Origin of the sequence: Mucispirillum schaedleri ASF457, assembly GCF_000487995.2 — a bacterium.
Classification (GTDB): domain Bacteria; phylum Chrysiogenota; class Deferribacteres; order Deferribacterales; family Mucispirillaceae; genus Mucispirillum; species Mucispirillum schaedleri.
Map to the genome: position 1 here is coordinate 2,285,141 of NZ_CP097562.1, position 57,671 is coordinate 2,342,811.

Sequence of the window (57,671 nt, forward strand, 5' to 3'; positions counted from 1 at the left end):
ATTTATTAGATGAATATGAGCAGCAAACTATAATACTATATTTATTAAAAAATAAAGAGCATGTATTAACAATGGATAATATATCTAAAAACAATTTTAGAATTTTATTATATGATGATAATGAATCTATTAATGCAGTAGTTTTAGCAGGAAAATATACATTAATTAATGATGATAACGATGAAAAAATATTGTATCAGCATGAAGAAAGCAAGGAAATACAGGCAGAGTATTTGCCTAATGAAAATATTTTTACAATAATCCATCAAGAAACTAAAGTATCATTGCGTAACTTTTTCCCTAGTAAGTTTCATGCAGGAATAATCTTATCTAATCAAGAAGAAATAAAAGAAGACCAAACAGCAGTATCTCAAGTTGGAGAGATAAGCATTACAATTGAATTTATACTTGATGAAACAGTAAATACTGGTGAAATAGAAAAAAAGAAATATTACTTATACAATGTAAAAACTCAAGAATTAATAGATGGAATTGTGGAAGTATGTGGAGATACTGCGTCGGCTTGTTTTAAAATAAATGCAGATACTGATGATATATCAAATACAAAATTAATATTTAGTTTTTATAAAAAAGATTTTTCAGATAAAAAAGAAGCTAATATAAAATCACATGATACAATTATATTAGATAAAGCAACTAGGGAAAGTAAAGAGACCACTGTCAATGCATTAATAAATAAAGGTGATATTTCAGGATTTATAAGAGGAGTAGAATTGTTTGAACCAACAAAAGACAATCTCCCAGATATTGACTCTTATATGGAAACAGAATATAAATTTAAAGCAACAACATCTGGTGTAGTTAATACTGATTATATTAAGTGGTGTTATGCAGTATTGACAAACAGTGAGTATAGGGGTAAAGTAAAAATAAGCACTGTATCAGAACAAATATCCCAAACAGGAGAAGAAATTACATTTAAACCAAAAGATATATTAAGTGACAGCAGTAAAAAGAAACTGGAAAATAAAGACATATCATCAAAATTATATATATTTGCTTATATGAAAAGTCCTGCATATAATACAAAACATGGAAAAACACATGTATTGTTGCTAAATAAGAGTTTATTTAATAGCATAAAGCCAGTAATAGTACTAGATGCAGGGCATGGTATTGTTGAAGAACAAAATGGAACAAAAAAATATAAGGGAGCAATTTATCCAAAAAATTTAAATTATGGAGATCCTAAACTGTTAATAGTGGAAGATATTGTTGCATTTGATTTTGTGCAAATATTGCATAGTAGGTTGCATGCTCTTAATAATTATAATGTAGAGTTAACACGTAAAACTGATAAATATATATATAATAAAGATAGAGCTAAATATACATCTAATATAGCACAAAAATATCCGAATGCAAATATTATATTTCTTTCTATACATTTGAATAGTTCAGAAGAAATAGAGCTTTCAGATAATAGTAGTGGTATAGAATTTTTATATAATGATTCAAGTGAAAAATTAAAAAAAGAAAACATTAAAATAATTGATTGTATTAAATTATCTTTAGATAATAGTGAAAATAAATATTATTTTAGAAAATCTTTTAAAAAAGTTACTGAAAAAGTAACTGTATTAAAAGAAAATACTGTTCCAGCAGTATTGCTAGAGTTGGGTTTTGTGAATAATAAACGTGATAGAGAAAACCTACTAGATGATTGTTATCTAAATTTATTAGCAAATGATATAATAAATGGCATAAATAAATATTTTGAGGTGAAATAATGTTTCAAAGAATATGCTTAGTTGCTATATTGTTTATTTTTTCATTGTTTAATGTGTATGCATCAAATAATGACAAAATAATTACAAATATGGATAGTGTGTATAACAATTTTAGGGATATACAAAAAGTTTTTACACAAAATAGTGTTATTGAGGCTATTGAATATTATGATAAATATTTTGTTCAATCTTACCAATTTTTAAATAAAAGAAATATTGATAAATCAAAGCTTTTATCACAAATGCTTGAAGATGAAAAAAGTTTTAGTGAAGGTGATGATTTGTTGCAAGAGATACCAACAGATATTTCTAATTTTTTATATGTATATCCTCTAAAAAATCTATCTTTTTTATTTATCAATGAGATGAATTCCTCCTTACAAGATAATGTATTAAGTCCAGTGATTGATTTGAAAAAAGCAATTGATATTGATTTAGAATATACTGGTAAATATCAGATATCAAGTATAAATGCTTATTTATCAGGATATTTATTATTTATTTATTCTCGTTTCGTATATAATTATAATATCAATAATTATATAGAAGATTATCGTCATAATTTAAGTAAATATAAAAAATATATTTCTAAAAAAAATTATAATTTATATTTTAGCACTATAAATTTATTAGGACAATAGATACAGTTATATAATTACAATGAAATGTAGCATCAGTTAGTTTTCAATTATATACAGTAATAGCCAAAAAATATATTCTATTTACAGATAAAGATTTAATTGATTTATCAATGAAAGATAATAAACAATACTCTGCATTTGGCATAACTATACCCAATAAGATTATTAAAGAGTCAATCAATTATTTAAATGCAGATAAAAGTATATTTTCAAATATTGTTAGAAAATACCCGTATATTCAATTAATATTACTTTATTGGATGTATAATAAAATGTATGAAGTAGACAAAAAAAAGGTGGAATAATTGATGGGGAGATATATAATTCTATATATGATTTTCAATATGAAACAATCAAATATACATATTTTGTATACCCATTTGAAATATATGATAATATTGCAAAGCATTTAGATTATGGTAAATATTATGATTTGAAGTTAGTTAGCAAATATATTCAACAATTTGAGAGAAAAACAATAAAAGTTCGTGATTTCTCTAATAAATATAACATAATTTCTTACAGTGCTATTGATTATATTAATAGAACCATACAAACTACACCATCATCAAAAGCAAAGAAACAGAAGAAACAGCAGACATTAAAACAAAATATAAGAAATGGTGATACAAAGCATTCAAGAGCTTTACAATTGGAAAAAGCAGTAAATAAAAAAATTAGTGATACTATAACCCAGATAAATAGTAGTAAACAATATGCAAAACATTATGAAACATTTGAATTAATATTAACATCAGAAGATGCAAAAGAAATATTTATATTTTTATCAAGAAGATTTCATGGAGACTTAATTAATAGTTTATTATCTGGTAAAAATGGATTAAAAGTATTTAAAGATGGTCAATTAAATGAATATTCTAAATTAATAATTTCTTTTCTATGTGGTCATTATCAAATGCCTGCAAAATTTAATAAATATAATGACCCAACAGACTTTTTTCATAATGCAATAAATAAAAACAATAGTAGATTTTTAACATGGTTTGGTATTCGCTATTATATAGATTTAGTTTCAGCAAGTAAAAATAAACAATATAATAGCTATATCAAACGCAGGTTACATGAAGCAGCATTATTTGAGTTGGTGGAAAGAAAAGAAAATGGAACAATAGATATGTATCAAACATCTAAAGATATATTTACTCATTTAAATATAATATTTAAGTTTATTAAATCAGATGATAATGTTCCATTATATGGTTATAAGAATAAAACATTTTTGGAATTTATTACAACTCATAATTATAGTCACTTAATAGATAAAGTTGCTGCAAATAAAAAAAATAATATATCTTTTTCTACAAATGAAGAATATTCATCTGTTTTTAAAAATGTTACTAAAATTCAGGATTTAAAAAATTGTCTTCATGATAGTATGAGTATTGATGAAAATAAGTATTTTCAATCAATTTTAGATTTTGCAAAACATGATGACATTTTTAAACCATTTTTACTTTATATAAATGAAAAATTCAGCAAGAATATATTAAATATTGGTTTTAAGTTAAATGAGATTTATGTAGTTTCTAATACTAATTTAAAAGATTTTCAAAACCTTTTAAAAAAATATTTTAATAGTGAAAGCACTGAACAGAAGAATATTTTATTAATATCACAATTAAACTGGGGAATGCATCAAAGGTTTGATAATTTATTAGATGAATATGAGCAGCAAACTATAATACTATATTTATTAAAAAATAAAGAGCATGTATTAACAATGGATAATATATCTAAAAACAATTTTAGAATTTTATTATATGATGATAATGAATCTATTAATGCAGTAGTTTTAGCAGGAAAATATACATTAATTAATGATGATAACGATGAAAAAATATTGTATCAGCATGAAGAAAGCAAGGAAATACAGGCAGAGTATTTGCCTAATGAAAATATTTTTACAATAATCCATCAAGAAACTAAAGTATCATTGCGTAACTTTTTCCCTAGTAAGTTTCATGCAGGAATAATCTTATCTAATCAAGAAGAAATAAAAGAAGACCAAACAGCAGTATCTCAAGTTGGAGAGATAAGCATTACAATTGAATTTATACTTGATGAAACAGTAAATACTGGTGAAATAGAAAAAAAGAAATATTACTTATACAATGTAAAAACTCAAGAATTAATAGATGGAATTGTGGAAGTATGTGGAGATACTGCGTCGGCTTGTTTTAAAATAAATGCAGATACTGATGATATATCAAATACAAAATTAATATTTAGTTTTTATAAAAAAGATTTTTCAGATAAAAAAGAAGCTAATATAAAATCACATGATACAATTATATTAGATAAAGCAACTAGGGAAAGTAAAGAGACCACTGTCAATGCATTAATAAATAAAGGTGATATTTCAGGATTTATAAGAGGAGTAGAATTGTTTGAACCAACAAAAGACAATCTCCCAGATATTGACTCTTATATGGAAACAGAATATAAATTTAAAGCAACAACATCTGGTGTAGTTAATACTGATTATATTAAGTGGTGTTATGCAGTATTGACAAACAGTGAGTATAGGGGTAAAGTAAAAATAAGCACTGTATCAGAACAAATATCCCAAACAGGAGAAGAAATTACATTTAAACCAAAAGATATATTAAGTGACAGCAGTAAAAAGAAACTGGAAAATAAAGACATATCAGCAAAATTATATATATTTGCTTATATGAAAAGTCCTGCATATAATACAAAACATGGAAAAACACATAGTGTATGTAAGGTTAAAAGCAATGTAAAAATAGAGGAAAAACTATCAGAACATTTTTCTTTGAGTGAATTAGTTAATACAAGTTATACAGAACATCTTGAAGAGAATAGACAATATGCAATGGAAGAAGATAATTATTTAAAACTTACACAGTTGTGTACAGATATTCTTGAGCCTATAAGAACATATATTAATGGTGGCAATAGTGCTGGTAAAAAATCTATAATAATTACTAGTGGTGTAAGATGCCCAGAACTTAATGATGCAATTAAGGGAAGTAGTAAAACAAGTCAACATATGTTTTGTGAAGCTGTAGATTTTGTTTTAGATGCGAAAGATGAGTCAGAACGAAAAGATAAATTAGTATCATTATTTAAAGATATATATAATAAAAAAGTGGATAATTTAGATATTAATAATATTTATCAATGTATAATAGAAAGAAATAAGAGTGGTTCGTATTGGTTACATATTGGTTTGAAAACACAAAATAGACAAAATCAATCAACTAGTTTTACAGTTATGGTTCAAATTAATAATGATGCAGATTTTATAAAAATAAAATATGATGGGAGTAAAGATTTTTTTACTAAACATAAATTTTAATAATAAGGAGAGAAGTTATGTTAAAATATTTATTAATTCTTTTATTATTGCCTAGTTACTTATATGCGGTAGATTGTGGAGATGGTTATGAATGGAGAGCAAAAGTAACAGTGAAAAATTTCCATGAATATGAAGAATGTATGTCAGAAGCAGAAATTAAAGAAGGTAAAATGTTTACTAATAAAACTTCTATAAGTGATGTCCACAATACATACTTTGTATCTCATAAACAACAAGATGAATGTATTCAACTTAATGAATATTTGGCAGAAGATAATGAAATTTCAACAGGAAAATCTTTTTCAGAGTTAATAAAAATCAAATTTGATAAAACTAAAGCAAAATACGACAAAAAAGAACAAAGATATGTAATGGAAGTTAAATCAAAAAATACTTTTCAACAGATTATATTTTATCCAAATAAAACTATAAAAGAAGCATTTAAGTTGTATAATAAAAATGTTTATAAACTATTTGGTGGTGTTCCTGATAATAATACACAGTTGATTCGTTCTTGGTATGAACCATTTGATTTTTATAGTTGTTTCTGGTATGAAAAAAATAAATTATTTGAAGTAGATGGACCAAATGATTATAGAGTGGATAGAATGTATATGGAAGATAAAACAGGTGTGTATGTTTACCAACAAGATTGTAGTGCAAACGATCTTTTGTAATTTCTTATATATAGTTAGATAGTTTCTTATTAGGTAGCAGTAAAAATTATTGCTAAATAAGAAATGAGTTCTATTTGAATTAGTAACATATGGTAACAATGGAGACAAGGTTATCAATGTTTATGTAGACAATAAAGATAAAGATAGAGATACAGTTATTAAACTAATGGAGAAAAAAATTTAGAATTGGGTGCATCCAAAGTATCTAAACATTGTCTTTCTGATTTTTCAACATTGAATGTTTTAGATATTGGATTGGGTGAAATGAATGATATAGAAAAAGAGAATTGCCGTGAAATTGTTGAAAAATATGAAAAGCAAGGAATATTGAAATTTATTAATGAGAGCAAACAAAATTGCTATCATTTAGAAATATATCAATAAAAGAGGTGTGTTATGAAAGTTTTTTTTATTATTTTTATTGTAATGTTTAGTGTGAATGTGTATGCAGAAGTAAAAACTATTGATTGCAGTGTAAATACTATGGTGGAATTTGGTATATCAGGTGCATATATTAAACATATCAAACAAGAACAAGGTGAAGATGCATTTTATACTATAGCAGATGACCAAAACAACTATTCATCTAATGCTTTAAGTTATGCAGAACAAAATAAAATAAAAATGATATATGTAAATTTATATGAAATAGATACAGTAGTTTTTAAAAATGCTAAACAAGAGTTAAAAGTTCCAACAGAAGGTAATGACTGGACTATATGGCTTTGTGGTAAAGGAAAAGAACCAAAAAAATCAATGATTATTGATGCAGTAGAAAATGCACAAAAATATTTTTAATTTTTATGTGGAGATACTGCGTCGGCTTGTTTTAAAATAAATGCAGATACTGATGATATATCAAATACAAAATTAATATTTAGTTTTTATAAAAAAGATTTTTCAGATAAAAAAGAAGCTAATATAAAATCATATGATACAATTATATTAGATAAAGCGACTAGGTAAAGTAAAGAAACCACTGTAGTAAAAAGAAACTGGAAAATAAAGACATATCATCAAAATTATACATATTTGCTTATATGAAAAGCCCTGCATATAATACAAAACATGGAAAAACACATAGTGTATGTAAGGTTAAAAGCAATGTAAAAATAGAGGAAAAACTATCAGAACATTTTTCTTTGAGTGAATTAGTTAATACAAGTTATACAGAACATCTTGAAGAGAATAGACAATATGCAATGGAAGAAGATAATTATTTAAAACTTACACAGTTGTGTACAGATATTCTTGAGCCTATAAGAACATATATTAATGGTGGCAATAGTGCTGGTAAAAAATCTATAATAATTACTAGTGGTGTAAGATGCCTACCACTTAATATCAAAGTCAAAGGAAGCTCCACAAGTCAACATATGTTTTGTGAAGCTGTGGACTTTGTTTTAAGTGCGAAAGATATGTCAGAACAAAGAGATAAGTTAGTGTCATTATTTAAAGATATATATAACAATAAAGTATCAGGTTTGGATAATAATATTATATCTCAATGTATACTTGAAAAACATCGTTCTTATTGGATACATATAGGTATTAAGAGTAACAGAAAAAGTTTTGATACTGAATTTAGTATTAGTCCAAATACTTCTCCTAGGAAATATATAAAATTTAATGGAGAGGATAAAGAGTTTAATATAAAAAATTTTTAATAATGAGGTATATTATGTATAAAATAATCGTGTTATTTATTATTTTAGTTCCGTTTAGGCTTTATGCTGTAGATTGTGATGGTGATTGGAGAAAAAAAGTAACAAAAAAAAATTTTCATGAATATGAAAAGTGTATGACAGAAGCAGAGCAAAAAGAAGGAAAATTATTCACTACAGATATGAATGAAATTAGTTCTATAGGATATGCTACAACAAATTTTAGAGAAAAGTGTACACCTATAGAAAAATTTTTTGATTCACTTGTTGGTCAAAATCTGCAAAAAGCTTTACAAACTAAATTTAATAAAGATAAAGCCATATATGATGATGAATATAAAAGTTATAAAATGACACTTATAGATGAAAATGCTCAATTAGCTTTTATATCTTTTTTTCAAAAACAAAGTATTACAGATGTTTTAAAAAAATTACAATTAGACCCCTTTTTTGAACCAACAGTTATAACAAAAATGCCAAAAGAAAATACTCAAGTATTATGGACTCATGCTTTAGATCCTGATTATTTTGAACAAACCATGTGTTATACTCCAAATGGTAGCAAAGAATTGTATATAGAAAACTTAGCATTATCAGTTTTAAAAGAAGATAATAATGGAACATACCTATATTTATCATATATTGATGCAGAGGCTTTTTTTAATGAAAGATATTAATATATTTAAACAATTAAACAGTAAAGGGAAGTAATACATATCATCAAAATTATACATATTTGCTTATATGAAAAGCCTTGCATATAATACAAAACATGGAAAAACACATGTGAAATGTGGAGTAAAAAAAGATTTAAGTAATATTCAAATAAGTGATAAAGACTGGCATGACCCATTGGATAAAATGCAGATTGCCATCTTTATGCAAAGTGGTGGTTATGCACCATATTGGTCTGGTTTTGGGCATGTTAGAAATGGCTCTAAACATCAAGGTGTTGATTTATTTGCTGAACCAGGAACAAGAGTATATGCATGTTTGGAAGGGATTGTTTATAGTATGTCAGAGTTGAAAGGATATGGTAAAACAATAATTTTAGAGATAACATCCAATACAGCGATTAATATACTAAAAAAAAGAAAAGAAACTATTAACTATAAATTATTATATCCTAAAATTAAGCATACTGTAAATAATTCAATCATTGATGGTGAACAAGCATTTGGACCAAATTATGATGAAAATAGTAATGTATTTTATATTTATTATGCTCATTTAGATAAGTATGCTACAGATATATCTGTTGGTTCAAAAGTAAAAGTTGGAGATATTATAGGAGCAACAGGAACAACTGGAATTGATGAAACAAAATCTAAACATAAAGGTCCTCATTTACATTTTGAAATTACTACTCAAATAGCAAAAGGATTGACAGGAAGAGTAAATCCTTCTTTTTTTATACAGTATGATATTCCAACAAATACAAAATATACATATAATTCATGTGTTGATTATACTATAATTAAAAAAAATATTAATGATTATTTGCCAATATATTCAAAACAACTTGAATATAGAGAAAATAATTAACAAGGAGTCTTGTATGAAAAAGTTAATATTAATACTAACATTGTTGTTTAGCACTATTGAATTTCAAGCCCATGCGGAGTTGTTTCCAGAGCAGGAATGTCATTTTATTGGAGTTTCACTATTAACTAGAGATAGAGGTGTCAAGAATTTTTTTGATGATACAAATGGAATTAAAAAAATAGAAACAAACGATTTAGGTAAAGCATATTCTATTTTTTTAAATGATATAGATTATGTATATACTAATAAGTATAACAGTAACAGGATAAAAAAATTTTATCATAACTTTCTAACTCACTTACCGAAGAGTGACAAAATTATAAATATTGATATGAAAACAGTATTATCAGATAATATAAAAGTAAAATATGAATTTTCAGAAAATAGTGTTTTGATAAATATTATGATCAACAATAGAATATTTGGCTATATGTCATTTGCAAAAAGAAACAATATAATTTATTTTGAAAAGAACATGTATGATATAGAAGAATTATTATTAAATGATGATTATCTATATCCTAAAGTATCAGTTAGTAATATTTTTAACTGGGTAAAAATACCATGCTATATACTCACAAATAAAATTTCTTGTGTAGACAATAATAAAAATATTGAATATAAATCAAATATTCTAATAGATGTAGGTGGAGACAGATGTGATGGGTTCTATAAAACAAAAATTAGAACTAATTCTATAAAAAAGGCATATGAACTATATTATAAATCCTCAACAACTGATATTTTACTAAATACACTACCAAAAAATAGTACTTCATATGAACTATCAGACGATATGAGTGGCACTTTTTTTATTAAATATATCGTAGAAAAGGATACTGCTTTGGTATATGTAAATAGTGAAAATTTTGGTAGTGAACTTGTTATATTTAAACAATATAAAGATTATGTTGAGGTAATTAGTTTTAATGGCTATAATTTTATAAATTTAGACAATCATCAACTTATAAAAATAAAAAATAATGCCTTAAAATATGACGAACTATTTGAAAATGCGATAAATGATATTTTACAATAATCGTTACATATAATAATTAATCTATCAGAAAAGAGTAAGACAGCTGAACATATATAAATATTAATTATAAGTATTATGGAAAATAATCAGCATCATAGATTTTATGATATATTATCAGATTATTCTAACTACTTTTATAAGCATAAAGATAATGATAAGTTAGAAGCAGAATATATATTAAATGAAAATAAATTTATATTAAGATATGATAAAACAACAGTGATATTATTAAATTATCTTTTATCAAATAATCATTGTGGAATAATCTTATCTAATCAAGAAGAAATAAAAGAAGACCAAACAGCAGTATCTCAAGTTGGAGAGATAAGCATTACAATTGAATTTATACTTGATGAAACAGTAAATACTGGTGAAATAGAAAAAAAGAAATATTACTTATACAATGTAAAAACTCAAGAATTAATAGATGGAATTGTGGAAGTATGTGGAGATACTGCGTCGGCTTGTTTTAAAATAAATGCAGATACTGATGATATATCAAATACAAAATTAATATTTAGTTTTTATAAAAAAGATTTTTCAGATAAAAAAGAAGCTAATATAAAATCACATGATACAATTATATTAGATAAAGCAACTAGGGAAAGTAAAGAAACCACTGTCAATGCATTAATAAATAAAGGTGATATTTCAGGATTTATAAGAGGAGTAGAATTGTTTGAACCAACAAAAGACAATCTCCCAGATATTGACTCTTATATGGAAACAGAATATAAATTTAAAGCAACAACATCTGGTGTAGTTAATACTGATTATATTAATTGGTGTTATGCAGTATTGACAAACAGTGAGTATAGGGGTAAAGTAAAAATAAGCACTGTGTCAGAACAAATATCCCAAACAGGCGAAGAAATTAAATTTAAACCAAAAGATATATTAAGTGACAGCAGTAAAAAGAAACTGGAAAATAAAGACATATCATCAAAATTATATATATTTGCTTATATGAAAAGTCCTGCATATAATACAAAACATGGAAAAACACATGCAGAATTAAGTGCTAAATGTAATTGGAAAAAATATTTTTCTTTGCATGAGTTTGCATGTGCATGTAGTATTTGTAATAGAAATCCAAATACTATACCAAATGGTATGCCACCATTAGAGTTGTTAGAAATTTTAACAGAACTTAGAGAGCATTTTGGACAACCTATAACAATTAATAGTGGATATCGTTGTCCAACACATAATAAAAATATAGGAGGTGCAGAAAAATCTAGACATGTAGTTGGAGATGCTGTTGATATTGTGATAAAAAATAATATAACAGAAAGTGTATATAATTATATTATATCTAAATATGGAAATAGACCATATGGCATAGCAGTAAGTATAAATTCAAACAATAAATATGCAGGTTTTGTCCATATAGATACAAGAGGTGTAAAAGCAAGATGGGCATATAATAGGGCTGGAAACTATCTTGTTAACGGAGGAAATAAATGAAACAATTATTAATATTAGTATTATTTTTTTTATCACCAATATTTATTTTTGCTGAAGATTTAGAAGAAAATAATGAATGTAGAAAATTTTATAAACTTAAGTTACAAGATAATAAGTATTTTAGATATAAACCAAAACAAATCATTGGCTATCCTAATGAAGAAACTTTTGAAAGTACATGGCATATTGACTGTAAAAATAGTAAAGTGTTTTCTACTGGTGGTATATTTGAAAGAGAATATACTTTAGAAAAACATAGATATGATAGTAATAGTAAAGTGTATTTAGTTGATATGTTAGGTGAAGAAGAAGGAGATATTCATAAATATACTTTAAAAATAAAATATATTGATGATGATAAAGCATATATTTATGGTTATTATGATAATAAATTGGAAGATATATACACAAATAATCCTAATAAATATAAGGTAATCGTGAAATAAATACTGTATATAATACATTATTATGATTTATGCATTTTGCATCCAGCTAATTTTTTATCATATAATATGCGTTTAATAAATCAGTTAGACTTAGAGGCAGAATGTATTGAAGTAACAGTAAAAATCAATGAGAAAGAAGTTCCACAATGTATAGTAACAGGTGTAGGGTTTATAAGCCCAAGCAGTGATAATTTACCAGAACAATTTGATTTTATGTCAGCAGAATATAAAGTAAAGGCTATTACGAAAGATGTATAAGCCAGTAGTAAAATTAAGTGGTATTATGGGGGGATTGCTTATGTCATCATCTAATCAAGTATCAGAGTTAATCTTTACAGGCAGGGAAATAGATAACTATAAATTCCGAGTAGTAGAAGCCAGGATATTAGAGCGCTTAGATTATCCCTTTGAAATAGAGTGTATATGCTATTATGAAGGCATAATCAACAAGCCTGATGAAAAAACTGGTGTAAGTAATCTAATAGATAGAAATATTCGTCTTTATTTGAACGACCCATCCTATACCAATAATAAAAATCGTCCATTACAAAGTAAACTTTTTATAGGAGTAGTAAGTGAGATAATTTATTTAGGCAATAAGGAACTTCCGTCCAATTATTCTACAAATAATAAATATTATTACCGTTTTAAATTAAATTCCCAGTTAATAAGATTAAGCTATAATAGAGCATACAGAATATATAACAATAAAAGTGTGTTAGAAGTATTAAATCATTTATTTGAAAGGTCAAGAGGACCAATAACCGTTCAGATAGATTTTTCGCGAGTTCAGAATTATTTTCCAGTAGAAGAGTATATAACCCAGTATAATGAAAGTGATTTAGATTTTTTATTACGACTATGCAGCAGATATGGTATATATATATCTGAAAGTGATAAAGGCATTAATTTTTATGATTCAGTATATAAGGCAGATTTCAGCACAAGTAATAATGAATATGTTAATGAAGAAGTAAGTAAACATGTAATGTATCCTTATAACCCATCCAGTGATAATTATTTATCAAGCCACTGTATATCAAGCATAGAGTATGGAATAAGAGGAAGAAACTTATGGAGTATCTTCAGCACATCAGAATCCAGTAACCCATCAAGACATCAAGCAGGTATCAGTGAAAATTACTGGGATACAAGGGAGATAGATAACCGAGATAAAGTAACAACTTATGCATCAAATATAAATAATTATCACCCAAGTTTTACTAATATAAATTATCAAAATGGTTTACAGTTTCAAGCCACATTAAATGTATTAAGTAATCATATAGAATCATTGAATATAAAAGCCAGAAGCAATATATTAGAGTTAAATACCAATGATGTAATAACGATAACTAATATAGAGGGCAGAGAATCAAGTTATAAGATAATCGGTATAGTTCATTATTATCATGATAAAAGTGAGCAGGGCGGCAGAATATTAGAGCATGAGCCGTCTTTATATTCGATGTATAGCAATGAATTATCATTAATCCCCAATACAATGCCTTATGCAATGAAAGTAATAGAGAAACCACGAGCTTTAGGTATTACGACAGGAGTAGTAACAGGCAATAGTGAAGATATAAACAGTGAAAGAAACAGTATAGTAGTAGATGATTATGGCAGAGTAAGAGTTCAGTTTGCCAGTAATGTTGTTCAGGGCAGATATGATGAGGAAGTATTCAGCGGCAAATATTTATTTACACACAGCTGTTATTTAAGATATACCAGCCCTGCTGCCAGCAGCCATTCAGGATTTATCTCAGTTCCTCGTGTAGGAGATGAGGTAGTGGTAAGTTTTATAGACGGCGACCCCGACAGGCCAATAATCACAGGCAGTTTATATAATCATGAAACTCCATCACTTATTCAAAATGAGATACTGGTGAATAAACATAAGACATCTTTATCCTCAAAAACAGTGGGATTAAATGAGAGAGGCAGAAATGAGCTTACAATGAGTAATCTTCCTAATAGTGAAGAAATCTATTTGAAAGCAGAAAGGGATTATAAAGAGTTAGTGCAGAATGACTATGAGCAGAGTATCTTAAATAACAAGACAAGCAAAGTAAGCGGCATTCATAATGAAAGTATATTACAGTCACATATCCAGAATATAGCAGGTTTAAAAGATGTGAATGTAGGCGGCGAATATTTAACAGTAGTAGCATTAAGCAAGGATACAGCAGTAGGGTTATCTAATACCTTAAATGTGGGTGCAGAAAATACACTTCGTGTAGCAGGAGACAGCAAAGAAAGTGTAGGCAGGGATAAAAATGTAAATGTGTCTGGAGATTATAATATTGGAATAGGTAATAGTTTAGTTCATAATGTTAGAGGTAAGGTAACCTTTAAATCAGCAGGACATTATGATATAGTATCAAAGAAAGAAATTAATCTGGTATCAGACTCTCAAATAAATACTCATGCACTAGAAAATATAAGTATAGATAGTGAGGAATCCGTATCAATGTATGCAGATGACTGCATATTAATAAAAGCTGCTGATTTATACATAGATACTAGTTCTTGTGTAGAGATAAATTCTCAAGCAGGCACAAAAATATTTGCTGAACAAGAGTTGAATATTACATCTGGAGAAAGCAGTATAATTTTGGATGAGAATGGTATTGCGTTTAAAAGTAAAGGTATTGAGTTTTCTATATCTGAAGATGGTATATTGATTAAAGGCTGTAAATTGCGTATAAAAGAATAGGATATATATGTGGAGAATAAAAGATGTCAGAAAAATCTGAAAATTATGAATTACAATTTGTAATTAAAGACCATATGACTAATGAACCGATTACATCAGCAACAATACAGTTATATTCTAAAGAAGATAGTTCCTTTAAAAAAGAAATTACCATATCAACGGTTGAGGGGACAGGTACAATAAGTATAGAAGCAAAAGATGCAAGAAAGAAACTATATATAAAATTATTGAATAATGATAATTACTATTCTACACCGTATCCAGACGAGCATCTTCCTACATATGCAATATGTTATCGCAGAGGCAAAATACAGCAAGTCAGATTTCTCCCAAAAAGTGTTATTGTAGGTGTTTTAAAGGCTTATGGTAAGCCAATTACTTCATTGTTCAGCAGTGAATCGGAATATTTATCTAATAGTTCGTTTGAAACAATAACAATATCCAAAGAACAAACAATCACTTTAAAAGCATTTTTAATATCTAATAAAACATCAAGCGGTAAAGTAAATAATAATAAAAGATATTTTTTGAATAACAGCGTAACAGAAGAACAGATTTCAGAAAGTATACATTGGGCGTTTAGTATAACGAATAAGGTTTCTGGATTTTCAAAGAATAGTCCTGTAGATATTGAGTCTTTATCATCAAACGGAGTATTTAACAGCATTGAAGAAATAAATGATAATACAAATATCTATAAATTAATGAAATCTGGTGAAGAGATAACGGGTCATACAATAAATTTTACTTTATCCGATATAATGTCAGAATCACTGTTAAGATATAATGAATTATTTGACAACTATTATATTGTGTTTTATGCATATGCATTACTGGATGATGCTAAAGAGGCGGTATTGTATTATAATTCCTACACAGATGGATTACCGTTAATAGAGTTGAAACTGGTGTTGAATAAATATTCTATGTTATTTGACGGCTATAATTTGGAATTATATGAAAATGGTAAATATATAGATGGCTATGATGCAAGATTAACCAATAATGGTGCTTTAGTTAAAGATATATTTAGTGTATCCAATAGTGTTAATGTATATGGTTTGGATAATTTATATAGATGTGAAGCAAAATTAGTATCTAAGATGGTAGATAATGAGCTTCGCAGAGTGCTGTATTTAAGAGCATATTCAACATCAAATGAATCAAATGATGAAGCTGCTGATTTTATAGTAGATAATATAAATTTAATTGATTTGGAAAATCAGTTGAACACAAAAAAATCTAAAGAGAATATATATAATAAAGTGATACATATCTCATCAATAGACTATATAAAGTTATGGCATAAAATTCAGTTTCAAAATGATATATTAGTCAAATTTATGTATCAACCAAGATATGTAATAGAAGTAACAAGATATAAAGAAGTGTATAATGATGATTTATTGGATAATTATATTAAAAAACGCTTTGGAGCAACATATGGAGTATTTGCAGTTTATGTATATATTAATGGAGAAAAGTTTTTATTTGACAGTATAATAGATGTTTATAATAATTATGCAGTGCATCATAATGAACAAATAGATGCATATAATGAAGAAATTATGAAAAAATATCCACAAGATTATACAAGTAAATTAAAACCCAATTCATTAAAAAAGACTGTTATCAAAGATAAAAAAGTAAGTAAAAGTATTATAGGTATTATAGAAGACTATATTAAAGATATGAGTAATCATGTATTTATAAAATCTGATATGCGTAAAAAAAATTTACAAGATAACAACAGTTATGCTTTATTAACATACGGAGGCTACACAATGGAGCCATCTGGACCAGATACTATAACAGAGGAGGTAAAACGCAGAATACCAGAAGGGCATTATAAGGGAATTTTTCATTATAGTGTTCCTCTATACAAGAAAAATACCTTGAACTTATATAACGATACCGTTCATTCCAAAAGATATATTTTACTTCATGCCGGAGGCCGTTATATTGAGTTTACTACAGGATGTGTTCTTATATCAAGAGAATCATATGAAACGGGAAATAACTATACAAGTAATGATTTAAGAGGAGATACGAAATACGAAACTCCAACAATGAATATACTAAAATCATTAGATATTTTATACACAGCGATTTATGAGCATCATGTCAGCAATGGGCAGAATCTCCACTATGAAACAGATTTATCAAAATATATTTCATGTGTTATAAGAAATAAAATAAACAGGGGGTAAGACCATGGTTACTTTTTATGAAGAATATAAGGGATACTATGTTATTTCCATAACCGATGACGATGAAGAAGGGTTTCCAAAAGACTTTAATATTACCCTTCCTAACAGATATAATGGTTTACCGAGTGTTATTTCCTATGGGTATGTTGATTTAAAGAAAAGTGAAGATATAGGTAAAAATACTTATTATGAAGAAATAACGCGATATTATGCAGTTAGACATAACTCAATGAAGGTCAAGGGTATGCTGCGTATAACAAGGGATTTGACCTTAACAAAAGATAACAGCCAGATTCATATGATGCTGTTTTTAGATAAAAACACCCCAAAGGAATATTTATTTTCTGTTAAAACTGAAAAACCAATGTCGTTAATAGAACTAGATGAGAAGGGTTTTGCTCTTACAACTACATGGTATGTCCGAAGCCCATATGAAAATGACAGAAGTAACCAAAAGTTATTAAAAACATTATTATCTGAAAAAGAATATGCTTCGTTTATGAGTAAAAGATTTTCCTGCACATATGCAGCAGTGGAGTGTGAAATATCCGATTTTATGTCTACAACATTTTATTCTACTTCTCTTGATTATCAGGACCAAGAATTTTATACGGATAAATACTCCATAGGTAACGATATATCAATCAAAGCTGAATATTTTTTAGGTAACAAACCATTTCATGACATAATATCAGGTGGCGAAGCATTTATGCTTACATATAAACATGCATTAATGAAGAATTATAAAGTAATAGGAAGATATGATGTATCTATATATATGAGCAATAAATATAACGAGGACTATTTTTATTCGTCGTATGCTAAAAACGGTGTTTTAGCATTACCGTGTTCAAATGATAAATATATCAATGTAAGAGAAAAACCCAATAAAGACGGAAGAATAATTCTTAAAATTGCAAATGTTTTAGAAATGTTTTATTTACCTGTGTATAACAGAGAAAGGAATGTAGTAGATAGGTTTTATGAAAGAGAAACCGAAATTAATAAGATTTCAAGCAGGAGCAAAGAAGAGCAAATAAAATTAATGCAATATAAAATATATCCGATATTTGTGAATGATATATTGAAAGGAGACTGGTGCAAAGTAACTATTTATAAATCAAAATATATGTTTAATTTTACATCAGGTATAGGTTCGCCAGAGGTTATTCATGCAGGCAATATAGAGGATATTCATAATTTGCGTAAGAAGATAGTATATTCTCATGATGAAGTATTTTTAATGAATGGCTATATTCATGCTTCCCAGTTACATCCAATTTCGGTAATTAGGGTAAAAGATACAGTATAATTTTTAATATATATAATATAGTTTTTTATGGGGGGGCGATTGCTTATGTCATCATCTAATCAAGTATCTGAGTTAGTCTTTACAGGCAGGGAAATAGATAACTATAAATGCCGAGTAGTAGAAGCCAGGATATTAGAGCGTTTAGATTATCCCTTTGAAATAGAGTGTATATGCTATTATGAAGGCATAAGCAACGAGCCTAATGAAAGAACAGGTGTAAGTAATCTAATAGATAGAAATATTCGTCTTTATTTGAACGACCCATCCTATACCAATGATAAAAATCGTCCATTACAAAGTAAACTTTTTATAGGATGTGGAGAATAAAAGATGTCAGAAAAATCTGAAAATTATGAATTACAATTTGTAATTAAAGACCATATGACTAATGAACCGATTACATCAGCAACAATACAGTTATATTCTAAAGAAGATAGTTCCTTTAAAAAAGAAATTACCATATCAACGGTTGAGGGGACAGGTACAATAAGTATAGAAGCAAAAGATGCAAGAAAGAAACTATATATAAAATTATTGAATAATGATAATTACTATTCTACACCGTATCCAGACGAGCATCTTCCTACATATGCAATATGTTATCGCAGAGGCAAAATACAGCAAGTCAGATTTCTCCCAAAAAGTGTTATTGTAGGTGTTTTAAAGGCTTATGGTAAGCCAATTACTTCATTGTTCAGCAGTGAATCGGAATATTTATCTAATAGTTCGTTTGAAACAATAACAATATCCAAAGAACAAACAATCACTTTAAAAGCATTTTTAATATCTAATAAAACATCAAGCGGTAAAGTAAATAATAATAAAAGATATTTTTTGAATAACAGCGTAACAGAAGAACAGATTTCAGAAAGTATACATTGGGCGTTTAGTATAACGAATAAGGTTTCTGGATTTTCAAAGAATAGTCCTGTAGATATTGAGTCTTTATCATCAAACGGAGTATTTAACAGCATTGAAGAAATAAATGATAATACAAATATCTATAAATTAATGAAATCTGGTGAAGAGATAACGGGTCATACAATAAATTTTACTTTATCCGATATAATGTCAGAATCACTGTTAAGATATAATGAATTATTTGACAACTATTATATTGTGTTTTATGCATATGCATTACTGGATGATGCTAAAGAGGCGGTATTGTATTATAATTCCTACACAGATGGATTACCGTTAATAGAGTTGAAACTGGTGTTGAATAAATATTCTATGTTATTTGACGGCTATAATTTGGAATTATATGAAAATGGTAAATATATAGATGGCTATGATGCAAGATTAACCAATAATGGTGCTTTAGTTAAAGATATATTTAGTGTATCCAATAGTGTTAATGTATATGGTTTGGATAATTTATATAGATGTGAAGCAAAATTAGTATCTAAGATGGTAGATAATGAGCTTCGCAGAGTGCTGTATTTAAGAGCATATTCAACATCAAATGAATCAAATGATGAAGCTGCTGATTTTATAGTAGATAATATAAATTTAATTGATTTGGAAAATCAGTTGAACACAAAAAAATCTAAAGAGAATATATATAATAAAGTGATACATATCTCATCAATAGACTATATAAAGTTATGGCATAAAATTCAGTTTCAAAATGATATATTAGTCAAATTTATGTATCAACCAAGATATGTAATAGAAGTAACAAGATATAAAGAAGTGTATAATGATGATTTATTGGATAATTATATTAAAAAACGCTTTGGAGCAACATATGGAGTATTTGCAGTTTATGTATATATTAATGGAGAAAAGTTTTTATTTGACAGTATAATAGATGTTTATAATAATTATGCAGTGCATCATAATGAACAAATAGATGCATATAATGAAGAAATTATGAAAAAATATCCACAAGATTATACAAGTAAATTAAAACCCAATTCATTAAAAAAGACTGTTATCAAAGATAAAAAAGTAAGTAAAAGTATTATAGGTATTATAGAAGACTATATTAAAGATATGAGTAATCATGTATTTATAAAATCTGATATGCGTAAAAAAAATTTACAAGATAACAACAGTTATGCTTTATTAACATACGGAGGCTACACAATGGAGCCATCTGGACCAGATACTATAACAGAGGAGGTAAAACGCAGAATACCAGAAGGGCATTATAAGGGAATTTTTCATTATAGTGAACCTCCATACAAGAAAAATACCTTGAACTTATATAACGATACCGTTCATTCCAGCAGATATATTTTACTTCATGCCGGAGGCCGTTATATTGAGTTTACTACAGGATGTGTTCTTATATCAAGAGAATCATATGAAACGGGAAATAACTATACAAGTAAGGATTTAAGAGGAGATATTGAATACGAAACTCCAACAATGAATATACTAAAATCATTAGATATTTTATACACAGCGATTTATGAGCATCATGTCAGCAATGGGCAGAATCTTCACTATGAAACAGATTTATCAAAATATATTTCATGTGTTATAAGAAATAAAATAAACAGGGGGTAAGACCATGGTTACTTTTTATGAAGAATATAAGGGATACTATGTTATTTCCATAACCGATGACGATGAAGAAGGGTTTCCAAAAGACTTTAATATTACCCTTCCTAATAGATATAATGGTTTACCGAGTGTTATTTCCTATGGGTATGTTGATTTAAAGAAAAGTGAAGATATAGGTAAAAATACTTATTATGAAGAAATAACGCGATATTATGCAGTTAGACATAACTCAATGAAGGTCAAGGGTATGCTGCGTATAACAAGGGATTTGACCTTAACAAAAGATAACAGCCAGATTCATATGATGCTGTTTTTAGATAAAAACACCCCAAAGGAATATTTATTTTCTGTTAAAACTGAAAAACCAATGTCGTTAATAGAACTAGATGAGAAGGGTTTTGCTCTTACAACTACATGGTATGTCCGAAGCCCATATGAAAATGACAGAAGTAACCAAAAGTTATTAAAAACATTATTATCTGAAAAAGAATATGCTTCGTTTATGAGTAAAAGATTTTCCTGCACATATGCAGCAGTGGAGTGTGAAATATCCGATTTTATGTCTACAACATTTTATTCTACTTCCCTTGATTATCAGGACCAAGAATTTTATACTGATAAATACTCCATAGGTAACGATATATCAATCAAAGCTGAATATTTTTTAGGTAACAAACTATTTCATGGCATAATATCAGGTGGCGAAGCATTTATGCTTACATATAAACATGCATTAATGAAGAATTATAAAGTAATAGGAAGATATGATGTATCTATATATATGAGCAATAAATATAACGAGGACTATTTTTATTCGTCGTATGCTAAAAACGGTGTTTTAGCATTACCGTGTTCAAATGATAAATACATCAATGTAAGAGAAAAACCCAATAAAGATGGAAGAATAATTCTTAAAATTGCAAATGTTTTAGAAATGTTTTATTTACCTGTGTATAACAGAGAAAGGAATGTAGTAGATAGGTTTTATGAAAGTGAAACCAAAATTAATAAGATTTCAAGCAGGAGCAAAGAAGAGCAAATAAAATTAATGCAGTATAAAATATATCCGATATTTGTGAATGATATATTGAAAGGAGACTGGTGCAAAGTAACTATTTATAAATCAAAATATATGTTTAATGTTTCATCAGCTATGAGTATGCCAGAGGTCACTCATGCAGGCAATATAGAGGATATTCATAATTTGCGTAAGAAGATAGTATATTCTCATGATGAAGTATTTTTAATGAATGGCTATATTCATGCTTCCCAGTTACATCCAATTTCGGTAATTAGGGTAAAAGATACAGTATAATTTTTAATATATATAATATAATTTTTTTAAACATTTATGGTAATTTTTTGATAAAATAATATATTATATTTTTTAAATATAGATATATATTGAATAATCATATATCATTATCAATAAATCGCACACATAAATTTCAGTTATGGGGGGGGGTGATTGCTTATGTCATCATCTAATCAAGTATCAGAGTTAATCTTTACAGGCAGGGAAATAGATAACTATAAATTCCGAGTAGTAGAAGCCAGGATATTAGAGCGTTTAGATTATCCCTTTGAAATAGAGTGTATATGCTATTATGAAGGTATAAGCAACGAGCCTGATGAAAAAACTGGTGTAAGTAATTTAATAGATAGAAATATTCGTCTTTATTTGAACGACCCATCCTATACCAATAATAAAAATCGTCCACTACAAAGTAAACTTTTTATAGGAGTAGTAAGTGAGATAATTTATTTAGGCAATAAGGAACTTCCGTCCAATTATTCTACAAATAATAAATATTATTACCGTTTTAAATTAAATTCCCAGTTAATAAGATTAAGTTATAATAGAGCATACAGAATATATAACAATAAAAGTGTGTTAGAAGTATTAAATCATTTATTTGAAAGGTCAAGAGGACCAATAACCGTTCAGATAGATTTTTCGCGAGTTCAGAATTATTTTCCAGTAGAAGAGTATATAACCCAGTATAATGAAAGTGATTTAGATTTTTTATTACGACTATGCAGCAGATATGGTATATATATCTCTGAAAGTGATAAAGGCATTAATTTTTATGATTCAGTATATAAGGCAGATTTCAGCACAAGTAATAATGAATATGTTAATGAAGAAGTAAGTAAACATGTAATGTATCCTTATAACCCATCCAGTGATAATTATTTATCAAGCCACTGTATATCAAGCATAGAGTATGGAATAAGAGGAAGAAACTTATGGAGTATCTTCAGCACATCAGAATCCAGTAACCCATCAAGACATCAAGCAGGTATCAGTGAAAATTACTGGGATACAAGGGAGATAGATAACCGAGATAAAGTAACAACTTATGCATCAAATATAAATAATTATCACCCAAGTTTTACTAATATAAATTATCAAAATGGTTTACAGTTTCAAGCCACATTAAATGTATTAAGTAATCATATAGAATCATTGAATATAAAAGCCAGAAGCAATATATTAGAGTTAAATACCAATGATGTAATAACGATAACTAATATAGAGGGCAGAGAATCAAGTTATAAGATAATCGGTATAGTTCATTATTATCATGATAAAAGTGAGCAGGGCGGCAGAATATTAGAGCATGAGCCGTCTTTATATTCGATGTATAGCAATGAATTATCATTAATCCCCAATACAATGCCTTATGCAATGAAAGTAATAGAGAAACCACGAGCTTTAGGTATTACGACAGGAGTAGTAACAGGCAATAGTGAAGATATAAACAGTGAAAGAAACAGTATAGTAGTAGATGATTATGGCAGAGTAAGAGTTCAGTTTGCCAGTAATGTTGTTCAGGGCAGATATGATGAGGAAGTATTCAGCGGCAAATATTTATTTACACACAGCTGTTATTTAAGATATACCAGCCCTGCTGCCAGCAGCCATTCAGGATTTATCTCAGTTCCTCGTGTAGGAGATGAGGTAGTGGTAAGTTTTATAGACGGCGACCCCGACAGGCCAATAATCACAGGCAGTTTATATAATCATGAAACTCCATCACTTATTCAAAATGAGATACTGGTGAATAAACATAAGACATCTTTATCCTCAAAAACAGTGGGATTAAATGAGAGAGGCAGAAATGAGCTTACAATGAGTAATCTTCCTAATAGTGAAGAAATCTATTTGAAAGCAGAAAGGGATTATAAAGAGTTAGTGCAGAATGACTATGAGCAGAGTATCTTAAATAACAAGACAAGCAAAGTAAGCGGCAGTCATAATGAAAGTATATTACAGTCACATATCCAGAATATAGCAGGTTTAAAAGATGTGAATGTAGGCGGCGAATATTTAACAGTAGTAGCATTAAGCAAGGATACAGCAGTAGGGTTATCTAATACCTTAAATGTGGGTGCAGAAAATACACTTCGTGTAGCAGGAGACAGCAAAGAATTTATAAGCGGCGATAAGATAGTTGAAATAGAGGGCGATATAAAAGAAAGCTATCTAAGTGATTGTATAAAAACAGTGTCAAGAAATGTAGAAGAAACAGTCCAAGGCAGTATAGACCAGACATGCAAAGGAGGTATTAATATATCAAGCAAAAATCATTATGATGTAACCTGCGAGCATGATATGGACTTATACAGTAAACAGAATGTAACTATAACATCAGATGAGCATACAAGTTTAGTATCAGATTCAATGAATATGGAGATAAATGCATCATGCGATATTGCTGCACAGGAATTTAATATTAATACCCATTCGTCATTTATAATAAATATAGGCGATGATGCCAGTATCACATCAGACGGCAGTAGTATGACATTTAAAATCAGCGAAGTAGAACTATTGCTGGACAGCGAAGGACTTACATTAAATAAGGGTAAGTTTAATATTAAAAAATAGGTGTGATATGAGCAGCCAAGAAAATAATCATCAGAATGATAATCAGTTATTAATAGATTTTATAAAAGATACATATACGATAGAATCTAATAAACATTTATTTATTTGTATTCCATATCTTATTAATGGTTTATCTGGCTATGAAGGAACATACAAGCATAGCCTATCTGCTAATGGCATAGAGTTAATATCCTCATCAGAACAAAAGACTCAAAACCAAAATGAACAAAAAGGTAAGGCTGTTCAGGAATATATAGATAAAGATGATTTATTTAATATACTTAAATATAAAGTTTTTAATAGTATGCAAATACCATTATATCGTTTCAATATAACAGATAATACAAAAATAGAAAGTTTTTTTTTAGACCTTATAAAAGAGTATAAAAAATCATTTAATAACTTAATAGAAAATCAAAAAGATTATAAATATTTATATTCTTTACTTAAAAATATTAAAGAAAGTGATTATTCATTTTATATACCATTATTATCACTATATTATTATGAAAATAAATTTTTAACTAATTATGGTGATGGTCGTAAATTTATAAATTTATTTGTGGAAGACTATAATTCATTAGATGTATTTAAAGCTCGTAAATATGAAAATACTTATAATGATAACCGTTTTTTTATGTGGTTTTATGTAAGATATTATGTAAATAGAACATTTCCAAATAATAGTATTAAGAAAGCCAAAAATAATATCCTTAAATACTATCCGCGAATAAAGGAAGCTGCATTATTAGGTATATGTGATAAAAATAAACTACAAGAAGATAAAGATAAGACACTTTTTAATGCATGTATAGATATATTTCAGGTTTTAAATTTTACATTTTCTGATTTATTTACAGGAACTAATTTTGATTTAGGTATTTATAAAACAAATAAAAATGCAACATGTTATGAAATTATAAAAGATAGTTATGGTAAGCAGGTAGATAAATTATCAAAAGAAGTAACATTTTCTGAAAATATAAAAAGTAATTTATTAACAATTTCAGATACAGGCGGCACAAAGCAGAAAGAAGAAAATGAGATATTAGATTGTAATAGTATTGATACAATATTAAATCCTTTTAAAGATTATATTGTAAGCAAAATAAAACCAAAGTTAGATGAAGATTGGCAGGGTTATATAGGTAAATTAGATATTACAAATATATTTGCAACAATTAACCCAAATTTTTATTCATTTAAAAAGGGAGTTAATAAGTATAAATCAGAATATTATGAAGAAAGGGTTGTATTATTATTTGTTAAATTAAATAACATTATCCAAATGCGTTTTGATGATATATTAGAAAGTGGAGCAAAAATAGTTTTTGTATTTTATAGTTATAATGAAGCAGATGATAAGAATTATATTAGTAAGCATGGGAAAGAACCAAACTATACAATAAATTTTTCAGGAATGAGAAATGATAATGTAAGGTTTATATATTATGATGAAGAAGATAATAAATTTACTTTATTATCTGGGGAACTTAAAGAAACTGGAAATAATGGAGATAACAATATCTATTTTTTTGAGAGTTCTGATTTTTCGGCACAATTTAGTTTAGTTTCCAGTTATCTAAAATTTTATATTGATAAGTTTCAATTTCTTTTTTTATCTTATAATGATGTACATTCAGATGATAGTACAAAAGGAGCGGGAAATATAACATGTATTTCTGAAGAATGTGCCAATCAGCAGGTGCATACTAAACAATGTGAAGGAGAGATTAAGGTATCATTAACATTAACAGGTAAGAAAGAAACAATATCCCAGCTTAAAGATTTACCAGTATATATGTATATAGATTATTCTAAAGAAATAATAGACAGCACCATAACATTATCAGATGAGTTAACAGCAAAAGCAGATTTTGGCTTTAAAGCAGAAAGTAAAAGCAATCTTAGTTTAAGATTTAGTTTTTATAAGAGTTTATATAATACGACAAAGACAGGAAATGAAATAGAAACTCTTTCTCACTCATTGCATATAGATAAAGGTTATTCTGGTTCATATGAATTCAATGATAAATTTAATGCAAAGTATTTTCCAGATATAATAGAAATAACAGGAATAAAGCTGCTGTCATATAATGATAAAAGTCTGGAAATATTATTATTAAGTAATGTAAAAAATACAGATAAAAAATCTACCAAAATATTAAAATATATCAAATGGAAGTTTTTTGTTACAGATAATGTAGTAGATGATAAGGCAGTAGAAAAGACTGCAGGATTATCTAATAAGTCTATTACTATATATGACTTAGATGATAAAATATATAATAATAGTATCGTATCAGGTAATAAATTAAAATTATACTATACAGATAAATTTCTTGAATTGTATAATACTGTAATCCAAAATCAAAACAGCAGTAAATCTCTAGTATTGTATCCGTATATTGCATACAGTGAACTTAATATTAACAAACAAAATGAAGAATATTTAAAACATGCACTCGTTATAAGAAACAGTGGAGTTAATAAATTTACAGGAGTATTGTCAGTTACAATTTCAGAAGTAAAGTCTGATGAGCATGGCATATATATAGAGTTGGAAGCACATCATAATAGTAAGCTTGTTACTCCGCAAATCAATGATGTTAAATGGGGATATTTAATATTAGATAAAGCAGGTATTTTGTTTGAAAAAGACAAGATAGTTCCAATGAAAGAAATTAGTAAAAAAATAAAAGTATATTATACTGAAGCATGGTATGATAAATATATCTATTTTTTCCCATATTATAAAAGTATAGATACAAATATTTATGCCTTATGGCATATAGAGCAGCCAGTAAGTTTAAAATTTAATGGAGAGAGATTGGAAATATTGTCTAATCAAGTAAAAGAAGGCAGTTTTCAACATTATATAAAAGAAAATTATCAATCATGCATATTACCAGCAAAAGAGCCAGAGCAGGAAAAAGTTATAGATATTTTTCCAAAAACTGATAAAATGGCAGAAGGAGAGTATTATATATTATTAGATGAAATAGAAAATAGTATAATCCCCGTTTACAAACCTATTCCTGTATGTTATGATACCCATGATGGTTTTACATTTTCAAAAACTGAAAATACAATATCTAAATATCAGCTTCTTGGAGGCGGTAAATCTATATATTTATTTAATGAATATCAGGAGTTTGTATTAAAACTGAAAGAAATTATAAAAAATAAATATAATAATAAACTTTATACTTATCAAGGTAAAACACCGATAAAGCTGGAAGTGAAATATAGTAAAGACTGGCATGACCCATTGGATAAAATGGAGATATGTTTATTTTCACAAGGTGGACATTATAAGCCATGGAACGCATCATTTGGTGAAACACGAGAAAATATTCCAGAAGGTGAAAAAGACTATGCTCCACGTGATCATACTGGTGTAGATTTATTTGCACCAATAGGTATGCCTGTTTATGCATGTTTAGATGGTGTATATCATATAGTGGGTAAAAAATATGGAACAGCATATCTTGTTGTAGATAAGGATGAAATTGAAACACTAAAAAATATGTATAATAAGAATTATAAAATAATATATAATTATGCAGGTAACCCATATAATTATAATGTAAAAACTTTAAAAGGAGAGTTATTGTTTGGTAGTCAATTTAATATTAATAGTCCTAACTTTGTAATTAGATATCAACATTTAAGCTCTTTTGAGAGTAAATTAAATGGAAAACATGTTAAACGAGGAACAATTATTGGTAGAACAGGAATAACGGGAGCAGGTGATAACAATTATGGACCACACCTTCATTTTGAAATAGGAAATTCAGCAGGTACTGGACTTAATGATAAAGCAAATCCTGCAGCTTTTGTGAACATAAAATTTCCTGAAAATGTATTTACAAAAGATACATTAGTTAAATTAAAAGGAGGAAAAAGTAATGCAGACTTAATGAATGATGTTAATTATTTAAAATTGATATATCCATATTTTAAAGAACAGGTTGAATACTTGTTAAAAATAGCTAAGAGAAATGATTTATTGCTAAAAATAACGGGAGGTAGTGTATGAGAAGCTTAATTATATTTTTTATTCTACTTATACCAGCAAGTTTATTTGCTCAGTCAAATATTCTTAATTTTAAAATAGAATCTAATAACACTTATGTTGCAGAAGTGAAATCAGGTGTTGGTTCAATTCAAGATGCTTATGATTTGTTTTTAAAGTATGCAGAAAATAAGGTTAAAACAGATAATAACTTAATACCTTTTGCAAGAATACAGTTAAAACATGGAACTTATAAAGTAGTAGTATTAAATGACGCAATTTATAGATTAATTGAAAGCGATGGTAACAGCGTTAAAATAACTGGAAAAACAATAAATAATACATACTTGGAATCGGATGAAGCTACTAATTGTCAGTATAATAACAAATGCAGCACTATAACTGAGCTTGTTATAACAAAAAAAGGCAGTGGTTATAAATATTTATTAAAATATATTAAGTAGGGAGAGTAGATTATGTCAAATAAACTGTTAATATTTGTATATTCATTTATGTTCATATTTTGTATAAACCAGTTTAGCTATGCTGTTACTTTTGAAGAAAAAAAACATCCAGAAAGTGACCAATTTGAATATATAGCTGTTTTTAAGAATACTAATATAGATAAAGTTTATGATGAGCTAATATTTAATACAGATAGTGTAGTTCAAGGTGAATTTAAAGGTGGCATTGTAGAAATTATTGGCATGTTTAAAGACCCTGTTGAAGAAGGTGCTCGATATTATGTTTCTCATGATGGTCAAAAAGCTGTTATTGCAGTATCTCCATATGAATTTTCCTTTTCTATAACACTTACTCAAAGTGGGCAGGATGTTTCTGTATCAATCAGCAGAGGTTACTGATTTGAGTATATTGATATAAACTATTGATTTATTGACTTTTCCAAGCCTGTATATGCTTAACAGGCTTGGGAAGAAAAAATAAATTATCTATTAATATGTTTATATAAATGCAGGTAATAGAGCGAATTAAAATAAACGATATATTAGATTGCAGTGGAGCCAAACTCATTTTATTATTTTATGGTTACAGTGAAACAGACAATAAGAATTATTTTATTAATCATGGAATAGAATCTAACTATACAATAAATTTTGCATTAATGAGAAATGACAATGTAAGGTTTATATATTATGATGAAGAAGATAATAAATTTACTTTATTATCTGGGGAACTTAAAGAAACTGGAAATAATGGAGATAACAATATCTATTTTTTTGAGAGTTCTGATTTTTCGGCACAATTTAGTTTAGTTTCCAGTTATCTAAAATTTTATATTGATAAGTTTCAATTTCTTTTTTTATCTTATAATGATGTACATTCAGATGATAGTACAAAAGGAGCGGGAAATATAACATGTATTTCTGAAGAATGTGCCAATCAGCAGGTGCATACTAAACAATGTGAAGGAGAGATTAAGGTATCATTAACATTAACAGGTAAAAAAGCAATAATATCTCAGCTTCAAGATTTGCCAGTATATATGTATATAGATTATTCTAAAGAAATAATAGACAGCACCATAACATTATCAGATGATGTAACAGCAAAAGCAGAGTTTGGCTTTAAAGCAGAAAGTAAAAGTAATCTTAGTTTAAGATTTAGTTTTTATAAGAGTTTATATAATACGACAAAGACAGGAAATGAAATAGAAACTCTTTCCCACTCATTGCATATAGATAAAGGTTATTCTGGTTCATATGAATTCAATGATAAATTTAATGCAAAGTATTTTCCAGATATAATAGAAATAACAGGAATAAAGCTGCTGTCATATAATGATAAAAGTCTGGAAATATTATTATTAAGTAATGTAAAAAATACAGATAAAAAATCTACCAAAATATTAAAATATATCAAATGGAAGTTTTTTGTTACAGACAATGTAGTAGATGATAGGGCAGTAGAAAAGACTGCAGGATTATCTAATAAGTCTATTACTATATATGACTTAGATGATAAAATATATAATAATAGTATCGTATCAGGTAATAAATTAAAATTATACTATACAGATAAATTTCTTGAATTGTATAATACTGTAATCCAAAATCAAAACAGCAGTAAATCTCTAGTATTGTATCCGTATATTGCATACAGTGAACTTAATATTAACAAACAAAATGAAGAATATTTAAAACATGCACTCGTTATAAGAAACAGTGGAGTTAATAAATTTACAGGAGTATTGTCAGTTACAATTTCAGAAGTAAAGTCTGATGAGCATGGCATATATATAGAGTTGGAAGCACATCATAATAGTAAGCTTGTTACTCCGCAAATCAATGATGTTAAATGGGGATATTTAATATTAGATAAAGCAGGTATTTTGTTTGAAAAAGACAAGATAGTTCCAATGAAAGAAATTAGTAAAAAAATAAAAGTATATTATACTGAAGCATGGTATGATAAATATATCTATTTTTTCCCATATTATAAAAGTATAGATACAAATATTTATGCCTTATGGCATATAGAGCAGCCAGTAAGTTTAAAATTTAATGGAGAGAGATTGGAAATATTGTCTAATCAAGTAAAAGAAGGCAGTTTTCAACATTATATAAAAGAAAATTATCAATCATGCATATTACCAGCAAAAGAGCCAGAGCAGGAAAAAGTTATAGATATTTTTCCAAAAACTGATAAAATGGCAGAAGGAGAGTATTATATATTATTAGATGAAATAGAAAATAGTATAATCCCCGTTTACAAACCTATTCCTGTATGTTATGATACCCATGATGGTTTTACATTTTCAAAAACTGAAAATACAATATCTAAATATCAGCTTCTTGGAGGCGGTAAATCTATATATTTATTTAATGAATATCAGGAGTTTGTATTAAAACTGAAAGAAATTATAAAAAATAAATATAATAATAAACTTTATACTTATCAAGGTAAAACACCGATAAAATTGGAAGTGAAATATAGTAATATATTAATATTAAATATATTGCGTATATGTGAATTTAGACCAGAAAATTTACATGGCGAGCATTGGACAACAATAAGTAGATTTGAACTTCGTCAAGGTAATAAAATAGTAAAAAATATTGCCGGTAAAGAAATAAAGGGATATATGATAGAACCAGCATCTTTTAATAAAAATTCAGATGTTCAGGCAGAATATCAACAAATTACCTCATCAACTGATACTTGTGTCCCACCAGGTCAATATAAAATTTTTTGGAGAACTAGTAAAAAATTTTATTTTCATGTCTCTGAACATGCACAGTTGAAAGAATTAGTTAATAGTTTAGGTATTAAATATATAGATAATAAAGTTAACATTGTTCCAGAGATATATAACGAAGAGTATGGTATTTCTGCAAATACAAAAATTCATGGAAATAAAGGACAGAATCGTAGTGCAATCTTAATTCATTCTGGTAATAGAGGTTCAGAGTCAACAGGTTGTTTACTACCTAATCAAGAATTATATTCAGATATAGAGTATGAAGATGATATGATAGCCCGTTCATCGCATCCAATGCTTAAAAGTTTGTTTTATGCTATTATTCAACATGACACATATGCATTTAAACAATATGACCAAAAAAAATTTGTCAATGATTTTTTTGTTAATATATCAAATAATGGTAGTAATTCTATTCCAGTTTATACAACAACAAAATCTTTTAATGATTTTTTAATAAATGAACTTGTAAAGGAGTAAGGATAATGTGTAAATTTTTAATTTTTTTTATTTTAATTTTAAACCCATTTTTTATGTATGCACAAGAGTGTGAAGATGAGGGGGACAGTTTAGAGAAGAGTTTAGTAGTAAGATCTGATTTTGCTAAAAGAAATGGTTATACAGAAATATCAAGGCAAGATGTATCTGATACTTTTAAAAAGTTTTTTCCACATGATAGGTATTTTTACACAGATAAGGGATATTATTATAAAAAATCAATAAATAAACTTAGGGCAGAATTAGTAATCAGTGCCCTTTATTGTGGAGTGAATAATACAATTCTTATAAATTGTTCTGATAAGGATTATTCTGTATTACTTGCTCTTAAAGGTGATAATGTGTTTAGAGGATATTATGCTATGAATTATGGCTTATTTTTAGAACCTAATAGTTATAATATGCTTGAAAAGTCAATACCAAATCTTACTCAACGATTAAACAAAGAAACAGTACTTGTTATTCCAGTAGAAATTGACATTTATGATGTGTATGTAAATATGTTAACCGGTGGTGTTTTTTCATTAAAAAATCTTCGTATTTTAGATAAAAAAGAAATTGATGATTATTCTTTTAGACAGTCAAAGGTAGAATATGATATTGTTAAAATTTTATCTTCATCATTTAATTTACCGGGATATTTACCTATATATACAAGATCAAAAGATTTCTATGTTAATATGAGAAAAGAGCCAAATTCTAATTCAGAAGTTGTAGCTCAAATACTTACATTTTTTCCACTGGAAGATAAGTATATTAGAGATATAGACTTTGTGGATGAAAAAAATCGTACTGAAACAAGTTGTAATTATCCACATCAAGGTAAAGATAAACAAGTAGCATCAAGGGAATACCGTAATTATTTTGATTATGGAGTTGATAGATATGGTACTTTGTTTCCGTATCATACTTACACTAAGGATTGGTATAAAAAAATATCCGATTTTGCAGAAAAGAATAAACAAATCAAGTATATTGATCTTATACCAAGAGTAGAAGATATGATGTTTCTGAAATATGATACGGAGAGAATATACCTTTTTACAGAAGGACTTCCTGTTAATGGGTGGTATAAAGTATTTTATATAAAAAACGATAACGATTTTTTAATAAATGATAATAGAGTTTATGGCTATATTCATAAAAGCCAACTTTCATGGGGATATTGAAAAATTTAGTTTATTTCATTATAAATCCTGTATATGCTTAATATATGTGTCAATACCATAGAAATTTTGTATATTAATAAAAATTAACTTTATTCCAAGCCTGTAACTATCTATCAGGCTTGGGAGAAAAAATAAATTAGCTACTAATATGTTTATATAAAAGCAAGCAATAATAAAGGATATGTTAAATAATAATAAAGAAAATAATTGCAACAGATATATGGACTTATACAGTAAACAGAATGTAACTATAACATCAGATGAGCATACAAGTTTAGTATCAGATTCAATGAATATGGAGATAAATACATCATGCGATATTGCTGCACAGGAATTTAATATTAATACCCATTCGTCATTTATAATAAATATAGGCGATGATGCCAGTATCACATCAGACGGCAGTAGTATGACATTTAAAATCAGCGAAGTAGAACTATTGCTGGACAGCGAAGGCCTTACATTAAATAAGGGTAAGTTTAATATTAAAAAATAGGTGTGATATGAGCAGCCAAGAAAATAATCATCAGAATGATAATCAGTTATTAATAGATTTTATAAAAGATACATATACGATAGAATCTAATAAACATTTTTTTGTTTTAATTCCATATTTAATTGATTGTATAACAGGTTATGAGGGAAGATTTAAACAAAGTTTATCTGCAAATAAAATAGGGTTATTATCAGCATCAGAACAAAATACTCAAACTTCATACAAACAAACAGAGAATTCTAGTATTGAATATATAGATAAAGATAACATACTAAATATAGATAAATATAATGCTTTTAACAGGATGAATAAATCATTGTATCGTTTTAAAATAACAGATACTGCAAAAATATATACTTTTTTATCAGAGCTTGTATGTGAGTATAAAAAAACCTTTAGTAGATTAATAGCAAATCAAAAAGATTATGCATATTTATATACTTTACTTAAAAACATTAAAGAAACTGACTATTCATTTTATATACCATTATTATCATTATATTACTTTGACAATAGAGTTTTAAACCAATATCATGACGGTCGTAAGTTTTTAAATTTATATATACAAACATATAATTCATTAGATGTATTTAAATCTCGTAAATATGAAAATATTTATAATGATAACCATTTTTTTATGTGGTTTTACATAAGATATTATCTTAATAGAACAATTCCAGACAGTAGTCTTAAGAAATTAAACGAACAATCAAAGTATAAATTAATAGATAATATATTTCACTATTATCCACGAATAAAAGAGTCTGCACTACTTGGAATATGTAATAAAAGTAAACTGCATGAAAATAAAGATAAAGTTATGTTTAATGCATGTATAGATATATTTCAGGTTTTAAATTTTTCATTTTCTGATTTATGTGTTGGAACTAATTTAACTTTAGGTATGTATAAAAACAAAGAAGTAACATGTTATTCCATAATGTGCGATACTTACGGTCAGCAGGTTGATACTTTAGCTAAGACTATAACATTTTCAGAAAACATAAAAATTAATTTATTAACAATTTCAGATACAGGCGGCACAAAGCAGGAAGAAGAAAATGAGATATTAGACTGCAATGGTATAGATACAATATTAAAGCTTTTTAAAGATTATATTGTAAGTAAAGTAAAGCCAGTGTTAGATAAAGATTGGCAGGGTTATATAGATGAATTAGATATAACAAATATATTTTCAACAATTAATCCTAATTTTTATTCATTTAAAATGGGAGTGAAAAAGTACGACAATACATATTATGAAAATAGGGTTGTATTATTATTTGTTAAATTAAATAACATTATCCAAATGCGTTTTGATGATATATTAGAAAGTGGAGCAAAAATATTTTTTGTATTTTATGGTTATAATGAAGCAGATGATAAGAATTATATTAGTAAGCATGGGAAAGAACCAAACTATACAATAAATTTTTCAGGAATGAGAAATGATAATGTAAGGTTTATATATTATGATGAAGAAGATAATAAATTTACTTTATTATCTGGGGAACTTAAAGAAACTGGAAATAATGGAGATAATAATATATATTTTTTTGAAAGTTCTGATTTTTCAGCACAATTTAGTTTAGTTTCCAGTTATCTAAAATTTTGTAAGATTATAAGACATATGTTACAAAAATAAGTACAAAAAAATACCTCTTAGTATATAGTATAAAATTAAGCAAAAAACTAAACTAAACTAAGAGGTATCACAATGAATAAAGTGATAATAACAGAAGAAATGCGATTTCGTCAACGGTTATGTGAGTATGCATTAAAAAAAAGGAGCAACGAAAGCAGCCCGCAAATATCAAGTGAACCGTATGTTTGTATACAGGCATTTAAAGAAATATGATGGAACAGTTCAGAGTTTATCTTTTAAAAGTCGTAGACCAAGAAACAGTCCAAATAAGCATAGTAAGGAATAGCTTGATTTAATATTTAACACATATGCCGAGCATGGTTTGTATGGTAATGCGGAGGTATATGTCAGACTTCTAAAAATTGGTTATAATCGTAGTTTTGGCAGTATGTGTATGCAGATAATGAAGAAATGCTTAAAGTCATTAAACAAGGCAAAAAAGAGCTATACAAGATATGAACCAATAACAGGTCAGTATATATGCGACAAGGTTCAGATAGATATAAAATATGTTCCACAGGAATGTATAATGTTTTCCAGCTATGGTAAAAAATATTATCAGATAACAGCGATAGATGAATACAGCAGAATGAGAGTATTAGAAATAGTAGAAGAAAAAAGCACATTTGAAACAGGTAAGTTTTTAGACGAACTGGAAAGTAAATTTGGCTTTCCACTAAAAACAATTCAAGTGGATAATGGCTATGAGTTTGTAAATGATAAGGAAGTTACAAACAAGAAAAGCTATTTTGAAGAGACAGCTGAAAAGAAAGGATATACTGTTAAACGAATAAGACCTTATTCACCTTGGCAGAATGGAAAGGTGGAAAGAAGTCATAGAGAGGATGGAAAAATTTTATATGCAAATAATAAATTCTATTCCAAAGATGAATTAATTAAGGCTCTTAAACAGCATGAAGATAGATATAATAATACTGCTAAAACATGCTTAAATTTTAAATCTCCATATGAGATTGTTATTGAAAATAAATTATTGCTTGATTTATATTAATTTAAGATTTATTTTTTACTAAAAGTGTAACATTTGTCCTGTTAGTTAAGATTAAAAAATAAATATTTTAATATTGTTTATTTTTATTCTATATTATATATAGTCAAGATAAATGATTATAATGTTAATGAGGAATAATATATGCAGTTATGTGCAGAATGCAGAAGAATAATTAAACTATGGTTTTTATTTGCAATTATATTGTATGTGACATCAAATGGATATAATATACCTGCATCACTTTTTATGCTTCTTGCAGGCACTGCTCTTTTTGCTTCTCTTGGCTTCTGGGCAGCAGTTATTGAAGTGTTTACTATATTTTTGCCTGTGCTTGTATTATATTTTATAACAGATAATATTTATGCACTATATCTTATACCGCTTACTAATATTCTTTTAATTATGGCTTACAGGGCAGGCAGACTTCCTGCGGCAGTTTTTTCTTATGTATATATTATTTTCTGGTCTTATTTAACTTATATATCATATAATTCACCTGTAGATTATGCAGTTATATTAATATGTATTTTAAATATGTTAATCCATATTAAAGGTCTTTTTATAAAAGCAGAAGAAGCTGTTAACTGGCTGTTTATTGCAGAAAATAGTGATGAAACTGCTTTAAAGATATTATCTGCTTTAAAAGAAGGGCTTTATGATATAAAAGGGGAGATTACTGTATTAGATAATATAGAAAAGGCAGGAAATAATATTGTAATATATGCAGAAACAAAGTCTGCATCATTAAATATGGAATTTATTTATAAACTATATAAAAATCTGCCAAAATGCAAAAATGGTAAGGCATATATAATATATAAAGCCACATTTTTCCCTGAAATGGCATATATTCCTTTATGGATAATGCTTTATCTGCATGGTTATAAAGTTATGGGCAGAGCATACTATATAGAAGGGATTGCAGAAATAAAAACTGCTAATATATATTTTGCAGCACAAAAAGAAATGATGAAAGTAATATCAAAAGGAATGTATGATATGGCTGATGGCTTTAAATCTGCACTGCCTTTATATATACATCTTCTGCCATTTGCTTTAATAAGCTCATTATTTCATTTTATAAAATATAAAAATAAAGCAGAAATATAAAAAGCAGTATTTAGCTGCTTATAGGTGGTTCCTGCTGGTCATATTTATAGTCGCAGTTAAAATCTCTTGTGCCAAATTCGCTGATAGAAAATCGGCATTGTTTATTTTCCTGATAAATCATAGTTATTTTAGCTCTATTATCTATTGGTCTTGTGCTGTTTATAAAATCAGAAATGTCAATAGTAACATATCCGTATTTATAATGATAGAAATTTAATGTGCCATTATCACTGTAAAAATCAAACCTGTATTGTGTTTCTTCTTTAGGCATATCAAGCCTTAAAATAACAGTTTTAGGCACGGATGGGTCTTCTGATGTAATATGATCAGTGTTGTAAGTGGCATCTTTTATAACAAGTCCAAATATTGTTATATTATCACTGCCGGTGCTTTCATTTATTTTTACATTTATGTCTTTTGCTTCTAGTTCATAATTAATCTTTTTTGTGCCGTCTATACCTTTATAGTTAGCTAATATTTTTTGTTTTGATGCTGTATTTTGGTAGTCTATAATAACATTTCTTGGGGAGCTGTCTAAATTATCATTTAAGCAGTAGTTAAAGTAGTTTATAAAACATTCAAAAGTATAATTATCAGGATTTGGGATAGACCTGACAGGTTTTGAGTTATATTCTCTCCAGCCTGTGCTTGCAGGACATACAGAAAGATTGTCATACATATAAGTAGTATTATTATCTAAAAAAATAGGTGGAATAAGAGCAGTAATGCTTGTTCTGTATAATTTTTTTGCTGTATTTATACCATCTACTACTTTTTTTGCCATAGCTTCTGCATCAGTATATCCATTATAATATGCATGGTTAGTCTGACCTTTGTATCTTGAATAATATCCAAACCAGTTTTCGTATTCAGTGCTGTATTCTTCGCTGCCGCATGAAATAAATGTAAAAGAAAAAATAACTACTGTTATAATCTTAATACTTTTCATTAAGTGCCTGTTCTAAAATTTTTAGTCTCTGAACAGCTGTATCATCAGGAAGCCCCATACTTCTTAATGCATTTAGCCGTATTCTTTCGTTTTTTACAAGATTTAAGGTCCATGCTTCTTTACTGTCTATGACAGATGCTTTATCAATCAGTTTAATAGCATATTCTGGGTCTTTATCTACAATATAATTTGCTGCCTGCCTGAAAGCATAGCTTTTAAGTCTTTCACTTGATGATGAGCTGTTTGCAATCTTTAATAAATAAGAAATATCGCCTGTTGCATAAAATTTAGCCATAGTGTCATAAGGATATGGCAGTGTTTTTATATCATAATCATTATGGCTTAAAAAGTTTATAATATTTAATTCTTCCTGACATTTACCAAGTGCAGCAAAAGCTCTTGCATCTTCTAAAAGAGGCAGGCTTTCTTCTGGGTCTGCTGTAACAATAACTATGGCTGTGCGAGCCATATTGCAGAAGCTGCCCATATCTCTAAATTTTGCAACTGCACGGTTATAAGTGTATGATGCCATACGCTCTCTGCCCTGCAGCTGATAATCTACAGCTCTTTCTACAAGTGTCATACCAAGAAGCATATCATCTCTTTCAGTTTTACTTGCACAGGCTGTAATTATAATACATAAACAAACAGCCAGTATTATTTTAAACTTATTTATCATTTTAAAGGAACTTTCTCCGGTGTTTTTTCATTGCCAATACTTATAGGCCATGTGTTTTGTATTTTTAATATTAATTCGTTACCACTTTCAACAATAGATTGTATTTCACTTCTTAATTCATCTAAGTTTTCTGTGCCGTCTGCTGCATTTTGTGAGGCACGCTCTAAGTTTGCAGCTATCTGGTCAAGCCGTGCAACAATAGGGGCAATAATACGAACCATATTCTGAACTTCACTTACCACTTCACTTGTGCCTGCAACAATAGGCTCAGAATGTTCGTCAAATATTTCAAGAGAGCGTTTTAATGTAACACTTCCGCTTTCTACATTATGAGCCATACGGACAGCAGATTCAGTGAAACTTCTTAAATCCTGCAAAAAGTTTGAGATTTCATTCTGCACAACATCAGAGCGTAAATATCCAAGAGAGCCTTCTTTATTTGCAATATCTGAGCCAAGAGAGCCAAGACCACGCATAAGTTTATTAAAGTCGCCATCTTTATCAGCAAATCTGATTAAGATAGTATTAACACTTGCAATAATTTCTTTTAAATCAGCAACAACAGGTGTTACCTGCTCTATAATGCCCTGCAGTCCTTGGTCTCTTTTAAGACTGAAAATGCTTCCAGTTTCAATATTTGGAGCTTCGCTTTGCAGGTTTGTTTTTACATCAATATAACTGCTGCCTATAATATTTTGCAGACTTAAAGAAAATACAGAATCCTGCCTAATCCATTTAACATATTTTGCAGGTATACCAATCTGCATAATAACTCTGCCGTCATCCTGTAATGCTAAATCATTAACTCTTGCTATTTGAAAACCTGCATATTTCACAGGCATACCTTTTGCAAGATTTTCACCAGTATCTGTATATACATTTATATGAACTTTTGTTGTGAAAATATCACGGCTTATACCTATGGCAATAACAAGCACTATGATTATAATGACAGCAATAACAACAAAAAGTCCTACTTTTATTTCTAAATTTTTAAAACGAGGGTCTGCCATGAGTTATATGGTATCTCCTTAAATTCTAAGTTTTTATATTCATCAAAATATCTGTAATTTTCTACCACTGTTACATCTGCACTATTAATATCTTTTATAAAATGTATAAATGGTGAATAGTCATCAGTTAAAAGCATTCTGTGCGGCAGAAAAAAAAATATATGCTTTGGCTTTCTAATAGAAGCCCGCAGATATTTTACTATTAAAAGCTCAAATTCATTTAATTTTTTAGGCTTATAATACATAGCATGAGCCATATTGTATTTTTTAAGCATATTTAATACTATATTTTCAGCATCTTTTTGTTTTACATTTTCAAAATACTGCAAAGGCAGTGAAATATTTTCATATATAGAAAGCATTGCAAGTAATGGAATATTGTAAGAAACAATGCTTACATTACTCCATATAGTTTTCTTTATTAATTCACTTTGCATTGTATCAGCTAAATAGTTAGCTTTTAGTGTTACAAGGTTTTTATTTATCATATAAAAACTTCCCCTAAAATAATGATGATAATAAAGGTAAAAAATATACCAATCATAGAGCTCATCATTCCTTGAATAAGGGCTGTTTGTGAGTTTTGCATTTTTTGTGCTATATATATAGGGATAGATGCAGCAATAAACCCTATTAATACAGTTTTAAAAGCGAAAGTTGCTACATCTGACATAGAGATAGTAGAAACAATTTGGCTTAAAACATAATCAAGCGAAGTGTTTGACTGAAAACTTAATAATGTATAACCGCCAATAATAGCAAGTGTAGAAAAATATATTGAAAGCACAACCATAGATACTACACTTGCAAGAACCCGTGGAAAATATAAATATATGTAAGGGTCAATATTCATAGCTTCTAACGCTTTTATTTCTCTGTTATATTTCATCATACCCACATCAACAAGCAGGGTGGTAGATGTTCTTAATATAATAAGTATACCACTTATTAACGGCCCTGTAATGCGTATAATAACTGTTGTTAATATAGGTCCAATATTAGGTGCAGCATCAAGAGCAATAAGGACTTTTGTAATAGTTCCAACAAACGTCATTCCTAACAGCAGAGCCGTAATAGTCATAATAACAATAAGCTCAAAGCCAGAAAAATATATTTGTTTAATTAAAGCCTTCTGCACTGCTGGCGAATAAGCATATTTGCTGAAAATTCCCCTTGAAGACACCTGCAAACAAAAAAGACTGTGGCCTTTAAAAAAACTTCCAACAGTAATAACATTTGAGCCTATTTTATATAATAGTTTATACATACTAACATAATACACTTTTTTTTGTTTAATATCAATATATTTTAAGAAATAATATGATTTTTGTAAAATCTAAAAAAATTCAAATGCTTGACTAGAATATTCTTATATGATAATCTACCAGAGTTTAAAAAAGGCACTTTTTTGTTTGACTAAAAGCCTTTTTATTAGTAAAAGAAAACATAAAAATAAATTGTGCTAAAATCGCATAAGTTTAAGTGGAGGAAGCATGGAACGCAAAAAAACTATTATGGATGGTAATATGGCAGCAGCTCATGTGGCACATGCTGTAAATGAGGTAATAGCTATTTATCCTATTACTCCATCATCAGTTATGGGAGAAATATCTGATGAAAAAAGTGCAAAAGGTCAGGTTAATATATGGGGCTCTGTCCCGTATGTTGTAGAGTTGCAGTCAGAAGGCGGTGCAGCAGGAACGGTGCATGGCTCATTAACTGCTGGTGCTTTAACTACTACATTTACAGCATCTCAAGGTCTTTTATTAATGATACCTAATATGTATAAAATAGCAGGGGAGCTTACACCTACTGTTTTTCATGTTAGTGCAAGAGCATTGGCTGTGCAAGGTCTTTCTATTTTTGGCGACCATTCAGATGTTATGGCATGCCGTGCCTGTGGCTGGGCTATGCTTGCTTCTAATAATCCGCAGGAAGTTATGGATATGGCATTGATTGCTCAGGCAGCTGCTCTTAAAAGCCGTATTCCATTTCTACATTTCTTTGATGGTTTTAGAACATCTCATGAACTTTCTGTTGTGGAAGAATTAACTTTTGATGATATGCATTATATGGTTAATGATGAGCTTGTAAGAGAGCATAGGAAAAGAAGCCTTACCCCTGATAAGCCGACTATTAAAGGCACTTCTCAAAATCCAGATGTATATTTCCAAGGCAGAGAAACAGTTAATAAATATATGGATAATGTTGGTGCTGTCATGCAGAGCGAAATGGATAAATTTGCAGCTTTGACAGGCAGACAGTATCATTTAGTAGATTATTATGGGGCAGAAGATGCTAAAAGTGTTATTGTTGCAATGGGCTCTGCATGTGATGTTATAGAAGAAACTATTGACTATCTTAATGCAAATGGAGAAAAACTTGGTGTTGTTAAAATACATTTATTTCAGCCATTTCCAGTGAAAGCTTTTGTTGATGCTCTTCCTAAAACTGTTGAAAATATTGCAGTGCTTGATAGAACTAAAGAGCCGGGGGCTGTTGGCGAGCCACTTTATTTAACTGTCCGCACAGCAATAGGTGAAGCAATGGCTGCAAAAATTACTAATTTAGAAAAATATCCACGAATTCTTGGAGGCAGATTTGGTCTTGGCTCAAAAGATTTTACACCGGCTATGGTTAAAGCAGTGTATGAAAATGCAGCATCAGAAAGTCCAGTTTTTGGTTTTACTGTTGGTATTGAAGATGATGTTACTCATAAATCATTAAAATTTAATGCTTCATGGATTATCCCATCAGCAAGCTATAATGCTATGTTTTATGGACTTGGTTCTGACGGCACAGTTGGTGCAAATAAAAATACTGCAAAAATTATTTTTGCAGAAACTGATAAAAACTCTCAGGCTTATTTTGTATATGATTCTAAGAAAGCAGGCTCTATGACTATAAGTCATGTTCGGTTTGGTGCAGAGCAGATAAAAAGCTCGTATCTAATTCAGGAAGCAGATTTTATTGGCTGTCATAATTTCAGCTTTTTAGAAAGATATAATTTACTTTCACCATTAAAAAAAGGCGGTGTATTTCTGCTTAACAGCCAATACAGCAAAGATGAAGTGTGGAACAAACTGCCAGCACTTGTTCAAAAATCAATAAAAGAAAAAGAAGCAGAATTTTATGTTGTTGATGCAGTTAAAGTTGCTCAGGAACTTGGGCTTGGCTCTCGTATAAATATTATATTACAGTCAGCATTTTTTGCTATATCTAATATTATACCAAAAGATAAAGCACTTAATGCTATTAAGGGAACTATACAAAAAACTTACGGTAAATATGGCGAAGAAACTGTTGCTAAAAATAATGCTGCGGCAGATGCAGGTTTTGAAAGACTTTATAAAGTAGATTATACTTCTTTAAAAGATGAAAGTGCTTTGCATACATTAATTAATGGCTGTTTAACAGATAAAAAAGCAAGCAGTTTTGTAAAAGAAGTAACAAGTGTATTAGTCGCAGAAGAAGGGGATAAAATAAAAGTATCTCAAATGCCTGTTGATGGCACATGGCCAACTGGCACTGCCCGTTTTGAAAAAAGAAATATTGCTGTCAATATTCCAGTTTGGGACCCTGATGTATGTATACAGTGCGGAATATGTTCATTTGTATGTCCACATTCTGCCATCCGTATGAAATATTATGATAAAGAGCTGCTTAAAAATGCTCCAGCATCATTTAAACATACTGATGCAAAAGGTAAAGAGTTTGCAGGATATACAGCAACAGTGCAGGTTGCTCCAGAAGACTGCACAGGCTGCACTACATGTGTAATGAACTGTCCTGCTGTTAATAAAGCAGACACAGGAAGAAAAGCTATTAATATGGAGCCGCAAACTCCATTAAGAGTGCAGGAAGTAGAAAACTTTGAATTTTTTGAGTCTATCCCTGAACTTGCTGTTGAAAAATATAATAAATTAACAGTTAAGGGCAGCCAGCTTGCCCCCCATTTATTTGAATTTTCTGGTGCATGTGCAGGCTGCGGAGAAACACCTTACATTAAGCTTTTAACTCAGCTTTTTGGCGACAGGCTCTTAATAGCAAATGCAACAGGATGTTCATCAATTTATGGTGGCAACCTGCCAACTACTCCATACTGCACTCGCAGCGACGGCAAGGGTCCTGCATGGAGTAACTCATTATTTGAAGATAATGCAGAGTTTGGTTTTGGTATGCGTTTAGCTGTAGATTACTTTAAAGATAAAGCTGCATCTTATTTAAATGCTAATAAAAATATTGCTGATGCTGCTCTTATTGATGATATACTTGCAAATATTAATACTTCTGACCAGCAGGAAATAGAAAAACAGCGTGTGAGAATAGAAAAGCTAAAAGAAGCAGTTAGATCATCTAATATTGCAGAAAAAGACGACTTTTTAAGTATTGCTGATTACTTAACACCAAAATCAGTATGGGTATTAGGTGGTGATGGCTGGGCTTATGATATAGGCTATGGCGGTTTAGACCATGTTCTTGCAAGCGGTGAAAATATTAATGTGCTTGTGCTTGATACAGAAGTATATTCTAATACAGGTGGTCAGGCTTCTAAATCTACTCCACTTGGTGCTTCTGCAAAATTTGCTACAAGCGGCAAAGTTAGAGAGAAAAAAGATTTGGCAATGATAGCTATGACTTATGGCAGTATATATGTTGCAAAAGTTTCTCTTTCAAACCCTTTACAGTGTATAAAAGCATTTGTTGAAGCAGAGCGTTATAATGGACCTTCTATTGTTATAGCTTATTCTCACTGTATAGCTCAAGGTATAGATATGACAAAAGGCTCATTAGAACAGAAAAAAGCAATAGATGCTGGTTACTGGACACTGCTGAGATTTAATCCAGACTTAATAGAAGAAGGTAAAAGTCCTCTTATTATTGATAGTAAAGAACCAGTCAGCGATTTATCTGGGTTTATGGATGGAGAAAACAGGTTCCGTTTAACTAAAAAAGCAGACCCAGAAAAATATAAAAAACTTGTAGATACAGCATCAGCCAAACTTAACCGCAGAAATAGAATAATGCGTGTTATGTCTGAACATTTAGCAGATAATAAAGAATAAAGTAAATTGGGGGATGTTTAAACATCCCCTTTTTTATGTGTAAATAAGCATATTATAGTTTTAACAGCAAAATTTTTACAGTGCATTTTTATTTTTCATAAATTTTTCTATTATATTATTTACTTCTTCATAATTATCTGCATTTGAGAAATGAGCAGCATTTTTTATAATATATAGATGACTTTTAATATCTTTTGCCCATTGTTTTGAATACAATAATACTTTGCCTGTATTATCATATTCCCCTGCAATTAGTATTACTGGGCACTTTATGGATATATCTTTATTTTCTATTATGAACTGTTTATAATACATATCTAGCTGTTTTATTATATCTGCTTTTGTATAATTTTGATATATATCTATCATTTTTTCATAAGAATATTTTGTTTTTGATATAGATTTTGCCATTGATTTTTTCAGCATATTTTCTGGAAAAAGTTTAGCAAAAAATGATATATGTTTTATTAGCCATATATCTAATTTAGAGTAATATTTATAATTCAAAGGTGTTGTATCAATTGCAATAAAGCCTGAAACCATATTATGATATTTGGCTGCAAAAAACTGACAGGTCCAGCCGCCCATAGACATTCCTGCAAGGGTTACATAATTAATATTTTCTTCTTTTAAAATATTATACATTATATCAGAATTATCATTATATGAAAAAAAATCACAGTTTTTTGATTTACCATGCAGTGGCATATCCCACAAGATAATATTAATTTTATCTTTAAAATATTCCACTTGTTTTTCAAACATTGAATAATCTGCTGTTAAGCCGTGAGCAAAGAGTAGAGTATTACTAAAATTTTCTTTTTTGCTTATATAATAATGAATGGTGTTTTTTTGATATTCTAATGTTTTATGCTGCATATTGTTAATAAAGATATAGAAAAAGCAGAGATAATATATTAATATCTCTGCTGTAATAATTATTTATTTAATTTTTTTGCTGCATCTTTTGCAAAATATGTAATGATTAAGTCGCTTCCTGCTCGTTTCATAGAAAGCAGTGTTTCCATAACAACTTTTTCTTCATCTATCCAGCCATTTTTAGCTGCTGCTTTTATCATGGCATATTCACCAGATACATTATATGATGCAACAGGAACAACACAGCTGTCTTTTACATCTCTAATAATATCAAGATATGCAAGTGCTGGTTTTACCATAATAATATCTGCACCTTCTTCTATATCTTGAAATGCTTCTTTCAATGCTTCCCGCCTGTTTGCTGGGTCCATTTGATATGTTTTTCTGCTGCCAAAAGCTGGAGTTGAATCAGCTGCATCTCTAAATGGTCCATAATAGCCAGAAGCATATTTAACTGCATAGCTCATTATTGGTATATTTTCAAAGCCGTTATCATCAAGCATTGTTCTAATTGCTGCAACTCTGCCATCCATCATATCACTTGGTGCAACCATATCTGCCCCAGCTTCTGCATGGGATAATGCTTCTCTTGCAAGCATATTAAGAGTGCTGTCATTATCCACATCACCATTTATTATATGTCCGCAGTGACCGTGGCTTGTATATTCGCACATACATACATCTGTAATAACATATAAATCTGTATAATCTTTTATAGCTTTTATGGCTTTCTGCACAATACCTTCACTGCCATAAGCACCGCTTCCTTCTTCATCTTTATGGTCTGGAATACCAAAAAGAATAACAGATTTAATGCCTAAATTTTCTGCTTCTTTTGCTTCCTTAATAACTTCATCTACACTTAAATTATATATTCCGGGCATTGACGGAACTTCATGTCTGATACTTTTTCCTTCGCATACAAATAATGGATAAATAAAATCATTTACTGAAAGAGTTGTTTCTTTTACCATACTTCTTATGTTTTTACTAGACCTTAGTCTTCTTGAACGGGTTATTGGAAACATAATATACTCCTTTTGTTATATTATTTCTACAATAGACTCCACAGTAAAATTTTCTGGATATCTGGATATAACACCCTGTTTATCAAGAAAAAGTGCTGTTGTTGTGCCTATGCTTACTATATCTAATAGAGATTTATCCCCATTAAACTGCCTTAAAAATGATTTTGCAGCACTTGGCGAGCAAAATGTAACTGTATCTATTTTATTATCAACAATAAAGCTGTCTAAATATCCTGCTGGATATTCTGCAAATGTGGTTTCATATACTGCAGGTGTAATTAATTCTGCACCCATTTCATTTATTTGCTCCACAGGCAGTTCTAGCCGTTTTTCTGCTCCCGGTGATAATATTCTGGCATTTTTTAAAGGTATGGAATAAATTATCTGCATAGCATTATTTAAGTCATAAACAGTAGGTGTGATATGGCTTGATATTCCTAAAAATACTTCCATTGCATGAGCTGTTTTTTCGCCAAGAGCAATATATGCTTTGCCATGAATATTATGATGATATGGAGCAAAATATTTTACAGCATTAGCACTTGTGAAAAATATAATTTCATATTCCCCGGGCTCAATTACAGGGCATAACTGCACTGTTTCAATCATCGGCAGTAAAAAAGGGTAGTGTCCTTTTGCTGATAATAGATTTACAAATGAGCCAGACTGTTCAAACTGCCTTGTAACAAGCACTCGTTTTGGGTTTTCAAAAATTTTCATAAAACTTTATGAATAAATTTCCTCTAATATTTTGTCGCCGCCTGCAGCAAGCACCATTTCTGCAAGTTCAATACCTGCCTGTTCAGGGTTGGATTTATCGCCTGTATATTCTTTTGCAATTTTTTTGCTTCCATCAAGGTTATATATAATACCTTTCACATATATTTTATCATCCTGCAGCACAGAATGGCAGCCAATAGGTATTTGACATCCACCTTGTAACCTGCGTAAAAATGCTCTTTCGCAACGAGCTCTTGTGTAACTGTCTTTATCACCTATAAAAGATAGTATTTCTTTTATTTCATCATCATCACTTCTTATTTCAATACCTAATATTCCCTGACATGATGCAGGAAGCATTTTTTCAATAGGCAGTATTTCTTTTATATTTTCTACTATTTCAAGCCTTTTAAGTCCTGCATAAGCAAGTATTATTGCATCATATATACCGTCATTTAATTTCTGCATGCGTGTCTGCACATTGCCTCTTAAATCAAGTACTTCCAAATCTGATCTTAATTCTAAAAGCTGACATTTTCTTCTTAATGATGAAGTGCCAACACGGGAACCTTGTGGCAAATCATCAAGAGAATTGTATTTGATAGATAAAAAAGCATCATTTGGTTCTTCGCATAAGGGACTTTCAAAAAGTTCCAATCCATCAGGCAGCTCCATTGGCACATCTTTCATACTATGAACTGCTAAATCTGCTTTTTTATCAAGAAGTGCTGTCTCTATTTCTTTTACAAAAAGCCCTTTGCCGCCTATTTTTGACAAAGGCACATCTAATATTTTATCGCCCATTGTTTTAATTATTTCAAGCCTGCATGATATATCTTTATGATGATTTTCTATTTTGTGTTTAATGTATTCTGCCTGCCATAAAGCAAGTTTTGAACCTCTTGTTGCGATAACTACTTCCTTTTTCATCTATATCTCCATTAATTATTTTTAAATATTATATTCATTGCTTCAGCTATAGAATATTTATCATTATCAGTTGCATGCTCTTTCAAATTCATAAAAGGCTTATGAAGTATTTTATTAAGGGTAGCTGTTAAAAGATAATTTAAATGTTCTATTTCTTTTTCATCAGTTATTTTAAACTTTTCGCAGTATTTTTGCAATTCTTCATTTCTTTTTTCTTCAAAGTAAGACCGAATATTTTTAATAACGGGTATAATTTTTAAAGATTCCATCTGCTCATCAAAGGCAAAGGCTGCATTGTGGACAATATCCCATGCTTTTTTAGCTTCTTTTTCTCTTTCTTTTTTATTTGCTTCTACAACACTTTTTAAATCGTCAATATCATATAAATATGTATTTTCTATTTCAGCACCTTTTGGGTCAATATCTCTAGGCACTGCAATATCTATAAAAAACATAGGACGGGAAGGGCGTTTTTTCATTGCATCTTTAATCATTTCAGCAGTAACCACAAAATCTGGAGAGCCGGTAGATGAAATAATAATATCTATTTCAGGAAGTTTTTGTGCAAATCTATCAAAAGTTACTGCATCCCCTGAAAATTCTTCTGCCAGCTTTAATGCTTTTTCAAAAGTTCTGTTTGTAACTATTATGGAGCCTATATTTGAGCCTACTAAGTGCCTTGCAGCAAGTTCGCACATTTCGCCAGCTCCAATTATCATAGCTTTTGCAAGTGATAAATCAGAGAATATTTTTTTAGCAAGTTCCACAGCAGCATAGCTTACTGATACAGGATTTTCTGATATTCCTGTAACAGTTCTTACTTTTTTAGCAGTTTTTAATGTAAACTCAAAAAGTTTGTTTAAAAAGCCACCCATACCGTTATTTTCTTTTGATATTTCAAAAGCATCTTTTATCTGTCCAAAGATTTGCGGCTCACCTAATACAAGGCTGTCAAGACCTGAGGCAACTGCAAAAAGATGAGTAACGGCTTCTTTTCCAGAAGCAAAGTATGTATATTTTGTTAAATCTTCCACAGAAAGATTGCAGTTTTGAGCAACAATATTTAATATTTCACATTTATCACATATAGGCGAATGAATATCACATTTATCACAAAGATAATTTTTTATAATAAAATAATATTCCACCCTGTTGCATGTAGATATTAAAAATAATTCCTGCACACTGTTTTCTGTAAGAAATTTTTTATAAAGGTCTTCCATTTCCTCTTTTTTTATAGCCATACGCTCTCTGACAGTTACAGGAGCAGAATTATGATTTAAACCTAGAACAACTAACATATTTCATTACCTCAGCATAAAGTTAGCAACGCCAACATAAGTTACTAATATTAAAATAAACCCAATAACTGTCCACTGAGCAGTCTGCTTTGGTGTCATAGGTTTGTGTTTTTTTAATATTATTAATGCTGCATATAAAAACCATGTTAGAATTGAGAATATTATTTTTTCAGATGATAAAATTTCTTCTAAATTATTCTGCAGCATCCACACAAATCCAAGTGCAGAGCCTATTGTAAATAAATAAAAGCCTGTCTGTAAAGATGTATTATTTATATTTGCAATAGTATCAAGGGCTGGAAATCTTTGAAAAATAAAACCAAAATTTTTCTTTTTCAGTTGAGCTTCCTGTATAAGATACATAAGCGATGCTGTAAAAGCTGCTACTAAAAATGTTGTGCCAAGCACAATAAAAGGCAGGTGAACATAACGCCATATAGAATCAATTACAGGGTATGATGGGCTTACATTTGGCGGGAAGCATATTGAAACAATAGAAGCTGCCACCATAAATGGAGAAATAAAAAGCCCTATAAGAGGTCTTTTATATTTTGCATAAAGTATAAAATATGTAATACCAAATGAAATACATACCATATTCATTACATCATATAATGTGGAAGTAGGGGCAGCACCAGTATTAAAATATCTTAAAGCCATATCAGCAATATTAAAAAGCAGTCCTGTACCAGTAAATATATTAAAAAGGCTGCGGACATTTTTATTGCCCCAAAGCAGAAAAAGGATTATATGAATGAATGCAATCATATAAAATATCAGAGAAATGTAGGATATCATAAAAACCCCTTAATCAATAATAAAAGAAGTATATTTGCAGTATACCATTCAAACCATATTATTTTTAGCAAAATAAATAAGTATTTATAATATTAACCTTATGATTTTTTAATACTTGAAATAAAGTATATATTACAAATTTAACAAAATTTCTACATATTAAAATAAAATATATATTTCTCTTTAAAATATTTTAATAATATGTTATTGCAGTGTATGATGTTACAAGAAAATAAGTCATTTGTTAAGAGAAAAATTGTCTATCCTGTAAAAAAATTAATGCCGCTTATGAAAGAAAGCTGGAAAATGAGCTGGCCTATTATTGTAATGATGGTATTTGAATTTATTATGTCTATGACAGATATATATATTGCAGGCAGGTTTGGTAAAGATGTAAAGGCTGCAACAGGTCTTGCAAGTCAGGTATACAGTTTTTTTATAATGACAGGTCATGCATTAACTATTGGTGCTGTATCAGTATTATCTCGTGTTTTTACATCAAAAGATAAAGAGAAGTTCCGCTCAGCTGTATTTACTTCTGTTTTATCTGCCTTTTTATTTGGTATAGTAATATGTATAATTGGCATAACATTTTCTTCCAAAATAGCCACAATATTAAATGCACCTGATGAAGTAAAATTGTATGCATCAGCATTAATAAAAATATATTTTCTTGGTATTATATTTCATATAACATTAATTAATATGAATGGTGTATTAAGGTCATGCAAGCGTGTAACTGTGACTATGGGAGTAATGATATTTGCTGCTGTATTAAATGTTATATTACTGCTTTATTTTTATAATTTTACAGATTTAGGATTTAAAGGAATAGCAGTTTCCACTACTATAAGCATAACATCTGCATCTATTATTAATATGGTTATAATATATAGAATAATTAAGAAAACATATACTTTTTCATTTCCTGTTTTAAAGCAGATATTATCTATTGGCTGGCCTGGTGGTATAGTATCTCTCAGTTGGCAGTTTGGCGGCACTGCTCTTTATGCAATTTTGGGTATGCTTTCATATAATTCTGTTGAGATTATGGCAGCTTATGCAACAGGGCTTAGGATAGAAAGTGCTATTTTTATGCCAGCTTTTGCATTTAATATGGCAAATGCTGTAATTGTTGGCAATTTAATGGGTGAGAAAAAATTTGATGAAGCATATAAAAGCGGCTTTACAACTGCATTTATTTCTATAGGAGTTATAACTATAATGATAGCTGTTGTGCTGCTTAATGCCCGCTCTATTGCAGAGTTTTTAGAGCCTAACCCACTTGTTGTGGACGAAATTATTAAATATATTTATATTTGTATGATTGCAGAGCCATTTATTGCATTAAACCTTGCTATGACTGGTGCATTAAATGGGGCAGGTGATACGAAAGCCACAATGTTTTATGCAATATTAAATGTATGGGTTTTAAGGCTGCCCCTTGCATATATTTTTGGTATAGCATTAGGGTTTCATGCAGCAGGTATATGGTGGGCTTTAAATTCTGGTTTCTTCCTGCATTCTGCACTATCTACACGACGATTTATAAGTAAAAAATGGCAAAAAATAGAGATAGGAAAATAAACAGTGGTTGTTTTAATAAATGGTGCATCATGCACAGGCAAAACATATTCAGCTTATAATCTAATGGAAAAATATAACTTTCCATATTTTTCAATAGACCATCTTAAAATGGGACTTATACGAAGTGGAAATACAAACCTTACCCCTTATGATGATTATAAACTAGAGATTTATTTATGGAATATTATAAAAGAAATTATTAAAACAGTCATAGAAAATAACCAAAATATCATAATAGAAGGTGCTTATATTCCTTTTGATTATAAAAAAGATTTTTCTAATGATTATTTAGATAAAATCAAATATATATGCCTTGCAATGAGTGAGAACTACATAAATAATAATTTTGATGTAATAATAGAAAAAGCTAATATTATTGAAAATAGGGGTAGGTTATTTTCTATTGATAAACAATTTCTAATAGATGAAAACAAAAGATATATAGATAACCATATAAAATATAATCTGCCATTACTTCTTATTGATACAGAATATACAGTTAATATTGATTTATGAAGTAAAAATTGTAGACAAATAATTTTTTATGCTGTATATGAAAACTCTAATTTAAATATTATAAAATGGTAACTATAAAATGGATTTTAAAGAATTAGAATATTCGCACAGAGCAATACTGGCACCAATACTTCGTTCAAAAAACTCATACCTTTCTGAATACAGTTTTACTAATGCATATTTATTCAGAAAACCACATAATTATCAAGTGGCAGAAAGTGATGACTGTATATTTCTGCATGGCATTACTTATGATAATAAAACATATATGATGCCAGTTTGTCCCCTTGATATTATACCACAAAAGAAATTAATTGAAATGGGAGAATTGGTTGATTTTTTCTTTCCTATACAGGAAGAGTGGTTGAAATTTTTTCCAGAAGATAAGTTTACTTATTCTTATCTTGATGGCGATTCTGATTATATATATTTGACAGAAAGGCTTGCTGCTTTTGCAGGCAGAAAACTTGCAAAAAAAAGAAACCTGTTAAAGCAGTATAATGAAGGGTATAAGACAGAAGACTTTGAGCTTACTCTAGAAAGATTTGATGATGCAAAGTATATTCTTGATATTTGGGAAAGAGATATAAATATGGCTGCAAACCATGGCTCAGATTATTATGAAACATTGGAAGCTCTTGAAAAAATCACAGAGTTTAATCTTAGAGGAATGATTTCTTATGCTGATAATAAACCATCTGGCTTTGTGCTTGGTGAAGAATTAAATGATGAAACATTTGCACTGCATTTTGCAAAAGGAATAAGGGAATATAAAGGGATATACCAGCATTTATATAATTCTTTCAGCATTAAATTAAACAGTAAATATAAATATATTAATTTTGAGCAGGATTTAGGAAAAGATACACTTCGTCAGGCAAAATCTACATATTATCCTGATGAAATGCGAAAAAAATATAGAGTAGCTTTAATTAAATAGGTTAAAAAAGGAGATAACATTATGGAAAAGAATGCACAAAAGCCTAAAAATTTTATTTTAAGTCTTTTTGGCAAAACAAAATATATTATTATTACAGCAGTTATTTTATTTGCATTAATTATGTTTTTTATGGATTCATTAATAGGTAATGTTGATGCAAATGAGTATCAGGTTAAGCAGGCTTTTATGACTGGCGATATGTCTGCCCATTTAACACCCGGCTGGTATCTTAAAGTTATGGGAACAATATACAGGTTTCCAAAAACAGAAACAGTTTATTTTACAGGTGATAATGATAATCCCGCAAATCAAGGACCTGTAACTGTTACTTTTTCTGATAACTCACGGTGTGATATAAGCGGAACTGTAAGAGTTATTATGCCTACAAATGACCAGTATGCTATTGATATTGTTGCAAAACATTCAAACAGGACATTTCAGGATTTTGCAGCAAAGAATATTATACCTGTAACAAAAAGAGCATTAATTACAGCTGCTACAACAATGACAGCTCCAGATGCTAAAATAAAAATGGCTGATTTAGCTACTCTTGGTCAAGACCAGTTAAATAATGGTATATTTATGCTTGAATCTACAAAAATAACAGAAGTAGACCCTGCAACAAGTGAAGAAGTTATTAGAGAAGTAAAACATATAAAACAGTCAACAGATGGCACAACTGCAAGGTATAAAGATGATATGCCGCTTACTGCTTTTGGTGCAAGTGCTACTAACTTTGTGGTAACAGATATTACATGCTCTCCAGAAATTGAAAGACAAATTTCTGACCAGCAGCAGGCAAAAATGGGTATTGCTACAGCTAAGGCAGAAGCAGCTCGGGCAGATCAGGAAGTTATTACTGCAAGAAAACAAGGGGATGCTAAAATTGCAAAGATAAAAGCGGAAGAAGAAGCAAAAGCTCAGCAAATGATAGTTGCTGCAGAAAGAGAAAATAAAGTGCAGATTTTAAATGCTCAAAGGGAAGTGGAAATCTCAAAACTTAAAAAACAGGAAGAAGAAAACCTGCTTGCTGCTGCAAATGTTAATAAGCAGAGAACTATTTTAGAAGCAGATGCTCAGGCTTATGCAAAAAGAAAAGTAATGGAAGCTGATGGTGCTCTTGATAAAAAATTAGAAGCATATAAATATGCAGTAGAAAAACAAAGTGAAGCTATTGCAAATATTACTCTTCCACAGATAATGATAAATGGTGATAATGCTAATAATAAAAATGGTTCAAGCTCTATGGCAGGTATGGATTTACTGCTCCAAATGATGCTTATAAATACAGCTAAATCACTTGGGCTTGATATGAATGTAAAAAATAATAACTAGATTTCATAATGTAATATAATTCAAAAAATATTGACAACTTTAATAGTTTAAATATATTAATAATATTATATTATGGATGGTAGTATATGAAAAAATTAATATTTACAAGTTTATTTATTTTTGCAGCATTTACTTTATATGCTCAAACTGTGCCTTTAACATTAAATATTGAAAATATAGGCTCAAATAAAGGCAGCATAGTAGTAAATATATGCACTAATGTAGATGAATTTGCAGAAAGAGAGCCATGTAAATATTCTTTTTCAATACCTGCAAAAAAAGGCAGTATCTCTCAGCAGATTAATATTGATAAAGGCAGGTATGGTATTATGGTATATCATGATGAAAACAGTAATAATATACTTGATATGGCTATGTTTGGCAAACCTAAAGAAAGATATGGTTTTTCAAATAACAAATATGGAGCTTTTAGCTCAAAACCGCCTTTTGAAAAAGCATTAGTAAATATTGATAGACCAACAACTGCTTCAATAAAATTAAAAAAATAGGTATAACTTATTGTATGTTATAAGGGGAAAGTGTGATAGATGCTTTCCCTTTTTTATTATTTCTGTAAAATTTTGATAGTATCTTAAAAAGTTTTGAAATACTAATATTTTAGATATTTCGCCTTATGGCTCAATATGACATAATTGCAGTGTTTTTGTTAATATTAGACAGCATTACATAATCTTAATCTTAATTAAATAAATATCCAAACTATATATTATAGAATAGTGTCCTAAAAAGTTCGCAATTTTAATTATAATAAAAAATATTATCTTATTTAATTGATAAAATGTATATAAAATAATAATTTATTATTAGTAGTATAGTAATTAGTAAAATACAGCACTAAAAAACAGGTTATATAATAAAAATTATATTGCATAAATATTTTTGGTGTGTTATAAATCTGATTAATCGTAACACAATAAATGAGGTATATGATGAAGAAGTTTATAATAATTTTCTTTATTTTCTTATTATCTACAACAGTTTATGCAAAAAATGACAGCACTCTTACTATTGCATATCCTGTAAATGCTGGACCATTAAACCCACATTTATATAATCCAAACCAAATGTATGCACAGACTATGGTATATGACAGCCTTGTTCGCTATAATCCAGATGATATGGAGCCTGCTTTGGCAGAAAAATGGAGCATAAGTGATGACGGATTAACTTATACATTTAAACTTCGTAATGCTGCATTTTCTGATGGAAGTGTTGTTACTGCTGAAGCAGTTGTTATGAATTTTAATGCTGTTATGCAGAATAAGGCTCGCCACAGCTGGATATCTTTAGTTAGTATGATAGAAAGTTTTTCTGCAAAAGATGAAAAAACTTTTATACTAAAACTTTCAAAACCTTATAACCTTACATTAAAAGAGTTAAGTGTGGCTCGTCCTTTCCGTATACTTGCTCCAAACGGATTTTTAGATGACAAAAATACAAGCAAAGGCATAAAAGCACCAATTGGCTCAGGACCTTGGAAACTTAAAGAAACAAGGCTTGGGGAATATGATATTTTTG

47 protein-coding genes and 1 pseudogene (2 of these 48 running past the window's edge) are annotated in these 57,671 nt (G+C 28.8%); 37 read left to right on the forward strand and 11 right to left on the reverse strand.

What is annotated here, in order from left to right; translation table 11 throughout:
* From N508_RS10640 to N508_RS10790, 30 genes and pseudogenes are all read left to right on the forward strand, one after another.
* Nucleotides 1-1,751, forward strand: partial view of an N-acetylmuramoyl-L-alanine amidase gene (locus tag N508_RS10640; RefSeq protein ID WP_251930621.1) — the 3' portion only. Its footprint begins 1,531 nt before the window's first position; 1,751 of the gene's 3,282 nt are visible here — the last part of the coding sequence; its start codon lies off the left edge, out of view; its stop codon occupies nucleotides 1,749-1,751.
* Nucleotides 1,751-2,392, forward strand: coding sequence for a hypothetical protein (locus tag N508_RS10645; RefSeq protein ID WP_023275695.1), 642 nt, complete (start codon nucleotides 1,751-1,753; stop codon nucleotides 2,390-2,392). The genes N508_RS10640 and N508_RS10645 overlap by 1 nt, the downstream gene beginning before the upstream one ends.
* 110 nt (nucleotides 2,393-2,502) lie before the next feature.
* Nucleotides 2,503-2,697 carry a hypothetical protein gene (locus N508_RS10650; RefSeq protein WP_076654082.1) on the forward strand — a complete coding sequence of 65 codons (195 nt, stop codon included), beginning with the start codon at nucleotides 2,503-2,505 and terminating at the stop codon, nucleotides 2,695-2,697.
* A gap of 128 nt (nucleotides 2,698-2,825) precedes the next feature.
* Nucleotides 2,826-5,735 (forward strand): D-Ala-D-Ala carboxypeptidase family metallohydrolase, encoded by a 2,910-nt coding sequence (locus tag N508_RS10655; protein WP_251930623.1) that lies wholly within the window; start codon nucleotides 2,826-2,828, stop codon nucleotides 5,733-5,735.
* A gap of 17 nt (nucleotides 5,736-5,752) precedes the next feature.
* A complete protein-coding gene (locus tag N508_RS10660; RefSeq protein ID WP_023275691.1) occupies nucleotides 5,753-6,412 on the forward strand; it encodes a hypothetical protein in 660 nt (219 codons plus the stop codon).
* 186 nt (nucleotides 6,413-6,598) lie between these two features.
* The gene (locus N508_RS10665; RefSeq protein WP_040636838.1) at nucleotides 6,599-6,796 is read left to right on the forward strand and encodes a hypothetical protein; all 198 of its coding nucleotides are present in this window, start codon (nucleotides 6,599-6,601) and stop codon (nucleotides 6,794-6,796) included.
* 12 nt (nucleotides 6,797-6,808) lie between these two features.
* Complete coding sequence (locus N508_RS10670) at nucleotides 6,809-7,210, forward strand: hypothetical protein (RefSeq protein ID WP_023275692.1); 402 nt, start codon at nucleotides 6,809-6,811, stop codon at nucleotides 7,208-7,210.
* Between the two features lie 242 nt (nucleotides 7,211-7,452).
* On the forward strand, nucleotides 7,453-8,079 hold the full coding sequence (locus N508_RS10675; protein ID WP_076654150.1) for a D-Ala-D-Ala carboxypeptidase family metallohydrolase: 627 nt from the start codon (nucleotides 7,453-7,455) through the stop codon (nucleotides 8,077-8,079).
* 14 nt (nucleotides 8,080-8,093) lie between these two features.
* Entirely contained in the window at nucleotides 8,094-8,753 is a 660-nt protein-coding gene (locus N508_RS10680) for a hypothetical protein (RefSeq protein WP_023275682.1), read from the forward strand.
* Between the two features lie 67 nt (nucleotides 8,754-8,820).
* Complete coding sequence (locus N508_RS10685) at nucleotides 8,821-9,621, forward strand: M23 family metallopeptidase (protein ID WP_023275683.1); 801 nt, start codon at nucleotides 8,821-8,823, stop codon at nucleotides 9,619-9,621.
* A gap of 13 nt (nucleotides 9,622-9,634) precedes the next feature.
* On the forward strand, nucleotides 9,635-10,660 hold the full coding sequence (locus tag N508_RS10690; protein WP_023275684.1) for a hypothetical protein: 1,026 nt from the start codon (nucleotides 9,635-9,637) through the stop codon (nucleotides 10,658-10,660).
* A 1,050-nt stretch (nucleotides 10,661-11,710) separates the two neighbouring features.
* Nucleotides 11,711-12,127: a D-Ala-D-Ala carboxypeptidase family metallohydrolase gene (locus N508_RS10995; RefSeq protein ID WP_051350792.1), complete on the forward strand. Its 417-nt coding sequence runs from the start codon at nucleotides 11,711-11,713 to the stop codon at nucleotides 12,125-12,127.
* Nucleotides 12,124-12,573 carry a hypothetical protein gene (locus tag N508_RS10700; protein WP_023276140.1) on the forward strand — a complete coding sequence of 150 codons (450 nt, stop codon included), beginning with the start codon at nucleotides 12,124-12,126 and terminating at the stop codon, nucleotides 12,571-12,573. Before N508_RS10995 ends, N508_RS10700 begins: the two co-directional genes overlap by 4 nt.
* Nucleotides 12,574-12,639: 66 nt before the next feature.
* A complete protein-coding gene (locus N508_RS10705; RefSeq protein WP_143815573.1) occupies nucleotides 12,640-12,831 on the forward strand; it encodes a hypothetical protein in 192 nt (63 codons plus the stop codon).
* A gap of 40 nt (nucleotides 12,832-12,871) precedes the next feature.
* The gene (locus N508_RS10710) at nucleotides 12,872-15,292 is read left to right on the forward strand and encodes a type VI secretion system Vgr family protein (protein ID WP_251930627.1); all 2,421 of its coding nucleotides are present in this window, start codon (nucleotides 12,872-12,874) and stop codon (nucleotides 15,290-15,292) included.
* A 23-nt stretch (nucleotides 15,293-15,315) separates the two neighbouring features.
* Nucleotides 15,316-17,502 carry a DUF5675 family protein gene (locus N508_RS10715; protein WP_251930629.1) on the forward strand — a complete coding sequence of 729 codons (2,187 nt, stop codon included), beginning with the start codon at nucleotides 15,316-15,318 and terminating at the stop codon, nucleotides 17,500-17,502.
* 4 nt (nucleotides 17,503-17,506) lie between these two features.
* Nucleotides 17,507-18,814 carry a hypothetical protein gene (locus tag N508_RS10720; protein WP_251930631.1) on the forward strand — a complete coding sequence of 436 codons (1,308 nt, stop codon included), beginning with the start codon at nucleotides 17,507-17,509 and terminating at the stop codon, nucleotides 18,812-18,814.
* Nucleotides 18,815-18,859: 45 nt separating this feature from the next.
* A complete protein-coding gene (locus N508_RS10725; protein WP_076654252.1) occupies nucleotides 18,860-19,141 on the forward strand; it encodes a hypothetical protein in 282 nt (93 codons plus the stop codon).
* A gap of 3 nt (nucleotides 19,142-19,144) precedes the next feature.
* Nucleotides 19,145-21,331 carry a DUF5675 family protein gene (locus N508_RS10730; RefSeq protein WP_251930633.1) on the forward strand — a complete coding sequence of 729 codons (2,187 nt, stop codon included), beginning with the start codon at nucleotides 19,145-19,147 and terminating at the stop codon, nucleotides 21,329-21,331.
* Nucleotides 21,332-21,335: 4 nt separating this feature from the next.
* On the forward strand, nucleotides 21,336-22,643 hold the full coding sequence (locus N508_RS10735; RefSeq protein WP_251930634.1) for a hypothetical protein: 1,308 nt from the start codon (nucleotides 21,336-21,338) through the stop codon (nucleotides 22,641-22,643).
* A 159-nt stretch (nucleotides 22,644-22,802) separates the two neighbouring features.
* A complete protein-coding gene (locus N508_RS10740) occupies nucleotides 22,803-25,223 on the forward strand; it encodes a type VI secretion system tip protein TssI/VgrG (protein WP_251930636.1) in 2,421 nt (806 codons plus the stop codon).
* Nucleotides 25,224-25,230: 7 nt separating this feature from the next.
* Complete coding sequence (locus N508_RS10745) at nucleotides 25,231-29,265, forward strand: M23 family metallopeptidase (RefSeq protein ID WP_251930638.1); 4,035 nt, start codon at nucleotides 25,231-25,233, stop codon at nucleotides 29,263-29,265.
* Nucleotides 29,262-29,705, forward strand: coding sequence for a hypothetical protein (locus N508_RS10750; RefSeq protein ID WP_023275688.1), 444 nt, complete (start codon nucleotides 29,262-29,264; stop codon nucleotides 29,703-29,705). The genes N508_RS10745 and N508_RS10750 overlap by 4 nt, the downstream gene beginning before the upstream one ends.
* 12 nt (nucleotides 29,706-29,717) lie before the next feature.
* Entirely contained in the window at nucleotides 29,718-30,104 is a 387-nt protein-coding gene (locus tag N508_RS10755) for a hypothetical protein (RefSeq protein WP_023275687.1), read from the forward strand.
* A gap of 107 nt (nucleotides 30,105-30,211) precedes the next feature.
* Complete coding sequence (locus tag N508_RS10760; protein WP_076654243.1) at nucleotides 30,212-32,941, forward strand: DUF5675 family protein; 2,730 nt, start codon at nucleotides 30,212-30,214, stop codon at nucleotides 32,939-32,941.
* A gap of 5 nt (nucleotides 32,942-32,946) precedes the next feature.
* A complete protein-coding gene (locus tag N508_RS10765; RefSeq protein WP_023275676.1) occupies nucleotides 32,947-34,128 on the forward strand; it encodes a hypothetical protein in 1,182 nt (393 codons plus the stop codon).
* A 181-nt stretch (nucleotides 34,129-34,309) separates the two neighbouring features.
* Nucleotides 34,310-34,624: a hypothetical protein gene (locus N508_RS10770; RefSeq protein WP_076654238.1), complete on the forward strand. Its 315-nt coding sequence runs from the start codon at nucleotides 34,310-34,312 to the stop codon at nucleotides 34,622-34,624.
* 7 nt (nucleotides 34,625-34,631) lie between these two features.
* Complete coding sequence (locus N508_RS10775) at nucleotides 34,632-36,269, forward strand: hypothetical protein (RefSeq protein ID WP_076654236.1); 1,638 nt, start codon at nucleotides 34,632-34,634, stop codon at nucleotides 36,267-36,269.
* 72 nt (nucleotides 36,270-36,341) lie between these two features.
* Nucleotides 36,342-37,281, forward strand: a pseudogene (locus N508_RS10785) (DDE-type integrase/transposase/recombinase).
* Nucleotides 37,282-37,422: 141 nt separating this feature from the next.
* Complete coding sequence (locus N508_RS10790; RefSeq protein WP_023276915.1) at nucleotides 37,423-38,391, forward strand: hypothetical protein; 969 nt, start codon at nucleotides 37,423-37,425, stop codon at nucleotides 38,389-38,391.
* 10 nt (nucleotides 38,392-38,401) lie between these two features.
* Here N508_RS10790 and N508_RS10795 read toward each other — a convergent pair whose 3' ends face one another.
* Genes N508_RS10795 through N508_RS10815 form a run of 5 tightly spaced genes read right to left on the reverse strand, consistent with a single transcriptional unit; the run spans nucleotide 38,402 to nucleotide 42,299 of the window.
* Nucleotides 38,402-39,340: a hypothetical protein gene (locus N508_RS10795; RefSeq protein WP_023276916.1), complete on the reverse strand. Its 939-nt coding sequence runs from the start codon at nucleotides 39,338-39,340 to the stop codon at nucleotides 38,402-38,404.
* Nucleotides 39,327-40,019, reverse strand: coding sequence for a hypothetical protein (locus N508_RS10800; protein WP_023276917.1), 693 nt, complete (start codon nucleotides 40,017-40,019; stop codon nucleotides 39,327-39,329). Before N508_RS10800 ends, N508_RS10795 begins: the two co-directional genes overlap by 14 nt.
* Nucleotides 40,016-41,032: an MlaD family protein gene (locus N508_RS10805; RefSeq protein ID WP_023276918.1), complete on the reverse strand. Its 1,017-nt coding sequence runs from the start codon at nucleotides 41,030-41,032 to the stop codon at nucleotides 40,016-40,018. The genes N508_RS10800 and N508_RS10805 overlap by 4 nt, the downstream gene beginning before the upstream one ends.
* Entirely contained in the window at nucleotides 41,005-41,520 is a 516-nt protein-coding gene (locus N508_RS10810) for a P-loop NTPase family protein (protein WP_023276919.1), read from the reverse strand. The genes N508_RS10805 and N508_RS10810 overlap by 28 nt, the downstream gene beginning before the upstream one ends.
* Nucleotides 41,517-42,299 carry an ABC transporter permease gene (locus tag N508_RS10815; protein WP_023276920.1) on the reverse strand — a complete coding sequence of 261 codons (783 nt, stop codon included), beginning with the start codon at nucleotides 42,297-42,299 and terminating at the stop codon, nucleotides 41,517-41,519. The genes N508_RS10810 and N508_RS10815 overlap by 4 nt, the downstream gene beginning before the upstream one ends.
* Nucleotides 42,300-42,525: 226 nt before the next feature.
* Between N508_RS10815 and nifJ the strand changes: the two genes are divergently transcribed.
* On the forward strand, nucleotides 42,526-46,098 hold the full coding sequence (gene nifJ, locus N508_RS10820; RefSeq protein WP_023276921.1) for a pyruvate:ferredoxin (flavodoxin) oxidoreductase: 3,573 nt from the start codon (nucleotides 42,526-42,528) through the stop codon (nucleotides 46,096-46,098).
* A 75-nt stretch (nucleotides 46,099-46,173) separates the two neighbouring features.
* On the opposite strand, the gene N508_RS10825 is transcribed toward nifJ, so the two are convergent.
* Genes N508_RS10825 through N508_RS10850 form a run of 6 tightly spaced genes read right to left on the reverse strand, consistent with a single transcriptional unit; the run spans nucleotide 46,174 to nucleotide 51,754 of the window.
* On the reverse strand, nucleotides 46,174-46,977 hold the full coding sequence (locus tag N508_RS10825) for an alpha/beta fold hydrolase (protein ID WP_023276922.1): 804 nt from the start codon (nucleotides 46,975-46,977) through the stop codon (nucleotides 46,174-46,176).
* A 59-nt stretch (nucleotides 46,978-47,036) separates the two neighbouring features.
* The gene (hemB, locus tag N508_RS10830; RefSeq protein ID WP_040637423.1) at nucleotides 47,037-48,008 is read right to left on the reverse strand and encodes a porphobilinogen synthase; all 972 of its coding nucleotides are present in this window, start codon (nucleotides 48,006-48,008) and stop codon (nucleotides 47,037-47,039) included.
* A 12-nt stretch (nucleotides 48,009-48,020) separates the two neighbouring features.
* Entirely contained in the window at nucleotides 48,021-48,725 is a 705-nt protein-coding gene (locus N508_RS10835) for a uroporphyrinogen-III synthase (protein WP_023276924.1), read from the reverse strand.
* Nucleotides 48,726-48,731: 6 nt separating this feature from the next.
* Entirely contained in the window at nucleotides 48,732-49,655 is a 924-nt protein-coding gene (hemC, locus tag N508_RS10840; protein ID WP_023276925.1) for a hydroxymethylbilane synthase, read from the reverse strand.
* An 11-nt stretch (nucleotides 49,656-49,666) separates the two neighbouring features.
* On the reverse strand, nucleotides 49,667-50,956 hold the full coding sequence (gene hemA / locus N508_RS10845; protein WP_023276926.1) for a glutamyl-tRNA reductase: 1,290 nt from the start codon (nucleotides 50,954-50,956) through the stop codon (nucleotides 49,667-49,669).
* Between the two features lie 6 nt (nucleotides 50,957-50,962).
* Complete coding sequence (locus N508_RS10850) at nucleotides 50,963-51,754, reverse strand: cytochrome C assembly family protein (protein ID WP_023276927.1); 792 nt, start codon at nucleotides 51,752-51,754, stop codon at nucleotides 50,963-50,965.
* Between the two features lie 216 nt (nucleotides 51,755-51,970).
* Between N508_RS10850 and N508_RS10855 the strand changes: the two genes are divergently transcribed.
* The 6 genes from N508_RS10855 to nikA form a co-directional block, all read left to right on the forward strand.
* On the forward strand, nucleotides 51,971-53,341 hold the full coding sequence (locus N508_RS10855) for an MATE family efflux transporter (RefSeq protein WP_023276928.1): 1,371 nt from the start codon (nucleotides 51,971-51,973) through the stop codon (nucleotides 53,339-53,341).
* 3 nt (nucleotides 53,342-53,344) lie between these two features.
* Nucleotides 53,345-53,857 carry a hypothetical protein gene (locus N508_RS10860; RefSeq protein WP_023276929.1) on the forward strand — a complete coding sequence of 171 codons (513 nt, stop codon included), beginning with the start codon at nucleotides 53,345-53,347 and terminating at the stop codon, nucleotides 53,855-53,857.
* Nucleotides 53,858-53,936: 79 nt separating this feature from the next.
* Nucleotides 53,937-54,797, forward strand: a complete 861-nt coding sequence (locus N508_RS10865; RefSeq protein WP_023276930.1) for a DUF2156 domain-containing protein — start codon at nucleotides 53,937-53,939, stop codon at nucleotides 54,795-54,797.
* A gap of 21 nt (nucleotides 54,798-54,818) precedes the next feature.
* A complete protein-coding gene (locus tag N508_RS10870; protein ID WP_023276931.1) occupies nucleotides 54,819-56,132 on the forward strand; it encodes a flotillin family protein in 1,314 nt (437 codons plus the stop codon).
* An 86-nt stretch (nucleotides 56,133-56,218) separates the two neighbouring features.
* Entirely contained in the window at nucleotides 56,219-56,641 is a 423-nt protein-coding gene (locus N508_RS10875; protein ID WP_023276932.1) for a DUF2141 domain-containing protein, read from the forward strand.
* Between the two features lie 438 nt (nucleotides 56,642-57,079).
* Nucleotides 57,080-57,671, forward strand: partial view of a nickel ABC transporter substrate-binding protein gene (gene nikA / locus N508_RS10880; RefSeq protein ID WP_076654234.1) — the start only. It continues 968 nt past the right edge of the window; only the first 592 of its 1,560 coding nucleotides appear in the window; it begins with the start codon at nucleotides 57,080-57,082; the stop codon falls past the right edge of the window.

Bases quoted from the DNA above. Each gene is read 5' to 3' on its own strand.
- N508_RS10810 (WP_023276919.1), bottom strand. From the start codon at position 41,520: ATGATAAATAAAAACCTTGTAACACTAAAAGCTAACTATTTAGCTGAT.
- N508_RS10875 (WP_023276932.1), top strand. From the start codon at position 56,219: ATGAAAAAATTAATATTTACAAGTTTATTTATTTTTGCAGCATTTACT.
- N508_RS10855 (WP_023276928.1), top strand. From the start codon at position 51,971: ATGATGTTACAAGAAAATAAGTCATTTGTTAAGAGAAAAATTGTCTAT.
- N508_RS10770 (WP_076654238.1), top strand. From the start codon at position 34,310: ATGTTAAATAATAATAAAGAAAATAATTGCAACAGATATATGGACTTA.
- N508_RS10670 (WP_023275692.1), top strand. From the start codon at position 6,809: ATGAAAGTTTTTTTTATTATTTTTATTGTAATGTTTAGTGTGAATGTG.
- N508_RS10790 (WP_023276915.1), top strand. From the start codon at position 37,423: ATGCAGTTATGTGCAGAATGCAGAAGAATAATTAAACTATGGTTTTTA.
- N508_RS10765 (WP_023275676.1), top strand. From the start codon at position 32,947: ATGTGTAAATTTTTAATTTTTTTTATTTTAATTTTAAACCCATTTTTT.
- N508_RS10745 (WP_251930638.1), top strand. From the start codon at position 25,231: ATGAGCAGCCAAGAAAATAATCATCAGAATGATAATCAGTTATTAATA.
- hemC (WP_023276925.1), bottom strand. From the start codon at position 49,655: ATGAAAAAGGAAGTAGTTATCGCAACAAGAGGTTCAAAACTTGCTTTA.
- N508_RS10835 (WP_023276924.1), bottom strand. From the start codon at position 48,725: ATGAAAATTTTTGAAAACCCAAAACGAGTGCTTGTTACAAGGCAGTTT.
- N508_RS10710 (WP_251930627.1), top strand. From the start codon at position 12,872: ATGTCATCATCTAATCAAGTATCAGAGTTAATCTTTACAGGCAGGGAA.
- N508_RS10705 (WP_143815573.1), top strand. From the start codon at position 12,640: ATGCGTTTAATAAATCAGTTAGACTTAGAGGCAGAATGTATTGAAGTA.
- N508_RS10800 (WP_023276917.1), bottom strand. From the start codon at position 40,019: ATGATAAATAAGTTTAAAATAATACTGGCTGTTTGTTTATGTATTATA.
- N508_RS10865 (WP_023276930.1), top strand. From the start codon at position 53,937: ATGGATTTTAAAGAATTAGAATATTCGCACAGAGCAATACTGGCACCA.
- N508_RS10660 (WP_023275691.1), top strand. From the start codon at position 5,753: ATGTTAAAATATTTATTAATTCTTTTATTATTGCCTAGTTACTTATAT.
- N508_RS10645 (WP_023275695.1), top strand. From the start codon at position 1,751: ATGTTTCAAAGAATATGCTTAGTTGCTATATTGTTTATTTTTTCATTG.
- N508_RS10675 (WP_076654150.1), top strand. From the start codon at position 7,453: ATGAAAAGCCCTGCATATAATACAAAACATGGAAAAACACATAGTGTA.
- N508_RS10735 (WP_251930634.1), top strand. From the start codon at position 21,336: ATGGTTACTTTTTATGAAGAATATAAGGGATACTATGTTATTTCCATA.
- hemA (WP_023276926.1), bottom strand. From the start codon at position 50,956: ATGTTAGTTGTTCTAGGTTTAAATCATAATTCTGCTCCTGTAACTGTC.
- N508_RS10850 (WP_023276927.1), bottom strand. From the start codon at position 51,754: ATGATATCCTACATTTCTCTGATATTTTATATGATTGCATTCATTCAT.
- N508_RS10795 (WP_023276916.1), bottom strand. From the start codon at position 39,340: ATGAAAAGTATTAAGATTATAACAGTAGTTATTTTTTCTTTTACATTT.
- N508_RS10760 (WP_076654243.1), top strand. From the start codon at position 30,212: ATGCAGGTAATAGAGCGAATTAAAATAAACGATATATTAGATTGCAGT.
- N508_RS10720 (WP_251930631.1), top strand. From the start codon at position 17,507: ATGGTTACTTTTTATGAAGAATATAAGGGATACTATGTTATTTCCATA.
- nifJ (WP_023276921.1), top strand. From the start codon at position 42,526: ATGGAACGCAAAAAAACTATTATGGATGGTAATATGGCAGCAGCTCAT.
- N508_RS10815 (WP_023276920.1), bottom strand. From the start codon at position 42,299: ATGTATAAACTATTATATAAAATAGGCTCAAATGTTATTACTGTTGGA.
- N508_RS10825 (WP_023276922.1), bottom strand. From the start codon at position 46,977: ATGCAGCATAAAACATTAGAATATCAAAAAAACACCATTCATTATTAT.
- N508_RS10685 (WP_023275683.1), top strand. From the start codon at position 8,821: ATGAAAAGCCTTGCATATAATACAAAACATGGAAAAACACATGTGAAA.
- N508_RS10750 (WP_023275688.1), top strand. From the start codon at position 29,262: ATGAGAAGCTTAATTATATTTTTTATTCTACTTATACCAGCAAGTTTA.
- N508_RS10715 (WP_251930629.1), top strand. From the start codon at position 15,316: ATGTCAGAAAAATCTGAAAATTATGAATTACAATTTGTAATTAAAGAC.
- N508_RS10680 (WP_023275682.1), top strand. From the start codon at position 8,094: ATGTATAAAATAATCGTGTTATTTATTATTTTAGTTCCGTTTAGGCTT.
- N508_RS10755 (WP_023275687.1), top strand. From the start codon at position 29,718: ATGTCAAATAAACTGTTAATATTTGTATATTCATTTATGTTCATATTT.
- N508_RS10805 (WP_023276918.1), bottom strand. From the start codon at position 41,032: ATGGCAGACCCTCGTTTTAAAAATTTAGAAATAAAAGTAGGACTTTTT.
- N508_RS10700 (WP_023276140.1), top strand. From the start codon at position 12,124: ATGAAACAATTATTAATATTAGTATTATTTTTTTTATCACCAATATTT.
- N508_RS10690 (WP_023275684.1), top strand. From the start codon at position 9,635: ATGAAAAAGTTAATATTAATACTAACATTGTTGTTTAGCACTATTGAA.
- N508_RS10725 (WP_076654252.1), top strand. From the start codon at position 18,860: ATGTCATCATCTAATCAAGTATCTGAGTTAGTCTTTACAGGCAGGGAA.
- N508_RS10870 (WP_023276931.1), top strand. From the start codon at position 54,819: ATGGAAAAGAATGCACAAAAGCCTAAAAATTTTATTTTAAGTCTTTTT.
- N508_RS10730 (WP_251930633.1), top strand. From the start codon at position 19,145: ATGTCAGAAAAATCTGAAAATTATGAATTACAATTTGTAATTAAAGAC.
- N508_RS10775 (WP_076654236.1), top strand. From the start codon at position 34,632: ATGAGCAGCCAAGAAAATAATCATCAGAATGATAATCAGTTATTAATA.
- N508_RS10740 (WP_251930636.1), top strand. From the start codon at position 22,803: ATGTCATCATCTAATCAAGTATCAGAGTTAATCTTTACAGGCAGGGAA.
- N508_RS10650 (WP_076654082.1), top strand. From the start codon at position 2,503: ATGAAAGATAATAAACAATACTCTGCATTTGGCATAACTATACCCAAT.